The sequence below is a fragment of the Alloalcanivorax dieselolei B5 genome, assembly GCF_000300005.1.
Lineage (GTDB): Bacteria > Pseudomonadota > Gammaproteobacteria > Pseudomonadales > Alcanivoracaceae > Alloalcanivorax > Alloalcanivorax dieselolei.
In genome coordinates this window covers 4,521,834-4,577,721 of record NC_018691.1, presented here as the reverse complement: position 1 = coordinate 4,577,721, position 55,888 = coordinate 4,521,834, and the positions used below count along the sequence as shown (strand labels likewise).

Annotated in this window: 52 protein-coding genes and 1 pseudogene (2 of these 53 only partly in view); 26 read left to right on the top strand and 27 right to left on the bottom strand. The window is 62.1% G+C overall.

What is annotated here, in order from left to right; all coding sequences use genetic code 11:
• Window positions 1-53: the beginning of an ABC transporter permease gene (locus tag B5T_RS20485; protein ID WP_014996437.1), read on the bottom strand. 841 nt of this gene lie to the left of the window's left edge; 53 of the gene's 894 nt are visible here — the first part of the coding sequence; it begins with the start codon at window positions 51-53; its stop codon lies off the left edge, out of view.
• A 24-nt stretch (window positions 54-77) separates the two neighbouring features.
• Complete coding sequence (locus tag B5T_RS20480; RefSeq protein ID WP_014996436.1) at window positions 78-1,460, bottom strand: ABC transporter substrate-binding protein; 1,383 nt, start codon at window positions 1,458-1,460, stop codon at window positions 78-80.
• Window positions 1,461-1,926: 466 nt separating this feature from the next.
• Between B5T_RS20480 and apbC the strand changes: the two genes are divergently transcribed.
• Window positions 1,927-3,018: an iron-sulfur cluster carrier protein ApbC gene (gene apbC / locus B5T_RS20475; protein ID WP_014996435.1), complete on the top strand. Its 1,092-nt coding sequence runs from the start codon at window positions 1,927-1,929 to the stop codon at window positions 3,016-3,018.
• 15 nt (window positions 3,019-3,033) lie between these two features.
• Here apbC and B5T_RS20470 read toward each other — a convergent pair whose 3' ends face one another.
• From B5T_RS20470 to B5T_RS20450, 5 genes are all read right to left on the bottom strand, one after another.
• Entirely contained in the window at window positions 3,034-4,209 is a 1,176-nt protein-coding gene (locus B5T_RS20470; RefSeq protein ID WP_014996434.1) for a YbfB/YjiJ family MFS transporter, read from the bottom strand.
• A gap of 114 nt (window positions 4,210-4,323) precedes the next feature.
• On the bottom strand, window positions 4,324-4,962 hold the full coding sequence (locus tag B5T_RS20465) for a response regulator transcription factor (protein ID WP_014996433.1): 639 nt from the start codon (window positions 4,960-4,962) through the stop codon (window positions 4,324-4,326).
• 11 nt (window positions 4,963-4,973) lie between these two features.
• The gene (locus B5T_RS20460; protein WP_148279313.1) at window positions 4,974-6,575 is read right to left on the bottom strand and encodes an ATP-binding protein; all 1,602 of its coding nucleotides are present in this window, start codon (window positions 6,573-6,575) and stop codon (window positions 4,974-4,976) included.
• A 60-nt stretch (window positions 6,576-6,635) separates the two neighbouring features.
• Window positions 6,636-7,184 carry a hydrolase gene (locus B5T_RS20455; RefSeq protein ID WP_014996431.1) on the bottom strand — a complete coding sequence of 183 codons (549 nt, stop codon included), beginning with the start codon at window positions 7,182-7,184 and terminating at the stop codon, window positions 6,636-6,638.
• 24 nt (window positions 7,185-7,208) lie between these two features.
• Window positions 7,209-7,643, bottom strand: coding sequence for a MaoC family dehydratase (locus tag B5T_RS20450; RefSeq protein WP_014996430.1), 435 nt, complete (start codon window positions 7,641-7,643; stop codon window positions 7,209-7,211).
• 221 nt (window positions 7,644-7,864) lie between these two features.
• Here B5T_RS20450 and B5T_RS20445 point away from each other — a divergent pair, with 221 nt between their 5' ends.
• The 7 genes from B5T_RS20445 to B5T_RS20415 all read left to right on the top strand — a co-directional run bounded on the left by B5T_RS20445 (window position 7,865) and on the right by B5T_RS20415 (window position 18,337).
• Entirely contained in the window at window positions 7,865-9,238 is a 1,374-nt protein-coding gene (locus B5T_RS20445; RefSeq protein ID WP_014996429.1) for a malonyl-CoA decarboxylase, read from the top strand.
• A 4-nt stretch (window positions 9,239-9,242) separates the two neighbouring features.
• Window positions 9,243-9,995 carry an acetoacetyl-CoA reductase gene (gene phbB / locus B5T_RS20440; RefSeq protein WP_014996428.1) on the top strand — a complete coding sequence of 251 codons (753 nt, stop codon included), beginning with the start codon at window positions 9,243-9,245 and terminating at the stop codon, window positions 9,993-9,995.
• 47 nt (window positions 9,996-10,042) lie between these two features.
• Window positions 10,043-11,806, top strand: coding sequence for an acyl-CoA dehydrogenase (locus B5T_RS20435; protein ID WP_014996427.1), 1,764 nt, complete (start codon window positions 10,043-10,045; stop codon window positions 11,804-11,806).
• Between the two features lie 16 nt (window positions 11,807-11,822).
• Window positions 11,823-13,244, top strand: coding sequence for an NAD-dependent succinate-semialdehyde dehydrogenase (locus tag B5T_RS20430; RefSeq protein ID WP_014996426.1), 1,422 nt, complete (start codon window positions 11,823-11,825; stop codon window positions 13,242-13,244).
• 176 nt (window positions 13,245-13,420) lie between these two features.
• A complete protein-coding gene (locus B5T_RS20425) occupies window positions 13,421-14,812 on the top strand; it encodes a hypothetical protein (protein ID WP_014996425.1) in 1,392 nt (463 codons plus the stop codon).
• A 91-nt stretch (window positions 14,813-14,903) separates the two neighbouring features.
• The gene (locus B5T_RS20420) at window positions 14,904-16,532 is read left to right on the top strand and encodes an AMP-binding protein (RefSeq protein WP_014996424.1); all 1,629 of its coding nucleotides are present in this window, start codon (window positions 14,904-14,906) and stop codon (window positions 16,530-16,532) included.
• 137 nt (window positions 16,533-16,669) lie between these two features.
• Window positions 16,670-18,337 carry a hypothetical protein gene (locus B5T_RS20415; protein WP_014996423.1) on the top strand — a complete coding sequence of 556 codons (1,668 nt, stop codon included), beginning with the start codon at window positions 16,670-16,672 and terminating at the stop codon, window positions 18,335-18,337.
• 162 nt (window positions 18,338-18,499) lie between these two features.
• On the opposite strand, the gene B5T_RS20410 is transcribed toward B5T_RS20415, so the two are convergent.
• Together B5T_RS20410 and B5T_RS20405 are read right to left on the bottom strand one after the other, a co-directional pair.
• Window positions 18,500-19,684 (bottom strand): helix-turn-helix transcriptional regulator, encoded by a 1,185-nt coding sequence (locus B5T_RS20410; RefSeq protein WP_014996422.1) that lies wholly within the window; start codon window positions 19,682-19,684, stop codon window positions 18,500-18,502.
• Window positions 19,685-19,699: 15 nt separating this feature from the next.
• Window positions 19,700-20,824 (bottom strand): helix-turn-helix transcriptional regulator, encoded by a 1,125-nt coding sequence (locus B5T_RS20405; protein ID WP_014996421.1) that lies wholly within the window; start codon window positions 20,822-20,824, stop codon window positions 19,700-19,702.
• A gap of 264 nt (window positions 20,825-21,088) precedes the next feature.
• Between B5T_RS20405 and B5T_RS20400 the strand changes: the two genes are divergently transcribed.
• Window positions 21,089-21,988: a LysR family transcriptional regulator gene (locus B5T_RS20400; RefSeq protein WP_014996420.1), complete on the top strand. Its 900-nt coding sequence runs from the start codon at window positions 21,089-21,091 to the stop codon at window positions 21,986-21,988.
• Between the two features lie 130 nt (window positions 21,989-22,118).
• On the top strand, window positions 22,119-23,699 hold the full coding sequence (locus B5T_RS20395; protein WP_014996419.1) for an acyl-CoA synthetase: 1,581 nt from the start codon (window positions 22,119-22,121) through the stop codon (window positions 23,697-23,699).
• An 85-nt stretch (window positions 23,700-23,784) separates the two neighbouring features.
• On the opposite strand, the gene B5T_RS20390 is transcribed toward B5T_RS20395, so the two are convergent.
• A complete protein-coding gene (locus B5T_RS20390) occupies window positions 23,785-24,273 on the bottom strand; it encodes an FKBP-type peptidyl-prolyl cis-trans isomerase (protein WP_014996418.1) in 489 nt (162 codons plus the stop codon).
• Between the two features lie 280 nt (window positions 24,274-24,553).
• Here B5T_RS20390 and can point away from each other — a divergent pair, with 280 nt between their 5' ends.
• Window positions 24,554-25,189: a carbonate dehydratase gene (can, locus tag B5T_RS20385; RefSeq protein ID WP_014996417.1), complete on the top strand. Its 636-nt coding sequence runs from the start codon at window positions 24,554-24,556 to the stop codon at window positions 25,187-25,189.
• A 113-nt stretch (window positions 25,190-25,302) separates the two neighbouring features.
• Here can and B5T_RS20380 read toward each other — a convergent pair whose 3' ends face one another.
• From B5T_RS20380 to B5T_RS20360, 5 genes are all read right to left on the bottom strand, one after another.
• On the bottom strand, window positions 25,303-26,031 hold the full coding sequence (locus tag B5T_RS20380) for a copper resistance protein B (RefSeq protein ID WP_014996416.1): 729 nt from the start codon (window positions 26,029-26,031) through the stop codon (window positions 25,303-25,305).
• Window positions 26,028-27,980, bottom strand: a complete 1,953-nt coding sequence (locus tag B5T_RS20375) for a copper resistance system multicopper oxidase (protein WP_014996415.1) — start codon at window positions 27,978-27,980, stop codon at window positions 26,028-26,030. Before B5T_RS20375 ends, B5T_RS20380 begins: the two co-directional genes overlap by 4 nt.
• A 73-nt stretch (window positions 27,981-28,053) precedes the next feature.
• Window positions 28,054-28,332: a hypothetical protein gene (locus tag B5T_RS20370; protein WP_041717159.1), complete on the bottom strand. Its 279-nt coding sequence runs from the start codon at window positions 28,330-28,332 to the stop codon at window positions 28,054-28,056.
• 102 nt (window positions 28,333-28,434) lie between these two features.
• On the bottom strand, window positions 28,435-30,048 hold the full coding sequence (locus B5T_RS20365) for a methyl-accepting chemotaxis protein (protein ID WP_014996413.1): 1,614 nt from the start codon (window positions 30,046-30,048) through the stop codon (window positions 28,435-28,437).
• A gap of 67 nt (window positions 30,049-30,115) precedes the next feature.
• Window positions 30,116-30,670 carry an RBBP9/YdeN family alpha/beta hydrolase gene (locus B5T_RS20360; RefSeq protein WP_014996412.1) on the bottom strand — a complete coding sequence of 185 codons (555 nt, stop codon included), beginning with the start codon at window positions 30,668-30,670 and terminating at the stop codon, window positions 30,116-30,118.
• Window positions 30,671-31,000: 330 nt separating this feature from the next.
• Between B5T_RS20360 and ahpC the strand changes: the two genes are divergently transcribed.
• Window positions 31,001-31,564, top strand: coding sequence for an alkyl hydroperoxide reductase subunit C (gene ahpC / locus B5T_RS20355; RefSeq protein ID WP_014996411.1), 564 nt, complete (start codon window positions 31,001-31,003; stop codon window positions 31,562-31,564).
• Between the two features lie 85 nt (window positions 31,565-31,649).
• Window positions 31,650-33,221 carry an alkyl hydroperoxide reductase subunit F gene (gene ahpF, locus B5T_RS20350; RefSeq protein ID WP_014996410.1) on the top strand — a complete coding sequence of 524 codons (1,572 nt, stop codon included), beginning with the start codon at window positions 31,650-31,652 and terminating at the stop codon, window positions 33,219-33,221.
• Between the two features lie 322 nt (window positions 33,222-33,543).
• Here the strand turns inward: ahpF and B5T_RS22855 are convergent.
• Window positions 33,544-33,828 (bottom strand): annotated as a pseudogene (locus B5T_RS22855) (RBBP9/YdeN family alpha/beta hydrolase); the annotation flags it as partial.
• A 126-nt stretch (window positions 33,829-33,954) separates the two neighbouring features.
• On the opposite strand from B5T_RS22855, the gene B5T_RS20345 reads away from it, so the two are divergent.
• The 3 genes from B5T_RS20345 to B5T_RS20335 are packed head-to-tail and all read left to right on the top strand — an operon-like array spanning window position 33,955 to window position 36,261.
• Window positions 33,955-34,251, top strand: a complete 297-nt coding sequence (locus tag B5T_RS20345) for a hypothetical protein (RefSeq protein WP_014996408.1) — start codon at window positions 33,955-33,957, stop codon at window positions 34,249-34,251.
• 17 nt (window positions 34,252-34,268) lie between these two features.
• Window positions 34,269-35,939: a PepSY-associated TM helix domain-containing protein gene (locus tag B5T_RS20340; RefSeq protein WP_014996407.1), complete on the top strand. Its 1,671-nt coding sequence runs from the start codon at window positions 34,269-34,271 to the stop codon at window positions 35,937-35,939.
• Window positions 35,932-36,261, top strand: a complete 330-nt coding sequence (locus B5T_RS20335) for a DUF3325 domain-containing protein (protein WP_014996406.1) — start codon at window positions 35,932-35,934, stop codon at window positions 36,259-36,261. Before B5T_RS20340 ends, B5T_RS20335 begins: the two co-directional genes overlap by 8 nt.
• Before the next feature lie 47 nt (window positions 36,262-36,308).
• Here B5T_RS20335 and B5T_RS20330 read toward each other — a convergent pair whose 3' ends face one another.
• From B5T_RS20330 to B5T_RS20310, 5 genes are all read right to left on the bottom strand, one after another.
• Window positions 36,309-37,091, bottom strand: a complete 783-nt coding sequence (locus B5T_RS20330) for an SDR family NAD(P)-dependent oxidoreductase (RefSeq protein WP_014996405.1) — start codon at window positions 37,089-37,091, stop codon at window positions 36,309-36,311.
• Between the two features lie 47 nt (window positions 37,092-37,138).
• Window positions 37,139-37,846, bottom strand: a complete 708-nt coding sequence (locus tag B5T_RS20325; protein ID WP_014996404.1) for a 2OG-Fe(II) oxygenase — start codon at window positions 37,844-37,846, stop codon at window positions 37,139-37,141.
• Window positions 37,843-38,931: a bifunctional DNA-binding transcriptional regulator/O6-methylguanine-DNA methyltransferase Ada gene (ada, locus tag B5T_RS20320; RefSeq protein WP_014996403.1), complete on the bottom strand. Its 1,089-nt coding sequence runs from the start codon at window positions 38,929-38,931 to the stop codon at window positions 37,843-37,845. Before ada ends, B5T_RS20325 begins: the two co-directional genes overlap by 4 nt.
• A 118-nt stretch (window positions 38,932-39,049) precedes the next feature.
• The gene (trpS, locus tag B5T_RS20315; protein ID WP_014996402.1) at window positions 39,050-40,048 is read right to left on the bottom strand and encodes a tryptophan--tRNA ligase; all 999 of its coding nucleotides are present in this window, start codon (window positions 40,046-40,048) and stop codon (window positions 39,050-39,052) included.
• A gap of 21 nt (window positions 40,049-40,069) precedes the next feature.
• Complete coding sequence (locus tag B5T_RS20310) at window positions 40,070-40,489, bottom strand: PaaI family thioesterase (protein WP_014996401.1); 420 nt, start codon at window positions 40,487-40,489, stop codon at window positions 40,070-40,072.
• Between the two features lie 156 nt (window positions 40,490-40,645).
• Between B5T_RS20310 and B5T_RS20305 the strand changes: the two genes are divergently transcribed.
• From B5T_RS20305 to B5T_RS20290, 4 genes are all read left to right on the top strand, one after another.
• Window positions 40,646-40,963, top strand: a complete 318-nt coding sequence (locus B5T_RS20305; protein WP_148279311.1) for a hypothetical protein — start codon at window positions 40,646-40,648, stop codon at window positions 40,961-40,963.
• A gap of 118 nt (window positions 40,964-41,081) precedes the next feature.
• On the top strand, window positions 41,082-42,350 hold the full coding sequence (locus B5T_RS20300; protein WP_229682906.1) for a TolC family protein: 1,269 nt from the start codon (window positions 41,082-41,084) through the stop codon (window positions 42,348-42,350).
• On the top strand, window positions 42,347-43,516 hold the full coding sequence (locus B5T_RS20295; protein WP_014996398.1) for an efflux RND transporter periplasmic adaptor subunit: 1,170 nt from the start codon (window positions 42,347-42,349) through the stop codon (window positions 43,514-43,516). Before B5T_RS20300 ends, B5T_RS20295 begins: the two co-directional genes overlap by 4 nt.
• A gap of 30 nt (window positions 43,517-43,546) precedes the next feature.
• A complete protein-coding gene (locus B5T_RS20290) occupies window positions 43,547-46,690 on the top strand; it encodes an efflux RND transporter permease subunit (protein WP_014996397.1) in 3,144 nt (1,047 codons plus the stop codon).
• Window positions 46,691-46,733: 43 nt separating this feature from the next.
• On the opposite strand, the gene B5T_RS20285 is transcribed toward B5T_RS20290, so the two are convergent.
• Entirely contained in the window at window positions 46,734-47,360 is a 627-nt protein-coding gene (locus B5T_RS20285) for a hypothetical protein (RefSeq protein ID WP_014996396.1), read from the bottom strand.
• A 51-nt stretch (window positions 47,361-47,411) separates the two neighbouring features.
• Entirely contained in the window at window positions 47,412-48,872 is a 1,461-nt protein-coding gene (locus tag B5T_RS20280) for a protein adenylyltransferase SelO (protein WP_014996395.1), read from the bottom strand.
• Window positions 48,873-49,121: 249 nt separating this feature from the next.
• On the opposite strand from B5T_RS20280, the gene B5T_RS20275 reads away from it, so the two are divergent.
• Both B5T_RS20275 and B5T_RS20270 read left to right on the top strand, forming a co-directional pair.
• Window positions 49,122-49,316, top strand: a complete 195-nt coding sequence (locus tag B5T_RS20275; protein WP_014996394.1) for a hypothetical protein — start codon at window positions 49,122-49,124, stop codon at window positions 49,314-49,316.
• A 146-nt stretch (window positions 49,317-49,462) separates the two neighbouring features.
• Complete coding sequence (locus B5T_RS20270) at window positions 49,463-50,266, top strand: DODA-type extradiol aromatic ring-opening family dioxygenase (RefSeq protein ID WP_014996393.1); 804 nt, start codon at window positions 49,463-49,465, stop codon at window positions 50,264-50,266.
• Between the two features lie 6 nt (window positions 50,267-50,272).
• On the opposite strand, the gene nhaD is transcribed toward B5T_RS20270, so the two are convergent.
• Both nhaD and B5T_RS20260 read right to left on the bottom strand, forming a co-directional pair.
• On the bottom strand, window positions 50,273-51,502 hold the full coding sequence (nhaD, locus tag B5T_RS20265) for a sodium:proton antiporter NhaD (protein ID WP_014996392.1): 1,230 nt from the start codon (window positions 51,500-51,502) through the stop codon (window positions 50,273-50,275).
• Between the two features lie 127 nt (window positions 51,503-51,629).
• Window positions 51,630-52,052, bottom strand: a complete 423-nt coding sequence (locus tag B5T_RS20260) for a MerR family transcriptional regulator (RefSeq protein ID WP_014996391.1) — start codon at window positions 52,050-52,052, stop codon at window positions 51,630-51,632.
• A 141-nt stretch (window positions 52,053-52,193) separates the two neighbouring features.
• Here B5T_RS20260 and B5T_RS20255 point away from each other — a divergent pair, with 141 nt between their 5' ends.
• The 4 genes from B5T_RS20255 to B5T_RS20240 are packed head-to-tail and all read left to right on the top strand — an operon-like array spanning window position 52,194 to window position 54,425.
• A complete protein-coding gene (locus B5T_RS20255; protein ID WP_014996390.1) occupies window positions 52,194-53,102 on the top strand; it encodes a cation diffusion facilitator family transporter in 909 nt (302 codons plus the stop codon).
• Window positions 53,103-53,116: 14 nt separating this feature from the next.
• Complete coding sequence (locus B5T_RS20250) at window positions 53,117-53,743, top strand: cation transporter (RefSeq protein ID WP_014996389.1); 627 nt, start codon at window positions 53,117-53,119, stop codon at window positions 53,741-53,743.
• A gap of 47 nt (window positions 53,744-53,790) precedes the next feature.
• Window positions 53,791-54,027, top strand: coding sequence for a DUF3820 family protein (locus B5T_RS20245; RefSeq protein WP_051015557.1), 237 nt, complete (start codon window positions 53,791-53,793; stop codon window positions 54,025-54,027).
• A gap of 23 nt (window positions 54,028-54,050) precedes the next feature.
• Entirely contained in the window at window positions 54,051-54,425 is a 375-nt protein-coding gene (locus B5T_RS20240; RefSeq protein WP_014996388.1) for a sirohydrochlorin chelatase, read from the top strand.
• 178 nt (window positions 54,426-54,603) lie between these two features.
• On the opposite strand, the gene B5T_RS20235 is transcribed toward B5T_RS20240, so the two are convergent.
• Together B5T_RS20235 and B5T_RS20230 are read right to left on the bottom strand one after the other, a co-directional pair.
• Complete coding sequence (locus B5T_RS20235) at window positions 54,604-55,119, bottom strand: hypothetical protein (protein WP_014996387.1); 516 nt, start codon at window positions 55,117-55,119, stop codon at window positions 54,604-54,606.
• 342 nt (window positions 55,120-55,461) lie between these two features.
• A protein-coding gene (locus B5T_RS20230) for a lipid A deacylase LpxR family protein (RefSeq protein WP_014996386.1) crosses the window boundary here: on the bottom strand, window positions 55,462-55,888 show its 3' end. 725 nt of this gene lie beyond the right edge of the window; only the last 427 of its 1,152 coding nucleotides appear in the window; its start codon lies beyond the right edge, outside the window; the stop codon is at window positions 55,462-55,464.

The window sequence follows — 55,888 nt, the reverse complement described above, 5'->3', positions numbered from 1 at the left end:
TCGATCACCGGGCTGCCGGCCCCGCCATCAATCTCGCTATTGTTCAAACTCATAATGCGCTCCTCCCTGACCCGCGATCACCGTTCGGCGAGCGCGTTGTCGTTGGGGCTTTGGAGAATTTGCCGGTAGCTGAAAGCCCTGCCGTCGGAGGCGAAGGCTTCCGCCTCCGGGCGGCGCATGAACGCGGCCAGTTGCTCGCCGTTGCGGGCGTAGAAGGCGCTTTTGCCAAACAGCTTGAGGCCACTGTTCTTGTCGTAGACGTAGGTGGCGTTGATATCGGTGCCGGTCTCATCCGCCTCCCGTTCGGCGACCAGCATGGCATCGATGGAGGCGTAGCCTTTGATGCCGCCGTCGGCGTACCAGATTTCCGCCGGTTTTAACGCCGGATTGTCCGGAATCGGGGTGACCATGGTGGCGACCGCCTCGTCGTAGTCGAGGTCGCTGGCGGCGTAGGCGCTACGCAGATAACTGTCGTCCACCCAGGCGTCGAAGTTGAGATCCGGAACCTGTTTCTCTTTTTGCAGCAGCTCATGGTCGTACTTCATGGCCGCTACCCAGTCCGGTTTGACGCTGGCGTCCATGGTGGTGATGCCACCGTCACTGAAGTACAGATAAAGCACTTCTTTTTCCACACCGGTCCACTTGGAAACCTGTTCGGCGGCATGTATCGGATCGTCCCGAATCCATCGCTGCGCTTCGAGTGTGGCTTGCAGAACCGCCTGCACTACCTCGGGATAGTCCCGGGCGTAGGATTCGCGCACCACGATGCCGTGGAAGGTGGGGATGCCGGCCTGGCGACCGTCGTAAATTTTCCGGCCGGTACCGCGGAATTCCATGATCTCGGACCAGGGGCAGAAATCGGCATGGGCGTCGATTTTGCCGGCGGCAATGTTGGCGGCCCCCACCGGCGGTGACTGATTGACGATGGTGACCTTGTCGATCAGCCCTGCGTCCCGCAGCGCCTTCAGGGTCATGCCCCAGGCCGCGCTGCCCACCGGGGTGGAAATGGCCTTGCCGGCAAGGTCGGAGAGGGATTGGGCGGGGGAGTCCACCGGTACCACGATGCCATTGCCGGTGCCTTCCTTGTTATAGCCGGTGATGGCGATGAAGCGGGTTTCGGCGCGGCCGCCTTCCTGGAACTTGGCGCCATTGACGATCAACGGGTAATCGCCCATGACACCGAAGTCCAGTTTCCCGGCCAGCATCTGGTTGGTGATCGGTGGCCCGGAGTCGTAATCCTTGAAGACAATATCGTAGTCCGCGCCCTGGTACTTACCGGTCTTGGGTAAGTGTTTTTCAATCAGATTCAGTTTTTCCAGAACAACACCGCCCGACACGGTGTTGGTCACCATGCTCTGGTGGCCAATGCCAATGCGAATGGTTTCCGAAAGTGCCGGTGTCGAAGCGAGCCCGATAAAAATGCTCAAGCAGGCCGCGACGCCGTATCGTTTGTGATTCATGTCCGGTTTCCTCATTGAGAGTTCACTTGTACTAACAAGACATCACCACTGCTTATAAAACGCATTAGACGTGCCAGCTTTCGCAGGCCTGTTCGTATCCGTATGTTTTATAAGGGCAATTTTCTTGTTTGGTGTTTGCGACGGAATCCGGGCGCAAGGTGCACTTGCCCCTTGCTGGGGCAGGTGCACAGTGATGACGCCAGTTTTCGGGACAAGGCGAGGCGTAACGGTACGACAACTAGGACAAGTTGCTGGCCGCGGCGAGATTCCCGTCGGCGATGTCGGGCCGCCCGCGGACGGGTAGGCGGTATCGTCCAGGTGGACGATGCGGAACAGGGTGTGAAAGGGCGGAGGAACAGATCAAAGAATCTTTTTAAATACGGATATCCGTCTTTTCTGTCTACGGCGCACCTCGCGGCATGGAAATTGCTGCATTAAAAGGTATGACCGGTCAGGAGAGCCTCCCATGACAACCCTGGATACCACGCACTTACGCCATCTTCTGCGCCATTGGAAAGAGCCAATGCAGGGCCAGGATCTGGTCAGCAGCAAGGCGCTTAGAACCATGTCGGTGGACGATGGCGTCGCGACGTTGAAAGTGTCCCTGGGATTCCCGGCGGACAACTATAAAGAAGAAAGCGCGGCGGACCTGATGGACTATCTGCGTGCTCATGCCAATGCAATGCGGATCGTCGTGGATATGGAATGGCAGGTGCGCCCGCATCGTGTCCAGGGTGGTATGGAGCCGTTGCCGGAAGTGCGCAACATTATCGCGGTGGCGTCGGGCAAGGGCGGCGTCGGAAAATCCACCACCACCGCCAATCTGGCGCTGGCCTTGCAGGCGGAAGGCGCGCGGGTTGGTATTCTCGATGCGGATATCTACGGTCCCAGCCAGCCGCGCATGATGGGCGTCGACGAGCGGCCGCAAAGCGACGATGGCAAACAGATGACACCGCTGATCGGCCACGGCGTGCAGATCATGTCGGCGGGCTTCATGGTGGAAGAGGATTCGCCGGTGATCTGGCGCGGCGCCATGGTGACCCGGGCACTGACGCAGTTGCTCAAGAATACTCGCTGGCGGGATCTCGATTATCTGCTGGTGGATCTGCCGCCGGGCACCGGTGACGTGCAACTGACACTGGCCCAGCAGATTCCGGTGGCTGGCGCGGTGGTGGTGACGACGCCCCAGGACATTGCCCTGCTGGACGCGCGTAAAGCATTGCGTATGTTCGAGAAGGTGGACATTCCGGTGCTTGGCGTGATCGAGAACATGAGCACTCATGTGTGCAGCCACTGCGGACATCAGGAAGCGATTTTCGGCAGTGGCGGTGGTGGTCGCATGGCGGAGGATTACCAGGTGCCGTTGCTCGGCCAACTGCCGCTGGATGTGGGTATTCGTACCCAGGCCGATGCCGGGCTGCCATCGGTGCTGGCGCAACCGGACGGCGCGGTGGCACGGCAATATCGAAACGTGGCCCTGGCCATGGCCGGCCGGTTGGCCTGCCGGCAGCTGGACCACAAAGCCCGCTTCCCGCGCATCGTGGTGGAGAATCGCTGACACGCGACACGTCGTTCAGGACACCTCCGTCACCGGTTTGTGCTTGGCGAACAACGGTGTCGCCAGAGTGAGGGTGGCGGCGCACAGCAGGGCGCTGCCGCCGATGATGAAAATCAGCGAGCTGTGCTCGGCGCTGGCGTAAATCGGTGCCATCAGATAGGCCGCCGCGGCTTGCCCGACAGCGAACAGGGCGGTGGCCCGGCCCCAGGCGGTGGCGTGCGCATGGGCGGGCACCAGCTCGCCGATGCGGCCCATGGTGGTGGCGACCATGCCGGGGATCAGCGCGCCCACGGTAAAGGACGAGAGCGATACCACCAGCGTTCCCGGTACCAGCATCGGCAGCAGGACCGCGGTTCCCTTCAACGCCAAGGCGGTGAACAGGGTGCGGTGCCAGCCGGCATGGCGGGCAATGGCGCCAACCAGGAACGGGCCGCTGATGGCGCCCAGGGCCACCAGTCCCCACTGGATCGCCGCCGCCCAGGTACTGAAATCTCTTTGTCGTTCCAGATAATCCACCCAGAACACCGTGTGCGGTACGAAGCCCACCGCGTCCAGCAGATAGGCCAGATAGATGGCGGCCAGCAGCAGGCCGACGCGGGCCTGCTGTTGTCCTTGCTGGGGCGCCCGCGGCAGGCCCGGCCAGGGGCGCCACACCAGCGCCACCGGTAACAGCGCGATCAGGCCGAGGCCCAGCCAGGTCAGTTCCGGCCCCTGCTGCATCAGCAGTGGCACCAGGGTGGCGGAGATCAACACGCCGGTGCCGACGCCAGTGAAGATCCAGGCGGTGCCCCGTTTGCGTTTGGATTCCGGAAGCTGGCTGGCGATCAGGGAAGGTGCCACCACCATCAGCAGGGCCCCGGTGACGCCGGCGACGAAGCGCCAAAGACTGAACCACCACACCGGCCCTTGCCACATGCTGGCCAGGAAGCTGACGGCAATCAGCAACGTGGACAGCTTGATCACCGCGCCGGGGCCGAGCCGGCGGGCGAGACGGCTGGCAAGTACCGCGCCGACCAGATAGCCCAGCAGGTTGGTGGCGCCGACGAAACCGGCGTCACGGGCGCTCAGCCAACCGGCCTCGATCAGCCCCGGCAGTTGCGCGGCGTAGGCGAAACGGCCCAGCCCGATCCCGGCCAGGGTGGTGGCCGCTCCCATTAATATCAGGCGGGTGGGCGAGACGGAGGTGGTCATGGGCGGCTCCAAAGCGAGAGGCGGTCATTGGCAGGCGCCCAGTTAAGCAGAGTCCGCCTATCACTAAAAATGATTTATACAGATGCTCGGCATCACTGAACTGAATGGGATGGTTCAGGCGTGGAGAATGGCGTCCTGCTGGCGCAGGCTGATGGCGATCTGCACCAGTTCGGCCAGGGAATCCGCCGCCATCTTGCTCATCATGTTGGCGCGATGGCCTTCCACCGTTTTGCGGTTGATGCCGAGCTTATCGGCCACTTCCTGATTGGACAGGCCGTTGACCACTTCCTCGAACACCTGCCGTTCCCGTTTGGTCAGACCTTCGTAGCGTTGCCGGTGTACCGCCAGCGCCTGCAGTTTGCGGCGGTGCTGACGGTCCCGCTCAAGGGCGTTCTGGACATGGTCGATCAGCACCTGGTCGTCGAACGGTTTCTCGATGAACGTCAGCGCGCCGTCGGTGAGAGCGGTCACCGCCATGTCGATACTGCCGTGGGCGGAGATCATGATCACCGGCAGGTCGATGCCGTACTCGGGAAATTTTTTCTGCGCGTTGATGCCGCTGAGTTCCGGCATGCGCACGTCCATCACCACGCAACCGCCAGCGCCGGGCTGGAAACGCTCAAGAAACGCCAGGGCGGTCTCGTAGCAGCGCACCCGCAGCCCCACGGACTCCAGCAGCCATTGCAGGGAGTCGCGCACATCGGCGTCGTCGTCGATGATATAGATGGTTTGCGTTGATTCGCTGTTTGCCATTGGGATCCGGGTCAATTCGTTGTGGTCGGCGTTTCGTCGTCCGCCAGTGCCAGGGTGAAACAAAAACAGGCGCCTCTCTTTTCCATGCCACTTTCTTCCATGCCATCCTCTTCCACGGCGCGGGGCCACAGTTCGCCGCCGAGGGATTCCACCAGGGAACGGCTGATCGCCAGGCCCATGCCCAGCCCGTTCTTCTTGGTGGTGAAAAAGCGCTCGAACAGTTTATCCGAGCTGTGTGGCGGCAGGCCAGGGCCCTGGTCGCGCACGCGGATCTCCAGTTGTTTGCCGCGCCGCTCGGCTTCCAGCCAGACTTTCAGCGGTGGTTGCCCGGCGGGAGTCTGGCAGGCCTCGATGGCATTGACGATCAGGTTGAGCAGGATCTGCTCCAACTGAATGCGGTCCGCCACCACCCGGGCGTCGGCCAGTGTCATGCGGTTTTCCAGTACCACATTATGGCGTTCGGCGTTGGGTTCGCAGAACTGCAGCAGATCGTCGACCACCGGCAGCAGCTCCATGGCCTCGTGCACCGGGGCTCTTTTGCGGGTGAAGTCCATCATCCGATGGATAATGCCGCCAGCGCGCAGAGCGGTGTCCACGGTTTTTTCCAGCGGCACGCGCAGGTCCTGCCAGCGCACCTCGGCCTGATCGCCGAAGCGGCGCTGGATGCCGCGCAGATAATTGACGATGCCGGTGAGCGGCTGATTCAGCTCGTGGGCCAAGCTCGAAGCCAGCTCGCCCATGGTCACCAGCCGGCTGGCGTGTTCGATCTCCGCCTGATAGGCCTTCAATTGCGCTTCCGCCGCCTTGGCCGCGCTCAGATCCCGGGCCACCAGGGAAAAGTATTCCATGTCGCCGTGATAGGAGCGGTGCGCCAGCAATTCCAGGGAAACCGGAATGGTCTGGCCGCGGCGATCACACATGTCCAGCTCACCGCTCCAGTTGCCGCGCCGCAGGGCGGCGGGAAAGGCGGCTTCGCCAAGCAATCGATAGCTGGTATCGGTGAACAGCTCCGACAAAGCGGCGGATGGGGTGGCGCTGTCCAGGGCCAGCACCTGGCGGGCGGACTCGTTGAGATGGGTAATACGGTGATCCAGGGAAGTGAAGATCACCAGATCGCTAGTGCTTTCCAGCACTCGCGCCAGCCGCCGGTTGGTCTGCTCCGCCTCGATACGGCCGCTGGCGTCCCGGGACACCACCAGGATTTCACGGATGTCGCCGGTGTCCGGGTCGCGCAAGGTGCGGCTGGTGCTTTCCAGCCAGGTGTAATGGCCGTCCTTGCAACGGAACCGGTAGGTGTGAGTGTACAGACCGCGCTCGTAGCGAACGCTGGGCGCGCGCCGCTGGAAGTTTTCCACATCGTCCGGGTGATAAAGGTCATAGGCGGAGACGCCGACGATTTCCTCGACGCTGTAGCCGAGCAGATGAGTCACCGCCGGTGAGGCATAAATGAAACGCCAGTCCCCGGGCGTGTGCCGGGAGATCATGTCGGTGGACTGCTCGGCCATCTCCGCCAGCAGGCGGTTGCGCTCGGCGTCGTCGGTGAGCGCGGTGAAGCCCTCTTCCGGTGTCGGTGTGTCCATGGGCGGGGGGTTGGGTTGCTGGCTAAGGAACATAGTGTACCTCGTGCGGTGCCCAACCACCGCCGGCATTGGCGCCGACGGTGTTTTCGGGTATCAGCGCAGGAACTTCTGGCTGAAGGTTTTGAATTGCGGGGCGAGGGAATCGCGAACCCACTCGAAACCCACCATTTCCCGGGTGACCACGCGCACGCCTTCGTCGCGCAGGCGTTGCAGGGCGATCTCGGTGTCCAGCGGATTGCGCGCGGAGATCGCATCGGCCACCACGAACACTTTGTTGCCGGCCTGGTGCAGCCCCAAGGCGGTCTGCATCACACAGACGTGGGCTTCCATGCCGCACAGCACGAACGTCTTGCCGCGGGCTTCCGAGAGCAGCGATGCGCATTCCGGCGCGTCGGCGCAGGAAAACACGGTTTTGGCGATGGCGGGGTTGGCGTCACCGGCCAGCTCCAGCAGTTGGTCGGTGGTGGGGCCGACGCCCTTCGGGTATTGCTCGGTGAAGCGCACCGGCACGTCCATCAACTGCGCCACTTCAATCAGCCAGCGGCAGTTCTTCACCAGGGTTTCGTGTTCATGGACGCCGGGCAGCAGACGTTCCTGAACGTCGATGACCAGCAGGGTGGAATCTTGGGCTTCGATCAGCATGGTCGGATCCTTACTCTCTACGTCTTACTGGGAGGGGCGGCGGTCCACCATGTTGGTGGCCACGCCCTGGGCTACGATCTTGTCTTTGACGCGGCAGACGGTTTCCAGCTTCACCCGGCGCCGTCTTTCGTCGATCTCCAGCACGGTGGCGGTGGCCACCACGGTATCGCCGATGTGGACCGGCGCCTTGAACGACAGCTGCTGGTCCACATAGATGGCGCCGGGGCCGGGCAGGCGGGTGCCGAGCACGGCGGAGATCAGGCCGGCGCTGAACATGCCGTGCACGATGCGCTGGCCGAACTGGGTGCCGGCGGCATAGTCCGCGTTCAGGTGCACCGGATTGTCGTCACCGGTGATGCCGGCGAACAGTACCACGTCGGCCTCGGTAATGGTCTTGGCGTAGCTGGCGCTGAGGCCGACTTTCAGGTCTTCCAGGTAGTAGCCGTGCAGTTCGTCCATCGGGATTCCTTGTTTTACGTAGTGACTCTTTATGCCGTGTTATGTCGTGGCTTTGCTTCATTCACAAGTCGCGAAGCCATTTAGTTAAAGCCAGTGACTCAAAAGTGTAGTGGTTTACACTTTTAAATCCAAGTAGAAATACTTGGTTTTGGAATCGGGCTTTGCTAGTCTCTTGGCCGTCGGTGCCGCACCAGCGTGGAGCGGTCTGGTGGGAGAGAGCAATGATGCAGGATCAGAATGACGGCCTTTGGGAAAAGGCCATCCGCAGATTAGTGCCGCTGGGGCTGGAGGCCTGGAACGAGCGGCGGCTGCTGGACGGCAAGCTGACACTGACCCCGGACCTGAACGGCGGTGACGTGGAGCGCCTGATCAAATGGATAGACGCCTGCCTGGCGGACGATGGCGGGCAGGTGGCGGCCCGTGATCGGGCGGTGACCCTGGCGCGGGAATTCAAGGCTCTGAATCGCGACGGCCGTGCCCGTTTCCTGATGTTGCTGGCGGAACAGTACGCCGTGGACGAGGCGCGGGTGGAGCGGGCCATGGAGCAATGGCGCGCGGCCGGCAGCGAAGGGCGCATGCAGGCCGCCCTGGCGCTGCGTGATGCTCTGGAGCCACCGCGCATGACCCTGCTGACCCGTTTCAATGGCGTGCCGGAAGGGGTCAAGTTCCTGGTGGATCTGCGTGCGGAACTGTTGTCGTTGCGCAAGGAATATCCCCAGCTGGCACCGCTGGAAGCGGATCTCAAGCGGCTGCTCGGCGCCTGGTTTGATGTGGGGCTGCTGCAATTGGAACAGATCAGCTGGCAAAGCAGCGCCGAGTTACTGGAAAAGCTCATCGCCTATGAGGCGGTGCACGCGATCCGTGGCTGGAACGATCTGAAAAACCGTTTGCGTGCAGACCGCCGCTGCTTCGCGTTCTTCCATCCGAACATGCCCAATGAGCCGCTGATTTTCGTCGAGGTGGCGCTAGTGGAAGGCATGGCCGGCAGTATCCAGGCGCTACTCGACGAGGAGGCGCCGGTGCTGGATGCCCGGCAAGCGGACACCGCCATTTTCTACTCCATTTCCAATGCCCAGGCCGGTCTGGCCGGCATCAGTTTCGGCAACTTCCTGATCAAACGCGTGGTGAAGCTGCTGCGTCAGGAATTACCGCAACTGAAGCAGTTCGCCACCCTGTCGCCGATCCCCGGATTCCGCCGTTGGCTGGAGGGGTTGTCCGACGATGTTCTGGCCGGTTTGCCCGGCGGCGCGGTATGGCGGGACACCGGCAGTGCCGGGGCTCTGCTGGATCCGGAGCGGCTGGATCCATTGCGTGCCGAGGCGCTGCGGCGGCTGATGGCCTGGTACCTGTGCCGGGAGCAACGTCGGGGCCGCTACGCCCTGGACCCGGTGGCCCACTTCCATCTCAGTAACGGCGCTCAGGTGGCCCGATTGAATTGGGTCGCGGACCTGTCCGAAAAAGGCCGGCGCCAGTCCGCCGGCATGATGGTCAATTATCGCTATGAGCTGCCGCGTATCGAAGCGCGCAGCCAGAGTTACACCGTCGATGGGGCCGTGGCCACGTCGGCATCCATGAAAAAACTGTTGAAGGCGTAAAGTTATGAGCGAGAAACGATTGGCGGTGGTGACCGGTGCCACCGGCGGGTTGGGCGTGGCCATGTGTCAGGCTCTGTGTGATCAGGGCCGCACCGTGGTGGGGACCTACTACCCGGACCCGCAGCAGGAACAACAGGCGCGGCAATGGCAGGAAAGCCTGGAACAGCAGGGCTATTCCGTGCACGTCCGTCCCCTGGATGTCACCGACTATGACGCCTGCGCCGCCTTCGCCGCCGATGTGGAAGCGGAGCTCGGTCCCATCGATGTGCTGGTGAATAACGCCGGTATCACCCGGGACGCGCCGATCAAGCGCATGGAGCCGCACTTCTGGCAGGATGTGATCAACACCAACCTGACCTCCATGTACAACCTGTGCCGGGCGGTGTTCGATGGCATGTGCCAGCGCGGCTTCGGCCGTATCGTCAACATCTCTTCCCTGAATGGGGAAAAGGGCCAGTTCGGCCAGTGCAACTACGCCGCCGCCAAGGCCGGTGTTTATGGATTCACCCGCTCCATCGCCCAGGAAGGTGCGCGCAAGGGCGTCACCGTCAACGCCGTCTCGCCGGGTTATATCGACACCCCGATGGTGCGGCAGGTGCCGGAGAACATTCTTGAAGGTATCATCGCCGGTATTCCCGTGGGCCGGCTGGGCCAGCCCGATGATATCGCCCGGGCAGTGGCGTTCCTGGCCGCCGACGAGGCGGGTTTCATCACCGGCACCAATCTGTCGGTGAATGGCGGTCAGTACATGAGCTGACGGCACCGCGAACCCCTTCCGCGAACAACAAAGACAGAGGATGCCCCATGCCGGAATATAAAGCGCCGTTGCAGGACATGGCTTTCGTGCTCGGCGAGCTGACCGATATCGATGGTCTGGCGGCATTGCCGCCGTTTACCGAAGTGTCCCGTGAGCTGGCCGAAGCGGTGCTGGATGAGGCCGGCAAACTGGCCTCGTCGGTGATCGCGCCGCTCAATGCCGACGGCGATCGCCATGGCGTGAGTCTGCAAGCGGATGGCGTGGTTGCCGCGCCCGGTTTCCGTGACGCTTACCAGCGCTACGTGGAAGGCGGCTGGGGCAGTCTGCAGTTCGATCCCGAGTACGGCGGTCAGGGGCTGCCGTTCTCGTTGGCGGTGGCGGTGCAGGAGATGTGGCACGCCGCCAACATGTCCTGGGGGCTTTGCCCGCTGTTGTCCCAGGGCGCGGTGGAAGCCATCGCCGCCAACGCCGACGAGTCCCTCAAGGCCCTTTATCTGCCGTCCATGGTCAGCGGTACCTGGAGTGGCACGATGAATCTGACCGAGCCGCAGGCCGGTTCCGATCTGGCCGCGGTGAAGGCGCGGGCGGTCCCGGAAGGCGACCACTACCGCATCACCGGGCAGAAAATTTTCATCACCTGGGGCGATCACGACATGGCCGACAACATCGTCCATCTGGTGCTGGCCCGTTTGCCCGATGCGCCGGAGGGCGTGAAGGGCATTTCCTTGTTCCTGGTGCCCAAGTATTTGCTCAACAAGGATGGCTCCCCGGGCGAACGCAATGATTGCCGGGCCATCTCGCTGGAACACAAGATCGGCATTCACGCCAGCCCCACCTGTGTGATGAGCTACGGCGACAATGGCGGTGCCATTGGTTACCTGGTGGGCAAGCCCAATCAGGGCCTGGCCTGTATGTTCACGATGATGAACAACGCCCGTCTCACGGTGGGATTGCAGGGCGTGGCCGTCGCTGAACGGGCCTGTCAGCAGGCACGCGAATACTGCCGCGAAAGGGTACAGGGCGTGGCTCCCGGACAACGTGAGGCGGGGCCAATCGTCGCTCATCCGGACGTGCGCCGTATGCTGATGACGATGAATGCGCTCACCGAGGCGGGCCGCGCGCTGGCCTACGTGGGCTGTGCCGAAGTGGATCGGGTGCACGGTGAAAGCGATCCGCAACGGCGGGCCCGTCATCAGCGACGCCTGGATTTGCTCACGCCGCTGGTGAAAGGCTGGTGCACGGAGATGGCCCAGGAAGTCACTTCCCTGAATGTGCAGTGTCACGGCGGTATGGGGTTCATCGAGGAAACCGGTGCCGGGCAGTTGTTCCGGGATGCGCGTATCCTGCCGATCTACGAAGGCACCAACGGCATTCAGGCGATGGACCTGGTGGGGCGCAAGACCTTGCGTGATCGCGGGGCCGCCATGTTTGAGATACTGGAGGAGATGGACGCGTTTCTGGCCGAGCCGCATCTGGAGAGTGTGCTGGGCTGCGAACGCAAAGCGCTGTTGGCGGATGCGGTGGTGGCGGTATCCGACGCCACGGAATTTTTGCTGGGGGCCAGCGACAGTGCCACGCTGCCCGGCGCGATCGCTTTCCACTATCTGATGTTGAGCGCCACCGTGGTGGCTGCCTGGCAAATGGCCCGCGCGGCGCTGAGCGTGGCGGAAGACGATTCCCCGTTCGCTCGCCGCAAACGGCATCACGTCCACTTTTACCTTGAGCAGATATTGCCCCGTTATCTGCATCACGCGCGGGCTTTGCGTTTCGGTGACGATACACTGATGGCGCTGCCCGAAGAGCTGCTGTAACCCGCAGGAGAAAACCATGTACATCAACGGTGAATGGATCAACAAGGACAACACCTTCGCGGTGTTCAACCCCGCCACCAATGAGCAGATCGGTACCGTCGCCGACGCTGATGACGCCGACATCACGGCGGCCATCGAGGCGGCCAACATCGCCTTCGCGTCCTGGTCCGCCACCACCGCCTATGAACGAGCGGCGCTGCTGTACAAGGCCCACGGGCTGATGCTGGCGCGCAAACGAGAGCTGGCGGAATTGATGACCCGCGAGCAGGGCAAACCCCTCAAGGCGGCGCTCAACGAAGTGGGTTACGGCGCTGACTTTCTGCTGTGGTTCGCCGAGGAAGCCAAGCGTATGTACGGCGAAACCATTCCGTCCGCCCGCGCCAATCAGCGCTTCTGGGTACAACAGCACCCGGTGGGTGTGGTCGGTGCGATCACGCCGTGGAATTACCCGATCTCGATGATCACCCGCAAGCTGGCGCCGGCGGTGGCGGCGGGCTGCACCATCGTGTTGAAACCGGCGGAAGCGACGCCGTTGTGCGCCCAGGCCATGTTCGAGATTTTCCACGACGCCGGCTTCCCGCCAGGTGTGGTGAACCTGATCACCAAACAGGATCCCAAGCCGGTGGGCGAGGCGTTCTGCACCCATCCGCTGGTGAAGAAAATTACTTTCACCGGCTCCACGCCGGTGGGCAAGTACCTGTCCGGGCTGGCCGGTGGCCATCTCAAACGGGTCTCCATGGAACTGGGTGGCCACGCGCCGGCGATCGTTTTCAATGACATGGATCCGGTGCACGCCGCCAAGGGCTTGTCGCTGGTGAAATTCCTTAACACCGGTCAGGCCTGCATCAGCCCCAATCGCATTTTTGTTCAGCGCGACATCATCGAGCCGTTCCTGGCGGAGATGAGCAATCGCATCGCCAAACTGAAAGCCGGCAATGGCATGGAAGAGGGCATCAGCATCGGCCCGCTGATCAACCAGGCGGCCATCGACAAGGTGGCCGGGCAGGTGGACGACGCGGTGGCCAAGGGCGCCCGCCTGATGCAGGGCGGCGAGCGTCTGTTCGCCGGTGAAGCCGATCGCGGGCATTTCTATGCGCCGACCCTGCTGGCGGACGTGACTCCGGACATGCGTATTTACCGCGAGGAGACGTTCGGACCGGTGGCGCCGGTGATCCCCTTCGATAACGAAGAGGAGGTGCTGGCCATGGCCAACGATACCCATTACGGGCTGGCGGCCTACGTCTATACCGAGAAGCTGTCCCGGGCGATCCGCATGTTCGAAGGGCTGCGGTTCGGCATCATCGGCATCAACGACATCAACCCCACCAGCGCGGCGGCGCCGTTCGGCGGCATGAACGAGAGCGGTTTGGGACGCGAGGGGGCTCGCGAAGGTTTGCTGGAATATCTGGAAACCAAGCTCGGTGGCGTGGCGGTCTGACCGCCCGGCCCGTTCGGCTCCGTTGAAAGGCCCGCTTCGGCGGGCTTTTTATTTGAGTATTTATACTTGATTAAAAAAGTATAAATACCTAATATTCAGGGGAAAACCCCTGATTCAAAAAAACGGCATCTCTGCCGCATCGATAACGCTAATAAAGCCCGATAACGGAGAACAACATGAGTCTGCGAAAGAGAGCGGACGGGGGAGAACAGCCCTCGACGCTGGGTTTCCTCAAGCTGCGCATTCCTTTTGTCCACTACAAGCTGGAATTGCCCGACATCCTGCAGGGGGCGATTCTGTGTGTGGTGCCGCTGAGTATCACGGCGCTGATGACCTCGGTGCTGGGCATTCCTTTCGAGATCGCCGTTGCTTTCGTGGTGATCAACAACTTCCTGTTCATGCTGCATGGTCACTTCGGTGATCCGGCGGTGTCCGGCTGGATCACCGCTGGGATTCCGTTGTATGTGGCGTTTCTGTCCGGCTATCCGGAGGGGGATGCGCGCATTCTGGCGTTGATTGCCTTGCAGTTGACGGTGGCGGGACTGTTTTTCGCCATGGGCTTGTTCAAGGGCGCGGATGTACTGGTTCGCAAGATGCCCATGTCGCTGAAGGCAGGGATTCTGGTGGGCGCCGGCTTCTCCGCTATAATGACGGAGTTTTCCGCCACCGGGCGGGTGTGGACCATGCCGATCACCATTTTGCTCGGTACGATCCTCGGCTTTTTCATGTTGTTTTCCCGCACCGCCGCGCCTTTGCGGGAGCGTTATTCCCTGTTCCGTTTCATTGCACAGTACGGTATCGCCGTACCGTTCGTGATCGCCTATGTGTTCGGTATTCTGATCGGTGAGGTCCAGGCGCCAACCCTGGAATGGGGCTGGGTATCCCTGCCGTTTGGCGACATGCTTAATGATTACACCGTGTTCGGTCTGGGCTGGCCGCCGTTCCAGTATTTCCTCGATGCGTTGCCGCTGGCGCTGGCCGCCTATGTCATCGCCTTTGGCGATGTGCTGGTGATCGATTCCCTGTTCAAGAACGCGGATAAGGTGCGCAAGGACGAAAAGCTGGTTTTCAGCCCGCGCCGTAACAGCATCATCGCCGGGCTCCGCAATCTGTTTCATGGTCTGTGCGCGCCCTTTATCAGCTTGTCCGGCCCGTCCTGGACTGGCGGTCAGGCGCTGGTGGTGAATCGTTATATGAACAACGATCGCAAGGCCATGGACAGTTATTGGGGCGGGGCCAACAGCATCTACTGGGGCATGAGTATTGCCCTTCTGTTGTTACCGGTGGTGTCCCTGTTCAAGCCAGGATTGAACATTGGTCTGGCGCTGACGCTGCTGATCCAGGGCTACCTGTGCGGTTATCTGGCGTTGGAAATGCTCAGCAAGGGAACCAATTTGCAGCGCGGCGTGGCGGTGATCGTCGGCGCCATTCTGGCCACCAAAGGCGCGGCCTGGGGGCTGGGCGCCGGTCTGATTCTGTGGCTGGTACTGGAGCGCGATTGGCTCGCCGGCGACAGCCGCGCCGCTTCCGGAGCCGCTGAAGGCGCTGAACCCGCCGGCTCCGAATAGACGGAACCGTGCCGCGAAAACAACAAAGTGACCCAACAACCCGGCGCCCCGTGATCGGTATGGGGCGCCCTCAATTCAGGAGACTCCGATCATGTCCAGCACGCTTGCTTTCGATGCGGACCTGACGCCCAACGCCGCCAATTTCTCGGCTCTGACGCCGCTCACCTTTCTGGCCCGTACCGCGCTGGCGCATCCTTATCGCACCGCGGTAATCCATGGTCCGCTGCGGCGTACCTGGGGCGAGACGCATCAGCGCTGTTTGCGGTTGGCCTCGGCGCTGCGGGCCATGGGAGTGGGGCCCGGTGATACGGTGGCGGCGTTGCTGCCCAATGTGCCGGAAATGCTGGAGCTGCATTTCGCCGTCCCGATGCTGGGGGCGGTGCTCAACACGCAGAACACCCGCCTGGATGCGGCATCCATGGCGTTCATGCTGGATCACGGCCAGGCCAAGGTGTTCTTCACCGATGCGGAATTCCATGAACGCAGCCGGGAAGCGTTGTCCCGCTGCTCGGTCTCCCCTCTGGTGGTGGATGTGGAAGATCCGACTTTCGAGGGCGGTGAACGGGTCGGGGAACTGACCTTCGATGAACTGATGGCGCGCGGGCGCGACGATTTCACCTGGCAGGCGCCGGCGGATGAGTGGCAGGCGATCACGCTGAACTACACCTCCGGCACCACCGGCGATCCCAAGGGCGTGGTCTACCATCACCGTGGCGCCTACCTGAATGCCTTGAGCAACATCATCGGCCTGGGATTGCCCCAGGGTGCGGCCTACCTTTGGACGCTGCCCATGTTCCACTGCAACGGCTGGTGTTTTCCCTGGGCGGTGACCGCCGTGGCCGGCACCCACGTGTGTCTGCGCCAGCCGCACCCGGAACCGATTTTTCGTGCCATCAGCGAGCACAAGGTGACCCATTTCTGTGCCGCCCCGGTGGTATTGAACATGATGATCAACGCGCCGGAAGAGCAACGGCGGCCCTTCGATCACACCGTGACCGTGGCCACCGGCGGCGCCGCGCCACCGGCTGCCACCATCGCCGCCATGGAAAAGCTGGGGATCAATATCGTCCACCTGTACGGGCTCACCGAGACCTATGGGCCCAGTCTGGTGTGTGAATTCCAGGACCCGTGGGCGGATCTGTCCCTGGAGGAAAAAGCGGACAAGGTGGCGCGTCAGGGGATTCTGTCGCTGTCGATGACCGACATGATGGTGGCGAACCCGGACACACTGACGCCGGTGCCCCGTGACGGTTCTACCCTGGGCGAACTGTTCGTGCGTGGTCACAGTGTCATGAAAGGTTATCTCAACAATCCGCAGGGCACTGAAAAAGCCTTTGCCGGTGGCTGGTTCCACACCGGAGACCTGGGGGTGTGGTATGAGGACGGCTACGTGGAGATCAAGGACCGTTCCAAGGACATCATCATTTCCGGCGGCGAGAACATCTCCACCCTGGAAGTGGAGAGCGTGTTGTATGCCCATCCGGCGGTATTGGAAGCGGCGGTGGTGGCCGGCCCCGATCCGCATTGGGGAGAAATTCCCTGTGCCTTCATCGCGTTGAAGGCAGGACAGGCGGCGAGCGAGGAAGATATCGTCAGTCACTGCCGGGAAGGGTTGGCGGGCTTCAAGTGCCCGAAAAAAGTGTTCTTCGTCGACGAGTTGCCGAAAACCTCCACCGGAAAATTCCAGAAGCATGTGTTGCGGGAGCAACTCAACGTCTGATCTCTCCAAAGTACTCGGTCAATCTGACTGAAACCTATATGTGAGCACTTACTTATCCCCAATTTGGGGGATGCGGATCGGTGGGTGCTAGTGGTTTCCTTATGTCATCGAACGATTTCAACAGTACTGGAGGGGTCATGAAAACATTCAAACTTGGAACATTGGCACTGGCGGTGATGCTCACCGCTTGTGGTGGAGGGGGTTCGTCATCCGGTGGCAGCGGCGATGGCGGCGGCGGAGAGCCCGAGCCTCCCGTGGAGACGGAAACCGGGGTATTCACCGATAGCGTGGTGGCGGGCATCAACTATCAGACCAACCCAGGTAACCAGAGTGGCAAGACCAATGCGCTGGGGGAATATAATTACGTAGAGGGTGACACCGTTGTCTTCAGTATTGGCGACACCGAGCTACCACCGGTAACGGCAACCGGACGTGTGACACCGGCGGATATGGCCGATGGCAACCATGCGGATGTGGTGATCAATGTATTGCGGCTACTGCAGACCCTGGATGACGACGACAACCCGGACAATGGTATTGCCATTAGTCAGCAAACCCTTGATGATTTTATTGGCAAAGAGGTGGCGGTTAATCAGTCTGCCGAAGCTTTTGAAGCCGTGGCGACTGAAGAGGTTATCGGCAAAACCCTGGTAACGAAAGAAGAGGCCGAGGCGCATTTCGCCGCCTCCCAGCAGGCGGATCTGCGCGGCAGTTGGCTGATCCTGGAAGGGCCTTCCGAGCGTAATGTGCTGACCTTCCTGGACTATGGTCGCTACATCCTTTCCCACTCCTATGGAAACGAAGACCAGGGGGCTGCCACAGCAGAATGGGGAACCTACGATTGGAATCCCGGCACGGGTGAAATCACTTTTACTCTGAGAGAGGAGTCCGACGGACAGGGCGGCCTCACCTGGGAGGGCGATGGGGGCGAAGTCACCGCTGATCTGGTATTGGCGGGTGATGAACTGCACTTTGATCTTGGTGAAGGCGACACGTTCAGCGCTACCCCCATCAAGGATGCGGACAACCCCCTTGTCGGGGCCTGGTACCTGGAAGAAGAGTACGGCTTCAATGTGCTGACCATTCTGGACGATTCCCACTACACCATCGTTCACGACAATAACCAGACGGATTATAGCGGTGAGGAATTGGTTGAAGTGTCCTCTGAATGGGGTACTTACCAGCTCAATGGCGAGAGCTTTGATCCGGTTGCAACTGTGGAGACGGATGGTGAAGGTGGGCTGTATAACAAGAACCTGATAGATGAAATCTCAGGGCCTTATTACTCTCTGTCAATGGAGCGATGGGGTGATCTGAGTTTTACTGAGCACCATCCGGATGGTGACAACGATTTCTCCTTCAGCCGTGTCGGTCGCTTTGGGATGGAGCTGGAGGACCTCGCCGGGAATGCCAGTACTGTTGTTGTCGAGCGTGAGGAAGACGGCTTCTTCGAAGGATTGGAGACTGGCTTCAGCATTGATCTGGTTGGCGAAAATGACAAGGTCAATATTTATCTCAGCGCGGATGGCACAGGTACGCTCACCTTCTCGCCTGGTACCGAGGACGAAGAATCAAGCACCATTGATGCGCCTTGGAGAGCCACGACAAGCGGTACCCTGATGTTCACGGAAACCATGCCAGACCAGTCCACTGGCAGTTGGACGCTTACGCCCGTAAAGGGCCGTGACTCGACTTCCGTGATTGTTGATTTCCGTCATATTGATGGCGGTACCGAGAGCTTACTCGGGTTTTTCATCAGTGATGTGGCGAGTCCCGTTGGCGAAAACGAGGCTCTTCCCCAGTAACGCCTTGTCAGTACCCAGTAAAAAGGGGAGCGATGTCTCCCCTTTTTGCGTTTGCCGGGATCTCCCTCCGCTGGCAGAGCATTTGGAGAGAATGGGATGGGTTGATGGAGGCTCCGGGGCGAGCCCGGAGTGACGGGTTTTTGGGGCTTGTTCGCGTTGTGTTCACCCCAGGGCCCGCACCAGCATGGAGACCAGCTCGGTCTGTTTGCGGTAGCCGTTCTTGGCCAGCAAGTTTTTGATGTGCTGACGGGCGGTATGGATGGAAATTTCTTTTGCCACGGCAATTTCGTTGGCACTGAGGCCGTGGATCAGATCGACGGCTACTCCGGCTTCCGCCGGGGTACACTGGAACAGCGATTGCAGCTTGCCAAAATCGGGAACCAGATTGATGTCGAAACTGAACAATTCCGCCAACACGCCATTGTGTTCGATGCTATTCGCCACCAGAGGCGTCAGGCAAATGGCGAGACGTTCGTGACCGTTTTGGATGAAGAGGGTTTGTGTGTCCAGGTGACCTTTATGAGAAAGCACAATGGCAGTGGAGATGGCGTCATGCAGTTTCCGGGTCAGGCGTCTGTCACTGCTGTGCAGGCGCTGGTCGTCACCGATGAAGAGGTTGCCGGTGTTGTCGAGCAGGTCCCTCGCGGCATTGTTGGCCTGTGCAATGTTGCCCAGGGCGTTGAATACCATCAGGGGCTTGTTCACATGGTTGAGCGCCATGGCCAGGTTTTCGTTGTCGCTGTTTGACTGGTACAGCTTCAGGTGCAGGGCAACGGCATTTTCGATATGCGGGGCCAGCAGGTTCATCTGCAGGAGTTCGTCATCGGTATAAGGCCCGAAATCCTGGTGGCGGTTGGCCATGAAAACCACATTGGTGCCGTTTTCCCGGGTCACCAGCATGCCGGCGCTGTCGCCCATGCCCACCGCTTCCGCCCAGGCCCTGCTTTCCGGGCCGAGGATGTCGAGGATGGTGCGGCTGCTATCGCCGCCCAGAAAAGAATCGAACTGCCGCGGGGGCAGCTGCGCATAGCGGGTCAGGGCTTCGTCTTTTTCCGGCAAGTCGCTGTTGATATACCACTCCTCGAACCCTTCCGGGTAGCCGAAGGTCCAGCCGTACACCATGCGCTGGGGATTGGAGGTAACCCCGAGAATCCCTCCCTGTAAAGCCTTGAAGTGTTGTTGAAAGGCATCGAAGAAAGACTGAAAGCCGGTATTGTCGTGCAGGCATCGGTACAGGGTGCTTACCAATTTGTTGTACGCCTGAAGTGTGTTCCCATCCAGTGATGGAAAAGGCAGGCTGGCGTCCTGGTCCGACCGGGGAACCATCGTCAGGTCTTGCGTTTTCACTGTTTTAACTCCTGGCTAGCTGATCTGCACGACGCCGGATAACAGAGTGCGGATCACATCCTGCTGCTTGTTAACACCCATTTTCAGGTAAATACTTTTCAGCTGGCTGCGAATGGTCTCCACACTGACCCCATGCTGCTCACTGATCTGCATGGTGGACAGGCCGTTGACAAGGCCCATGGCGACACTGGCTTCGGTGGGCGTCATGTCATACAGGGAGCGCAATGCCTCGGCCGGCAGATTGAAGGTGGAATCCGGGTCGCACAGGTATAACGCCACGCTGCCGGCGGGCTGGGGCTCATTGGTCGGGGCGTTTTCCAGTGGCGCGAGCATCAGGTTGAGGGCGTGTTCCCGGTCAGGATGATGGAGACCAATGGCCTGATTACGGGTGGTGACGTCCTGTCGGTCGGCCGTGACCAGTTGGGTCAGCAAGGCCTGAAAGTGCTGGTTTTCCCGAGGATAGTGGGCATGTGCCTGGCCGTTGCTGTTGATGGTCAATGCCTTGTGCCGAGAGAGCAGGGCTTCAGCGACCGGATTGCAGTAGTTCACAAGACCATCCGGTCCCAGGATGATCAGTCCGGTCATGAAACGCCCCAAGGCGGACTCGAGTGTCTGTTGCCGGCAGCGCAGGCGGTGGAATTCCTTGTGAATGCGCAGCGCTCTTTTGAAATGGGGATAGAGCCGCTGCAAGGTCAGGCAGTCATCGTCGGAGAACGGCGCGGCCTGAAAAGAGCGGTGCAGGCCGATGCCCACATGCCATTCATCGTCGTTATAGACATTCATGGTAGCCAGAAAGCCAATGTCATTGGGTTTGAGAACCAGCCGGTAATAGAAGGGATGCTCGGTGCGTACGTCTTCCGCCCGGAGAAGCTGGCGGGCCTTGCCCAGCGGCTCGCGGTATTGCAGTTGAAACGTATAGTCGTATCGGGATATGCCAAAGCGATAGGCCGCCCTTACCGGTTTGGGCAAGCCGTGGGCACCGATCATGCCACGGGTTCCGCCCTCATGATCTTCCAGAAAGAGGGCTCCGGAACGGGCATTGAGCAGTTGACACAGGCCGGTAGTCACTGCGTCCCAGTGCCCCGGGTTGTAGGAAGCCTCGTAGATTTCCCCAACAAAACCAAGTAGCTCGTTGGTCAATGAACGGTTCTCCGTGGTGCCGGCTTCAGTCGAGCTGGATGCGCGGAAGTTGTCGATATGTTGGCCCTGATCGGAGATTTTTTCTCGTTATGAAAAGGGTGTGCTTTAAACAATATAGGCGACCAGGAAAAAATGTGAAACATGTCACATGTATACGTTGAGGCGGCGGTCCCGGTGAACCGGCTGCGAAAGGGTCTGGGGCCTTGGTATTATCATCCATTGAGATGCTACTCTATTTCATTATCGCGAAGAGGGATGAAGGCCATGCTGATCCGATCCCTGGAAATCTTTCAGGCCGTGGTGGAGAGCGGTAGTTTCAGTGCCGCCGCCGAGAGCCTGCATACGGTGCAGTCCAACGTCACTGCCCATATCAAGAAGCTGGAAAGCGAGCTGGGCGTGCGTGTGTTGGAGCGCCGCAATCCGGTGGCGCTCACGTCCGCGGGGCATCAATTGCTGGGATACGCCCGCCGCATCGGTGATTTGCATAATGAGGCGCTCAACCACTTCAAGGGCGGTGGCGAACCCACCGGAGAATTGCGCCTGGGCAGCATGGAAACCACCGCCGCCGTGCATTTGCCGAAAGTGCTGCCCGCTTTCAGTCGACGCTGGCCGGCGGTCTCCCTGAATTTGCGCACCAGTCCTTCCGCCTGCTTGCTGGACGAACTTCGCGAGGGGCGCCTGGACGCGGCGTTCGTGATTGCCGGTAACGTCGGCGATGGTCTGATCATGAGGCCGGTGTTCCGTGAACGGTTGGTATTGGTGAGTGGCCGGCCGCTCGATGGCGTGCCGTGCGCGGCGGAATTGTCACGCACCTCCTTTTTGTCTTTCCGTCAGGGCTGTGGTTACCGGCAGACGGTGTCGGTGCTGCTGGCGGAGCAGGGCGCGCCCCCGGCGCCGATCCATGAGCTGGGCAGCCTGGACGCCATTCTGGGCTGTGTCAGCGCGGGTATGGGGCTGGCGGTATTGCCGGAATCCACGGTGCTTCAGTACCGCCATCGCTATCCGCTGCACTCGGTGGCCTTGCCGGAAGCGTTGTCGGCGGTGACCACCGCCATCGCCACCGCCGAGGAGGAGACCTGGAGCCGGCCGTTGCGGGCCTTCATGGAAGGGTCCTGGTTACCGGATCTGGACGAGCCGTCGCGGCCGGCGCTGGCCTCGGTGTAGTCCGGTGCTGATCGGTTTGGCCATGACAAAATAGTCGGTTCTGACGAATACCCGCCGCTTTCTCCCAGGCAACATCAAGGGTTGACGCCTGCCGGGCGACATCCAAAAACAACAACGCTAGGAGAGGTTCATGAACACGGAAGCCAGTCTGCGCCATCCGGGTCTGCACGCACGGGTAAAGCCCGATCATCCCGCCGTGATTCTCGCGGATACCGGCCGCAGTATGAGTTATGCGGAGCTGGACGCCTTCGCCAACCGCTTGGCCCGGGTGCTGCAGAACGAAGGACTGGATTACGGTGATCATATCGCCTGTTTGCTGGAAAATCGCCTGGAGTGCCCGGCGGTCCAGTGGGGTGGCCATTACGCCGGTCTTTACTACACCTTCGTCAGTACCCGGCTGAAGCCGGAAGAAGTGCTCTACATTCTCGAGGATTGCGAGGCCCGGGTGGTGATCCTCAGTGCGCAAACCGCCACCCCGGAACTGGTTGAGGCCATTGGTGAGCTGCCGTTGGCGCCGAAGATCTTCATGCTGGATGAGCCGCTACCGGGCTGTGAATCCCTGGAACAGGCCATGGCAGGACAGTCTCCGGAGGCGCTGCCCGGCGCCCGGGAAGGCAGCGACATGCTCTACTCTTCCGGCACCACCGGCCGCCCCAAGGGGGTGAAACCGGAAATCAGCGGCCTGCCGGTGGGCAGCACCGAAACCCTGGCGGGGTTGATCGAACTGGCGTTCGGCGGCAACGGCGACATGGTCTACCTGTCTCCGGCGCCGTATTACCATGCCGCGCCGCTCAAATGGACCCGCGGCGTGCTGGTGCTCGGCGGCACCGCGGTGATCATGGAGAAGTTCGATCCGCAGCGGGCACTGGAAAACATCCAGAAATACAAGGTCACCCATAGCCAGTGGGTGCCGACCATGTTCCACCGCATGCTGCACCTGCCCGAGGAAGTGCGTAGCCGCTATGACGTCTCCAGCCTGAAAATGGCGGTGCACGCGGCGGCGCCCTGTCCGGTGACCACCAAGCAGGCCATGATCGACTGGTGGGGCCCGGTGATTTATGAGTACTACGGCAGCACCGAGGGCGCCGGTCTGACCATGACCAACAGCGAGGACTGGAAGAAGCACACCGGTACCGTGGGCAAGGCGATCTACGGCACCCTGCATATCGTCGACGAGGAAACCGGTGAGGAGCTGCCCATTGGCCAGGAAGGCGCCATCTACTTCTCCGGTGGCCACCCGTTTGAATACCACAAGGATCCGTCCAAGACCGCCGAGGCGCACAATGACCAGGGCTGGGCCTGTGTCGGGGATATCGGCTGGCTGGATGAGGACGGTTACCTGTATCTCACCGACCGCAAGAGCAACATGATCATCTCCGGCGGCGTTAACATCTACCCGCAGGAGGTGGAAAATACCCTGATGGGACATCGCGCCGTATTCGACGTGGCGGTGATCGGCATCCCCAATGAGGAGATGGGGGAATCCGTGCACGCCATCGTGCAGTCCCGTGAGGACAGGCCGGGCACCGCGGAACTGGCCACGGAGTTGCTGAGTTTCTGCCGTGACAAGCTGTCGTCGATCAAGTGTCCGCGCACGCTGGAATTCCGCGACACGCTGCCCCGTGAGCCCAACGGCAAGCTGCTGAAGCGGTTGCTCAGAGACGAGTACAGGGAAGGAAAACGGAAAGCGGAGGGCTTCTTCAGCCTCTAGGTGAAGAGAGGTATCGCGGCTGGTGAGCCGCTCCCGCACATTCCCTGCAGGAGTGATTCACCAGCCTCGATTGGCGTGCCAGCGTTTAGTGGTCTTCGCCGTCCGGTCCGTGCACGTGGCCGTGCTGTTGCTCTTCTTCGCTGGATTCGCGGATATCGGTGATTTCCACGGCGAAGTTCAGGGTTTCCCCGGCCAGCGGATGGTTGCCGTCGATGGTGACCTGATCGCCATCCACCTCGGTGATGGTGAAGATGCGCGGGCCGGCTTCCGTTTGTGCCTGGAATTGCATGCCCGGTTGCAGCTCATCGCCGGCGCCTTCGAAGGCGGAGGCCGGAACCTGCTGAATCAGGCCGTCGTGACGCTCGCCGTAGCCTTCTTCCGGGGCCACGGTAACGTCCAGCTTGTCGCCCACTGCCTTGCCCACCAACGCCTTTTCCAGACCGGGGATGATGTTGCCGTGACCGTGCAGATAGGTCAGCGGCTCCTGCCGTTGATGGGAGGAGTCGATGGTCTGACCGGCGTTGTTGGTCAGGGTGTAGTGGAACGCCACCACCTTGTTGTCTGCAATTTGCATGGATGCCCTTTTCGGGTTGATGAATTTTGGGCGGGAACCGTCCCCGCGCCCGCATACCGGCATGGTAACAGGGCAGCGACGGCCGTGACCAATCGCCGCCCGGCTGCGCGCCAGCGCCCCGGACGTTATAATCGGTCCCGCTTGCCGCGTCACCGGCCTGTGCCATTGGTGCCTTTCCCCCGGGGACCGGACGGATCCGATACACTTTGAAAGGGTTTTCGCCGTTTCTTTACGGAGCCGTTCCGGCATCATGGGGGTCGGATATGGAGAATGCCCGACCATGAAAACCCTGCCGCAGCTTTTCACCAACAACGAACAGTGGCGTCATCAGATCGAGGAAGAGCATCCCGGTTTCTTCCGTACTCTGGTAGGCCAGCAGAACCCGGAATTCCTGTGGATCGGCTGTGCCGATTCCCGTGTCCCGGCCAATGAAATCGTCGGCCTGATGCCCGGTGAGCTGTTCGTGCACCGCAATGTGGCCAATCTGGTGCATCACACTGATTTCAATCTGCTCTCGGTGCTGCAGTTCGCCGTGGAAGTGCTCAAGATCAAGCATGTCATGGTGGTGGGGCATTACGGCTGTGGTGGCGTGCGTGCCGCCATGGAAGACCAGCCTCACGGGCTGATCGACAACTGGATCCGCCAGGTGCGGGAGCTGTATCTGCGCCACCGCAAGCAACTGGCGGACCTGGAACCCACTGCCCGCCTTGATCGCATGTGCGAATTGAACGTGGCCCGCCAGGTGATCAACGTTTCCAATACCACGGTGGTGCAGGAAGCCTGGCGCCGCGAACAGCCCTTGACCATCCACGGCTGGATTTACGGCATCGGCGACGGCCGTCTCGGCGATCTGGGCATCGAGGTGGACAACAATGCCCACCTGCGTGAATTGGAAAGCCAGGAATTCGAGGTTTGATACCTCACAATTCACGGGCACACCAATAGAGCTTGTTGGGAGCCGGCGGGCAGCGCTCCAGGACCGTGCTTCTCCCGTGTCCTGGAGCGCTGTCCGCCGGCTCTCTTCCCCCTCTAGTACCAGACCCGGATACCGGCCACCAGCATGGTGTCACTGGTGTCCTCGCCGTGGTCACGGGCGAAGTCGGCGGTGTCGCCGAATTTCTTCTCCCAATGTACGCCAATGTAAGGGGCGAACTCGCGGCGGATTTCATAGCGCAACCGCAATCCCGCTTCCACCGTGGCGAGCCCCTGGCCGATACCGAGGTCCCGATCCTCCTTGCCGTACAGGCTGGCTTCCACTTCCGGAGTCAGGATCAGCCGCTGCGTGAACAGCAACTCGTATTCCGCTTCCAGACGCAGTTCGCTGTGGCCGGATTCGCCCAGGAACAGGTTGGCCTCGGTCTCGAAGAAGTAGGGAGCAACACCCATCACCCCGACACTGACCCAATCCCGGTTGGGATCGTCCGGTTGCCAGTCCCGGCGTACACCCAGTTGCCAGTCCCAGTAAGGCGCGAAGGCACGGCTCCAGGCCAGCCGGGTTTCCAGACTCTCGGTTTCGCCGCCCCGGTCCATGAGTCGCTCGCCTTCGGTGGCGAAATACAGCTTGTTGATATCACCGCCGTACCAGGCGTTGGCGGACCAGGCCGCCACGGTGCCGTCGTCGGCGTCGCGGGCTTCCAACTGGTCCACCAGGATTTGACCGAAGCGGGCGGGCATGCCCTCCATGGCCAGAGCCGGTGTTCCGACGAACACGGCGATCAGTGCGACCAGCAGGCCGCTTAACGTCATTGATGCTTTCATGAGCGGCTCTCCTCGTCGGTGTGGTGTTGATGGCGTGGCACCACGCGCACTTCCCGGAACATGCCCGCTTCCATGTGATAGAGCAGGTGGCAATGGTAGGCCCACCGTCCCAGGGCATCGGCACGAACCAGATAGCTGAGTTTTTCTCCGGGTTTCACCAACAGGGTGTGTTTGCGCAGCAGACGCCCATCGCCCAGTTCCAGATCACTCCACAGACCGTGCAGGTGGATCGGGTGGTGCATCATGGTGTCGTTCACCAGGGTCAGCCGCACTCGTTCGTTGTGATACAGCTCGAGCGGCTCGGCGTCGGCGAACGGGATGCCGTTGAAACTCCACATGTAGCGTTCCATGTTGCCGGTGAGGTGCAACACGATTTCCCGCTCCGGCTGCGTGCTGTCGGGCAGACCATGGGCGTATTCCAGGTCGGCGTAGGTGAGCACTTTCCAGTCCCGGTCGCGTAGCCCGATGCCGGGATCGTCGAGCATCGGCACCGGAGACATGGCACGCATGTCCACGCCAGGACCGTATTCGCTGTCGGCGTGTTCCGTGGCGCTTTGTCGGGCCGGCAGATCCGGGTTGTCCGCCGAGACCGCGAAGGGCACGGCGGCGTTGGTGTCGTGGTTGGTGTGCCCCATGGCCGAGTGGTCCATCCCGTCCTGCGTGCCGTGGCTCATCCCCTGATGGTTCATGCTTCCATGATTCATGCCGCCGGACATATCGCCATGGTTCATATCCCCATGGTCCATGCCGCCATGATTCATGCGAGAGTGGTCCATGGTCTTCATGGCGCCACTGTCGTGTCCCATGGCTCCGTGATCCATGGCGCCCATGCCCATTTCCCGGTGCCCGAGCAGCGGCACCGGGTCCAGCTCCGGCACTTCGGCACTGAGCGAGGGATCCGGCGTCAGGGTGCCACGGGCGTAGCCGGACCGGTCGATGGTTTGCGCGAACAGGGTATAGGCGCGGTGATCCTTCGGCTCGACGATCACGTCCAGGGTTTCCGCCACACCCAGGCGGCACTCGTGGAAGCGCACCGGTTTCACTGGCTGGCCGTCCATGGCTACCACGGTCATATCCAGGCCGGGAATACGCAGGTCGAAGATGGTCATGGCGCTGGCGTTGATGAAGCGCAGCTTGATGCGCTCGCCGGGCTCGAAGCGGGCTTGCCAGTTGGCGGCCGGGGTATGGCCGTTGACCAGGAAGCTGTAGGTGTAACCGGTCACATCCGCCAGATCGGTCTCGCTCATGCGCATCCGGTTCCACATGTGGCGATCCTTGAGCGTCCGCACCACGCCTTTCTCACGGAAATCCCTCAGCGTGTCGAACAGCGTCCGTTCGCTGAAATTGTAGTAGTGGCTGAGTTTTTTCAGCGTGGCGTAGATGCGCTTGGGATCCTGGTCGCTCCAGTCGGAAAGCACCACCGCGTAATCGCGATCCACCGTATGCGGGTCCGCTTCCGCCGGATCAATAATCAGGCCGCCGTACAGGCCGCTCTGCTCCTGAAAACCGGAGTGACTGTGATACCAGTAAGTGCCGCTTTGCCGCAGCGGAAACTGGTAGGTAAAGGTTTCGCCGGGGGCGATACCGTCGAAGGACAACCCCGGTACGCCGTCCATCTGGAACGGCAGCAGCAGGCCGTGCCAATGGATCGAGGTGGTCTCTGGCAGGTGATTGGTCACTCTCAACGTCACCGTCTCGCCTTCGCGCCAGCGCAAGGTCGGCGCCGGCAGGCTGCCGTTGACCAGGGTGGCGGGCCGGTTGCGGCCGGTCAGATTGACATCGGCGGCGCCAATGTTCAGTTGGAATTGGTTGCCACGCAGCTCCGGCGCGCCGGTCTGGCCCTGGCGGGCGAACAATTGCGTCGGGGTGAGCCCCAGACCCAGAGCGGTGCCGCCCAGGGCCAGGCCCTGCACGAAGCGCCGGCGAGGCAGGGAAAAAGACGTCGTCATGGGACGTTCTCCTCAATAGAAAGCAAAAGGCGCCACCCGTATGCGGGGGCGCGTGTTTCGATGGGAAAACAGTCTAGATGGACGGCGGACGCCACGGTGGCGTGGGGAAACCGGCGAAGCGCTGGCCGGGAGAGGCAAGGCGGTCCGATGCGGGTCGTTGAGGTGCACGGACCGAACTGGCCGCGGTGGTCAAGGCGCCGCCCTGACAGGCCTGCAGGCAAGTGCAACCTTCCGCGTCGCCGGCGTGGTGGGGACAGGGATGATGCTCCCGCATTTCGCCGCTGGCGCAGGGGTGATCGCCGCCATGGTGGGACGCCATGGCGGGGGCCGGGCTCAGCAGAGCCCAGGCCATCAATAATCCGGCGAGCAGCGTTGCCACGGGCCGGAGGGCAGCGGAAACGGGAATCATGGTGTGCTTATACAACCCCGGGGTCACCCCCGGGTCAAGCCTTCTTCAAGCCGGCGCAGGAACCGCTTTTTCGCTCTGGAGCAGGTCGTGATCGTCCGCTGTCCCGGTCCGTGGCGGGGGCTTGACCTGAAAGCGGGCCACATACAGGCGCAATTGCTGGCTCTGGTCCACCAGGCGTTGGGCGGCGGAGAAGCTTTCCTGCACCAGCCGGGCGTTTTGCTGGGTCATCATGTCCATTTGCGTGATCGCCTCATTGGCCTGGCCGATGCCCTGGCTCTGCTCATTGGACGCGGTGGCGATTTCGCTGACCAGGGTGCTGAGCCGGCCGATGTCCGCCACCATGCCGGTGATGATTTCGCCGGTGCCGCGTACCTGCTGGCTGCCGGTGGCCACCAGGGTGCCGGCGCTTTCGATCAGGGTCTTGATCTCGCCGGCGGCCTCGGCGCTGCGGCTGGCCAGATTGCGCACTTCTTCCGCCACTACCGCGAACCCGCGGCCTTGCTCGCCGGCGCGGGCCGCTTCCACGGAAGCGTTGAGAGCCAGAATATTGGTCTGGAACGCGATCTCGTCGATGGCGTCGACGATGGCGCTCATCTGCTCGGCGCTGTCATGGATGCTGCCCATGGTGTGGATCACGGTATCCATGGCGTCGCTGCCGCGGCGGGCATCGCCGGCGGTACTGTTGGCCAGGTGCCGCGCCTGCTCGGCGTGGTCCGCGTTCTGCTGCACGGTGGTGGTGAGCTGTTCCATGCTGGCGGCGGTTTCGGTGAGCGAGGCGGCCTGCTGCTCGGTGCGGGTGGCTAACTCGTCGTTGCCGGCCTTGATGTCTTCCACCGCGGTGTTGACGACATCGGCACTGCGGTGAATGTCGCCCACGGTGGCGCCGAGGGACTGACGCATCCGTTCGATGTCGAACAGCAGGCTGCCGGTGTCGCCGTCTTTCAACCGCGTGGGTTGGCTCAGGTCCCCTTCGCTGATATAGCGCACCGCTTCGGCGGCGTAACCCGGTTCGCCACCAAGTCGGCGTAGCACGCCGCGAATGATCACGCCCATCAGCAGTGTCAGTGGAATGCCCAGGGCCAGCAGGAACAGCAGTGACTGAGTGAGGCTGGCGTAGAAGGCGTCGTTGATGTCATTGATGTAGACGCCGGAGCCCAGGTACCAGTCCCAGAGCGGGTAATGCACATGCAGGGACGACTTTTTCGCCAGGCCTTCCTGGCCGGGATGCACCCAGAGGTAATCGACGAACCCGTCTCCGTTTTGTACCGCCTCCATGAACTCACGGAACAGATAGCGCCCTTCCTCGTTTTGGTAGTCCCACATGTTGGTGCCCTTGGCGAGGCTGGGGTGGGTCAACATGCGGTGGTTCTCATCGAAGGCATACAGGTAACCACGCCCTTCGTCGTAGGTCATATCGCGAATCAGTTCCTCGGCGCGCTGCCGGGCCTCGGTTTCGCTGATGACGCCGGAAGCGGCCAGCCGGGCCTGTCCATCGACGGCGTTGAGGGCGGAATCCACGTACTGGGACAGTCCGGTCTTGCGCTCGGTCAGAATGGTCTGACGGTTGTCCCAGGCGGTCCAGCCCGCCAGGAGCAGCATCGCCAGCCACAGTAACCCGAGCATGCCCCACAGTTGTCGGGTCATGGTCCACTGCTTCATATCTGAGCCTCTTTATTGTTGTCTTCAAGAGAGCTATCGGCAGAAGCGGCTTCAGGTTGATGGGGTTCTATCCGGTCAGGGCGGTACCGCGCGAAGCGCGCTGGCTGAGCAGCCAGCGCAGATCATCGAAGCCTTGCCGCCACTCGCCGATGCCGGAGGCGCTGTTGATATGACCCAGATCGCCGCCATTGCGAAACGCGCAGCCCCAATCCCGGGCCAGGCGGCGGGCCTCGTCCAGGCTCATCCAGGGATCGCTGGTGCTGGCCACCAGGCGGGCCGGGACGGTCAGGGGGGCGGGCAGGCGTCGTGGTGAAGTCTCCGGCAGCGCCGGAGCCACCAACAGCAATCCGGCCACTCGCCGTGGCCGGGTCGTGGCCCAGTGGGCGGCGGCGACGCAGCCAAAGCCGTGGGCAATAAGCACGAAAGGGGACGATAAAGCGTTGGCGGCCAGATCGAGCCCATCCAGCCAGAAGGCCAGCTCAGTGCTCTGCCAGTCCGGCAGCGTCAGACTGTGCAGCCAGGGTAAGTGGGATTGCCAGCGTTGCTGCCAATGGTCCGGATCGCTGCCATGCAGTCCGGGCACCAACAGTCCATGGAAGGGGGCGTTTTCGCGGGCGGGCATTATCAATGCTCCCATTGATAAGGAGAGGGAGCGTCAGCATAGGCAGGGGAGTTGTCGCTTTCTTTACCGGCGCGGGAAGAGGTGATGACAACGCGCGCCGCCCTTGATTCAGGGCACCGTCTTGCCAGTGTCACCGAGGGTAATGAAGATGGGGCCCGGACGGGCGACTCACGGATAGCGCCCGTTTCAGGGAAAAGTCGAGCGCCCGGCGGCACGAAACACTGATAGGAAAAACCAATCGCGACCATTCTGCCTATCCATTATGAATATCGTTTCGCCGGCGTTATGCTTCTCTCCGTCAAGTTGACAACCTTTCGAAAGGAGCAAGACATGTCTGTAATCAATACCGAAATCAAGCCGTTCAAAGCCCAGGCGTTCAAGGACGGTAAATTCGTCGAAGTGACCGAAGCCGACCTGAAAGGCAAGTGGGGAGTGTTCTTCTTCTACCCGGCCGATTTTACCTTCGTTTGTCCCACTGAGCTGGGCGACGTGGCCGATCATTACGAAGAGTTCCAGAAGATGGGCGTGGAAATCTACTCTGTCTCCACCGACACCCACTTCACCCATAAAGCATGGCACGACAGCTCCGAAACCATCGCCAAGATCAAGTACACCATGATCGGCGATCCGACCATGCAAATCAGCCGTAACTTCGAGGTACTGCGTGAAGACGAAGGCCTGGCCAACCGCGGCACCTTCATCGTTGATCCGGACGGCATCATCCAAGCCATGGAGATCACCGCCGAAGGCATCGGCCGTGACGCCGAAGACCTGCTGCGCAAGGTGAAAGCCGCTCAATATGTGCGTGCCCATCCTGGCGAAGTATGCCCGGCCAAATGGAAAGAAGGCGAAGCCACCCTGGCTCCGTCCCTGGATCTGGTCGGCAAAATCTGATCCCGCCACGGGCATGGATCAATCCCGGGCCCACGGGCCCGGGTTTTAATCGAAATCCTGCTAATCGTTCATGGAGACCGCCAGCATGCTGGACGCCAACTTGAAAACCCAATTGCAATCCTACATGGAGCGCATCACGCAACCGTTCGAGATGGTCGCGTCCCTGGATGATGGCGACAAATCCCGGGAGCTGTCGGAGCTGCTGCGCGACATCGAGGCGATGTCCGACAAGATCACGTTGCGTGAGGATGGCGATGACGAGCGCCGGCCCTCATTCAGCCTGAACCGTGTGGACGGTGACATCAGCCTGCGCTTCGCCGGTATTCCCATGGGCCATGAATTCACCTCTTTGGTGCTGGCACTGTTGCAAGTGGGTGGCCATCCGCCCAAGGTCAGCGACGAGGTGATCGAGCAAGTGCAAGCGCTGCAAGGCGACTTCCGCTTCGAAACCTATTTCTCTCTGTCCTGCCAGAACTGCCCGGACGTGGTCCAGGCGTTGAATCTGATGGCAGTACTGAATCCGAACATCAAACACGTGGCCATCGACGGCGCCCTGTTCCAGGACGAAGTCGATCAGCGCCAGGTGATGGCGGTGCCCAGCGTGTTCCTGAACGGCGAGGAATTCGGCCAGGGCCGCATGGGGTTGGAGGAAATCCTCGCCAAACTGGACACCGGCGCCGCCGAGCGTGACGCCGAGAAACTGAACGCCAAGGAGGCCTTCGATGTGCTGGTGGTGGGCGGTGGGCCCGCCGGTGCCGCCAGTGCCATCTACGCCGCCCGTAAAGGCATCCGCACCGGTGTCGCCGCCGAGCGTTTCGGTGGTCAGGTGCTGGATACCATGGCGATCGAGAACTTCATCTCGGTGAAGGAAACCGAGGGCCCGAAACTGGCCACCGCGCTGGAGCAGCACGTCCGTGATTACGATGTGGACATCATGAATCTGCAGCGCGCGCAGCAACTGATTCCGGCGGCCAGCGAAGGCGGCTTGCATGAAGTCCGGTTCGCCTCCGGTGCCAGCCTCAAAACGAAAACGCTGATTCTGGCCACCGGCGCCCGCTGGCGTGAAGTGAACGTGCCCGGTGAGAAAGAGTACCGGGGACGCGGCGTGGCGTACTGCCCGCACTGCGACGGTCCGCTGTTCAAAGGCAAGAGCGTGGCGGTGATCGGCGGCGGTAACTCCGGCGTGGAAGCGGCCATCGATCTGGCCGGCATCGTCGAGCACGTCACTCTGCTGGAGTTCGACACCAAGCTGCGCGCCGATGCCGTGCTGCAGAAGAAACTGCACAGCCTGGCCAACGTCACCGTGCACGTGAACGCCCAGACCACCGAGATCACCGGTGATGGCACCAAAGTGAACGGGCTGCTGTACAAGGATCGTGACAGTGGCGAAGAGCACCGCGTGGAACTGGCCGGGGTGTTCGTGCAGATCGGCCTGGTGCCCAACACCGACTGGCTGAAGGGCACGGTGGAGCTGTCCCGCCACGGTGAGATCATCACCGACGCCCGCGGCGAGACGTCTATCCCGGGCATCTACGCCGCCGGCGACGTCACCACGGTGCCGTACAAGCAGATCGTCATTGCCATGGGCGAAGGGGCCAAGGCCGCGCTGAGCGCCTTCGACCACCTGATCCGCACCTCGGTGAGTGACGCCGCCTGATCATGGGCGGGATAAAGCTGCCCCACAATTGTGGGGCAGCTTCCCACAGACCGAACTACGATGCCGCTGTAGGAGCTAGCCTCGCTGGCGAATGAATTGTTCCCGAATGGTGGAAGAATTCGCCAGCAGGGCTAGCTCCTACAGCAGCTTCGTAGAGATCTCCAAAATTCATGTCTACAAGGCCGCGAAAGCGGGCCTCGGGTTTGGCGTGTCAACGAATTATGGGACTCCAGCGGTCCACGGACCGCGATCCATCAATACGCCTGGGAGACAGCGGAAGGAGTGATGCGCGGCGCCGTCGGCATCGCAGGAAACTCCGCGGTCAGGCGCCGCAGATAACGGCGGCCGTCGTCCCGGCGATGGTGGCCGGAAGCCACGTTGATATGCCCCACGCCTTCCAGCAACTCGAAGTGAAGTCACTGCCCCATTCATCGGCAAAGTGCCCCGCCCGGGCGGGGCTGGCGGCACGGTCGTTGCTGGAACCAATCAGGATCGATCGGAACGGCAGCGGCTCCATGGGCACCGGGGCAAAACCTCGCAACGCCGCTGGTGCGGTGCCCCGTTCCACGTCCGCTGGCGCCACCAGCAACGCTCCGGCCACTCGATGAGCCCATTGTTGCCCATGCCGGCGCCGTCATTTGGGGCGAATTTCATTAGTGTTTGCGATCGAGTATCATTTGCGGCATTCCGCCAACCCGCGAACAGGACGCCCGGCGTCCCGGACAGGAAGACCATGAGCATCGCAACCGTGTCCCGCACACAACTTCTCTCCCGCATCGCCGCCGCCTTGCTGGGCGGTTATGTGTTCGCCTGGGGCTTCATCGCGCTGGGCGTGGCCGCCGCCTTCGCCGCCGGCATGCCTTTCCACGACGCCGAGCATTTGTTCAGCCTGCTGGCTTTTCTGCTCTACCTGGTGACCTTTTTATGGAGCTTCGCCGCCCGCGATCCGCGCCGGGTATGGCTGGTTCTGGCTGGTGGCGGCGCGATGATGGCGGCGCTGGCATCCCTCATTCAACACGCTCTGGTGTGACCGGAAGGAGCTCTCTCATGTTTCAGAATTTCCGTCTCGCCATGGCCTGGGTTCACACCTGGTTCGGGCTGTTCCTGGGTTTCGTGCTGATGGTGGTGTTCTTCTTCGGTTCGCTGTCGGTGTTCGATCGGGAAATCGACCGCTGGGCGATTCCCGAGAGCCGCTTCGAGCCGCAGCCGATGCCGTCCTTCGACGAAATCCTCAAGCCGGTATTCGAGGACATGCAGCCGGCCAAGGAAAGCGTCGATCAGATGCGCCCCCGGGTGGACGGGCCGATGCCGGAGCATTTCGACACGCCGGTGCGTTGGGGCGCCTACACCACGCACCGGGACCCGGTGCTGGGGCTGTTCGCCGGCTACCAGGTGCCCAACGCCAACAACCCGGACGAGTTGGTGTGGGGCACTCGCACCATTGACCCGCGCACCGGCGAGTCCCTGCCGGACGATCAACTGAAGATCGGCAGCCGCTTCTTCTATCCGCTGCACTACAGCCTCAATCTGCACTGGAAGGATCTGGGCTACTGGATCGTCGGGCTGGCGGCGCTGATTATGCTGGTGGCGCTGGTCACCGGCGTGATCATGCACCGCAAGCTGTTCCGCGAGCTGTTCACTTTCCGGCCGAACAAAAGCAAGCAGCGCAGTATTCTCGATCTGCACAACCTGACTGGCGTGGTGGCGCTGCCGTTTCACTTCATGTTCGCGTTCACCGGACTGGTGATTTTCGCGGGCATCTATTTCCCCGTCACTCACACGCAGTTGGAACCCCTGCACGATCTGCACGAAGTGATCGAATCCCAGGAAACCGGCTTGCCCCACGAACGGGCCGGCGTCGCCGCGCCGATTGCCTCGGTGGACGCGATGGTGGCGGAAGCCCGGCGCCGCTGGGCGGCAAAGGACATGGCCGGCGACGTGGGCTTTCTGGCGTTGCAGCACGTTGGCGACGCCAATGGCTACGTGAGCATTTACCGCGCCGGTACCGACCGTATCGCCCTCACCGGGGAAGGGATTCACTTCAAGGCCTCCACCGGTGAAGTGCTGCGCGAGGACCCGCCGCCGTCGGCGGTGGAACGGATCGATGAGTTCCTCACCGGTCTGCATTTGCAGCATTTCCGCCACTGGCTGTTGCGCTGGCTCTACGTGCTCGGCGGTCTTGCCGGCTGCGCCTGTATCGCCACCGGCTTCCTGTTCTTCGTGGAAAAACGCAAGCGTCAGCATGCCAAACGCGGCCAGATCGGCTCGCGGGTGGTGGACGCCCTGGCGGTGACCACGGTCACCGGCATGCTGATCGCCACGCTGGGGATTCTTATCGCCAACCGCTTGCTGCCGACCAATCTGCCGGCCCGGGGCGATTGGGAGCAATATTGCTTCTGGGGCGTGTGGGCGCTGGCCATGGCGCACGCGTTCTGGCGCACCGCGCCGGTGGCCCGGGCCAGGCTGGCGCCGGCCTGGGGCGAGCAGTGCTGGGCCATCGCCGTGCTGGCGGTGAGCGCGGTGGTGCTCAACTGGGTCACCACCGGCGACCATCTGTTGAAAACCCTGAGTGCCGGTTATTGGCCGGTGGCGGGGGTGGATCTGTTCATGCTGGTGAGTGCACTGGTGGCGGTGCTCACCGCGCGGCGTCTGAAACGCCGTGCCCGTCCGCAGCCGGCGGACAGCGGCGAGCTGTCCGGGGAGGCCGCCCATGCCTGAGAACGTCCTGTTACTGGCGGCCTTGCTGCTCAGCGTGATCGGCCTGGGCTGGTTTGCCCTGGCGTTGGACGTGCATTGGAAACAGGCCTGCGGCAAGCAGGCCCGTGGAGTGGCTTCCGCCCGCGGGTTGAGGCTGTTTGGCGGTGTCGCGCTGGCGCTGTCGCTGATCCTGTGCCTGCAAGTGGATCATCCGACCATGGCGGCCCTGGTGTGGATCATGTCCCTGGCCGGCGCGGCCCTGATCGTGGCGTTCACACTGTCCTGGCGCCCCCACTGGCTGGCGCTGCTGGCGGCACGGCCGCCACGGCGGCAGGCCGGTTGATCGGCACCGGAAAGGCCGCGTAGGCCAGCAGTCCCAGACCGGGTTCCCTAGCGTTTTACGCCGCTGGCGTTGAGATGGCTGCCGCCGTCCACCAGCAATGCTTCGCCGGTGCTCAGGTCGCCGCCGATCACCAGGCCCAGTACCGCCTGAGCCACGGTTTCCGGTGACGCGGCGTCATTCAGCGCGGCGCCTCTTTTGGTTTGCTCCAACAGCGCGTCATAGCGCTCCTGGCCCAGGCCCTGGGCCAGCCATTCCCCTTGCACGAAGCCCGGACAGATGGCATTGACGCGCACCTGCGGGCCCATCACCCGCGCCAGGGATTTGGTCATGGTCAGCAGCGCGCCCTTGGAGGCGGCGTAGGCGATGGAGCTGCCGACCCCGGCCAGCCCGGCGATCGAGGCCATGTTGACGACGTGGGCAACGCCACTGTCGCGCAGGGCTTTTTCCGCCGCCCGCACCATCTGGTAGGGGCCGACGGTGTTGACCCGGTAAATGTTGAGGAAGTCGTCGGCGCTGAGACCGTCCAGGTTTTCATGAGCGCAGAACAGGGTGGTGCCGGCGTTGTTGACGAGAATGTTGAGACGGCCGAACTGATCCAGCGTGGCCTGCACCAGTGCCCGGCAATCCTCGTCGCGGCTGACGTCCGCCTGCACCACCAGGGCTTCCACGCCGAGGGCGCGGCAATCGTCGGCCACTTTCTGTGCCCCCGCTTCGTTACGGCTGTAGTTGATGACCACGTTGCAGCCGTATTCGGCGAACAAGCGGGCGGTGGCGGCGCCGATGCCGGAGGATGAACCGGTGATCAGAGCGACGGCGTTTTTTATTTGCATGTGGAGCTCCCGAGTCAGGGCCGCCGGTGGCCCCGAAACGGGCTCACTCAGGCGGCGTCATGAAAGATCAGCCCGAGAGTATAGCGTTGACCCCGGCGAAGTTCGCTGACGCCGTGGCGCAGAGTGACCCGGTAGTCCCCACGCTGACCGGCCACCGGCCTTTGATTGACCGCGAACACCAGGGCGTCGCCCTGTCGAAGCGGAGGCACCATGGCCCGGGATTGGCGGCGCGGACGCTGTTCGGTAAGCACGAACTCGCCGCCTTCGAACTGTTCGCCCGGTGCCGACAGCAACACCGCCACTTGCAGTGGAAACCAGTTCTCGCCGTAGAGATCCTGATGCAGGCAATTGTAATCACCGGGCTGGTAACGCAGCAGCAAGGGCGTGGGGCGGCATTGGCCGTCGTCATGGCATTGAGCCAGGTAAGCGTTGTGCTGCGCTGGAAACCGCCGGGCCTTGCCCAGGCGGGCCTGCCAGCGATTGGCTATCGGTACCAGCCGTGGATAGAGGTCCTGACGCAAGGTGTCGACCAATGGCGGCAGCGGATAGGCGAAGTACTGGTATTCGCCCCTGCCAAAGCCGTGCCGTGCCATCACCACCCGCGAACGAAAACGGTCCGTTTCGGCGTACAGCGCGGCCAGCCCGGCGCACTCGTCGGCGCCGAGCAGGGCGGGAATGACCGCATGGCCGTTATCATCGAGATGTTGCTCCACGGCCGGCCAATCCACCTGCTCCAGGCGTTGCCAGGGTGTCATGAACGGCCCTCCTGTGAACAGGACTCTCGCTCCAGCAGTGCGCGTTTGCGCTCCACGCCCCAGCGGTAACCGGACACGTCGCCGTCGCTGCGCACCACACGGTGACAGGGGATCACCACCGCCAGCGGGTTGTTGGCGCAAGCACCGGCCACCGCCCGCACCGCCTTCGGTGAACCGATGCGTTTGGCCAGTTCCGCGTAGCTCAGGGTTTCGCCGGCGGGTATCTGGCGCAGCGCCTGCCAGACTTTCTGTTGGAACGCGGTGCCACGGATATCCAATGGCAAATCCAGCGACTGTTCCGGGTGGTCCATCAATGCCGCCACCCGGGCCACCAGCGCTTCGAACTCGCCGTTGCCGGGCTGCAACTCGGCCTTGGGAAAGTGATCCTGGCACTCGCGCAGCAAGGCGTCGGCGTCGTCGCCGAGGGCGATGGCGCAAATGCCCTGACCACTGCGCGCCACCAGCAGGGCCCCGAGCGAGCACTGGCCCACGGCCACCTCGATACGTTCACCGTTGCCGCCATCGCGGAAGCGGGCCGGTTCCATGCCCAGCAGAGCCCGGGCCTGCGTGTAAAAACGGCCACTGCTGTTGTAGCCGGCGTCGAAGATGGCATCGGTGATACGGCCATCCCGTTGCAGCCCCTCGCGCAACTGGCGTGCCCGTATCGCGCTGGCGTAGGCCTTGGGAGTGACGCCCAGGATCCGCTTGAACACCCGGTGAAAGTGATGGGGGCTGAGACCGGCCTGTTCCGCCAACTGATTCAGGGTCGGCGGTATTTCCGCCCGCTCCATATGGCGGCAGGCAGCGATGATCGCCGGCAGGTGCGCCGGGGCCTCCCGGTCCGGGCGGCAGCGGGCGCAGGGGCGAAAGCCGGCGGACTCGGCCTGTTCGCGGGTGTCGAAGAAACGCACATTCTCCGGCCGCGCCCGCCGTGCCGCGCAGGACGGCAGGCAATAAACCCCGGTGGTGATGACGGCGTAGTAGAAGTGGCCGTCGGCACTGGCATCGCGCGCTACCAGGGCCCGCCAGCGCGGATCGGCAAGGATGGCCTCGGCCTGTTGCTGTTTGCTTGCTGCTCTGTTCATGGCTGCCTCCTGGGAAACCGGATCGCCGGGTGTACCGGCATGGACAGAGCCAGAGTAGGGCGGCGGGAACGGTGTGACGCTCCGTTCCTTGCTTTCGAATTCGCCGCCCGGGAGAGGGTCAGAGGATCGGCAAACCGAAAGCCCGTTTCAAGTCTTCCAGCACTACTCCGGTTTCTTCCCGCGCCGCCTGCGTGCCGGCCGTGAGGATACGCATCAATTCACCCTTGTCGGCGATGAAACGTTCCCGGCGTTCGCGGATCGGCGCCAGCAGCTCCTGCAGACATTCTTCCAGAACTTTCTTCACCTGTCCGTCGCCCAGGCCACCGCGCTGATAGTGTTCCTTGAGGCCCGCCACCAGGGCGTCGTCCGGATGGAAGGCGTCCAGATAGGTGAACACCACATTGCCTTCCACCTTGCCCGGGTCCTCGATGCGCAGATGGCCGGGGTCGGTGTACATCTTCTTCACCGCCTTGGAGATGTCCTTTTCGCTGGCGCCCAGCACCAGCGCGTTGCCCAGGGATTTGGACATCTTCGCCTTGCCATCGACGCCGGGCAAACGGGAAGCCTTGCCGATCAGCGCGCGGCACTCCACCAGCAACTCCTGGCCGGCCACGTTATTGACCTTGCGTACCACCTCGTTGGTCTGCTCGATCATCGGCAACTGGTCATCGCCCACCGGTACCAGGGTGGCGCGGAAGGCGGTGATGTCGGCGGCCTGGCTGATCGGGTAGGTCAGGAAGCCGGCGGGAATGGAGGCACCGAACTCCTTGCTGGCGATCTCCGCCTTCACCGTCGGGTTGCGTTCCAGCCGCGCGACCGTCACCAGGTTGGCGTAGAACTGGGTCAGTTCGGCCAGCGCCGGCAGGCCGGATTGCAGGCACAGGGTGGTGCGTTGCGGGTCGATACCCACCGCCAGATAGTCGGCCAACACATTGAGAATGTTCTCGGCGACCTTGGCCGGGTTGTGGCCGTTGTCGGTGAGGCCCTGCATGTCGGCGATCAGAATGGTCTGCGGGTACTGGTCCTGCAGCTCCACCCGGGCGCGCAGGGAGCCCACGTAGTGGCCGAGATGCAAGTGGCCGGTGGGACGGTCGCCGGTGAGAATCTTGTCGGTCATCGGGTTTCCTCAGTATGGGTATCAGCCTTTGGCCACCACTGCCTTGGTCACCGAGCCGGTGGCAATCAGCTTTTCGGTGCCGTCCGCGGCCTGGAAGAAGGCTTCGCCACGCATCGACGCCAGAGTACGGCCGAGCCGGTCCACACGCGTGCGGATCACGATCCGCCCTTCGCCGCTGGCACCGCGCAACAGGCTGGTATGGGTCTCGATGGACACCGCGTAGCGGTCCTCCGGCAACACCGAAAGCAGGGCGAGAAAGCTGGCTACGTCGAAAAAGGCGTAGAGTATGCCGCCGTGCAGATCCCCGGTGGGGCCCAGAGTGAACTCGTTCAGTTCCAGGGTGACCTCGCTCTCGCCATCGGCGCTGCGCACCAGGTTCAGGCCGCAGGCGCGGTGCAGAGGGCGGGCCAGGATGGTATCAATCAGGGTGTTTTTGTCCATGGTGCTCTCACAGTCAACATGGCGGCTCACTATGCCGTGCCGGAAGGAAACTGCAAGAGGGCCGGGGAACTTGTCATGGCACGCCGGTTCCAAGCATACTCAGGCGCGGCCGCGCTTCGTGCGTGAGTCGTGTTTCTTTACCGATATGGATCCGCCATGGTACTTCGACGTTGTATGGCTTTGCTGCTGCTGTGCGTGACCAGCTTTCATGTGCTGGTGACGGACGTGGCCAGCCATGAGCGGGTGCCAGTGACGGACGGCCATGAACTGAGCGTGGCCCTGGATCAGCCGGACCAGCATGCCGGCATCGAGCACCATGGCGGCGGCCAGCACTGCTGTCAGTGCCACGGCTTCATGGCATCCCCCGCCGTCGAGCAGAGCGCCCGGGCGCCCTTGCCGGTACTGGCGGACAGCCGGGTACCTGCTCTGCCGGTACCGCCCCCTTCCTCACCGTATCGACCTCCCATCGCCTGACTCCCGACATCGCTTTTGTCCACGGGAACCGTTGCCGGCGTTAGGCCGGAGTCTTCCCGTGTCCATTGGTCCGGACCCGTAAACCGATTTCGCCGGGTCCGAATCCGGAGTCATGATGATGCCTATCCTCCCTGTAAGGGCGCGGCCCCTGCTCGCCATGGGTGTTGCCTGCCTGACGGTGTTGCTGGTGGCGCCCGCTGCCGCGGACACCAGCACCTGGGCGCGCTGGGTCAACCGCGAAATGGCGGACCTGCCCGCCAACCGCGCCATTGAGGCGCGCCTGCAACGTGATCGGGTCGAGGCCCGCGCCCAGTCGCAGCCTCTGTACAACCCGGAACTGAACATCGGCTACGAAAACAGCACCGAAACCACACGCACCGTCGGTCTCGGGCAGACCCTGGACTGGTCCGGTAAAGGCCGTAGTGGTGCTCGCCTCGGTGACGTGCAGGCGCAACTGGCGGAAGTCCGCGCCGAGAAGGCGCGGGCACGATTGGCGGTGGATGTGCTTTCCGCTTTGGCCGCCTATGACGCCGCCCAGGCCCGCCTGCAGGGCGTCCGCGAGCAGGAGCAGCGCCTGTCGGATCTGCTGGCGCTGGTACGCAAGCGTGAGCGCGCCGGTGATCTGGGGCGCATGAGCGCGCAGTTGTCGTATCTGGCCCTGGGCCGGACCCAGCAAGCTCTGGCCGACGCGGAAAGTGAAGCCACCGCCGCCGAGACCCGCTTGCGCGCCGTATTCAATCAGGCGGCGCCGGATTACCCGTTGCCGGATGCCGGGCTATGGGAGGCGGATGGTTCCGTGGTGATGGATGCCGTCCGCGCGAAGGACAGTTATGACCTGCGTCTGGCCCGTCTGCAGGTGATGGCGGCGGAGCGTCAGGTGGAGCTCGCCGGCAAGCAACGCCGCACCGACCCCACCCTTGGCGTCACCGTTGGCCGGGAAGGCGAGGACAACCTGTGGGGGCTGGATTTCAGCCTGCCACTGCCGCTGTTCAATACCGGCAAAGCCGAGTACCAGGCGGCGTTGGCCGACGGTGATGCGCAACAGGCCCTGCTGGATCAGCAACAACGGGCGTTGAGCGCCGAAGTCGAAGGCGCGCTGATTGATTACCGGCAACGCCGCGCCCGCTGGTTGTCCTGGCGGGAACTGTCCGGAGCCCGCCTGGCGGATGCCGCCGACCTGCTGCAGCGCACCTGGCAACTGGGAGAAATCACCACCCAGGACTATCTGCAAGGCCTCAACCAGCGTCAGGACGCGCTATTGGCCGGCATCGCTCTGCGCGAGTCGATGCAAAAGGCGTGGCTGGAATGGCTCTATCAAAGTGCGCAATTGGATAGCTGGATCGAGATGTTGGCCGCCGGAAATCGGGGGCAGGGAGGACAATCATGAAGAACGTGATCACGAGAAAAAGAGTGGGACTTTGCCTGTTGCTGCTGGCCTTTTCGTCGGTTTGGGCGGATCAAGGCGAAGGGCATGACGATGGTGCTGGTGCCGCCGAGCATGAGCATGGCCAGGAAGAGTCCGCCGGCGAAGCAAATGGGCATGGTGATGATCTGACGCTGACCGAGGCGCAGCGACGTATGCTCGGGCTGCGCGTGATCACCTTGCAATCCGGTGCCGGCGCCACCCGTTCGCTGCGTTTGCCGGCGGAAATCACCAGTAATCTGTATCGCACCTGGGAAGTACCGGTGCGGGTGGATTCCCAGGTGCTGTCGCGCTCCGCCACCCTGGGCCAGCACCTGGAGAAAGGCGACCCTGTCGCCACCCTGTTTAGCGCCGAGATGGCTACCCTGCAGGCCGAGTTGCGAGCCGTGTCCGACGAATGGCGCCGGGTTCGTAGTCTTGGCCGTGCCACGGTGGGCAATCAGCGTTACCTGGATGTGCAGGGCCGTTACCAGGATCTGAAGGCACGAGGACGTGGTTACGGGCTTGCCGATGCGGATCTGGCGGACATCGAGAAGGGCAAAGGCGAAGCCGGCGTTTACACGTTGCGCGCGCCGGATACCGGCCTGGTTCTCAGCGACGCCTTCCAGCAAGGCCAGTGGCTCGCCGCCGGCAGTCCACTGATCACTCTGGTGGACGAAAGCGAACTGTGGGCGGAAGCGGCGTTGCCGCCACAACCGGGACTCAGAGTCGACACCGGTACGCCGGCCCGGGTGCGAGTTGGTGAGACCCAGGTGGACGGTGAGGTGATTCTCTCCGGTCACCGGCTCGATCCGGTCACCCGGACCATGGAAGTCCGTATTCGCGTTCCCAATGAAAACCATCTGCTCCATCCGGGGATGTTCGCCGACGTGGAGCTGGTGTTGCCGTTACCGGACAACGCCCTGGTGGTGCCGGAGGAAGCCCTGACCCGTGGTGGCGATGGCGACTGGCAAGTTTTCGTGGAGGAAGAGCCGGGAGTTTACGAAGCCCGTGAAGTCACTCCGGGACAAGCGCTGGATGGTGCCCGTGTGGTCGAGGGGCTGCCGGCGGGCACCCGTATCGTTACCCGAGGCGCCTTCTTCCTCGCCAGTGAACAGGCCAAGTCGGGCTTCGATGTCCACGCTCATTAAGGCCCACGCGGATCCGGCAAGGAGAACATTATGTTGAATCGCTGTATTGACTGGGCGGTGAACAACCGCTTGGTGGTGCTGCTTTTGCTGGTGATCACCGTGGGGGTGATCGCCTGGCAAATGCCACGCTTGAAACTGGATGCCTTTCCCGACGTCACCAACGTTCAGGTGCAGGTGAACACCGAAGCCCCCGGGCTGGCGGCGGAGGAAGTGGAGCAACTGATCAGCTATCCGATCGAAGCGGTGATGTATGCATTGCCGCAGGTGGCGGAAGTCCGTTCGATTTCCAAAACCGGCCTGTCCATTGTCACCGTGGTGTTCGAGGACGGCACCGACATCTACTTCGCCCGGCAACTGGTTTTCGAGCGTTTACAGGCCGCGCGGGAAGATATTCCCGAAGGGGTCGGTACGCCGGAAATGGGCCCGAACACCTCCGGCCTCGGGCAGGTGTATCAATACCTGCTCACCGCTGAACCCGGTTCCGGTATTGATGCCATGCAGCTGCGCAGCCTTAACGACTGGGTGGTGAAACTGCTGCTGATGCCGGTGGGCGGCGTTACCGACGTGCTCAGCTACGGTGGTGAAGTGCGGCAGTATCAGGTCAACGTCAATCCGACCCGCCTGCTGGCCTACGACCTGACGTTGCAGCAGGTGATGGAGGCCATCGCCGCGAATAATCGCAATGCCGGTGGCTGGTACCTGGATCGCGGCGCCGAGCAACTGGTGATTCGCGGCATGGGGTGGGTCGGCAGCGGCGAGCAGGGGCTCAGGGACATCGCCGCCATTCCTCTCAAGGAAGTCGACGGCACTCAGGTTCGGGTGCGTGACGTGGCGCGGGTGGAGTTCGGCGGTGAAATCCGTCAGGGAGCGCTGACCATGACCCGCCGCGATGCAGAAGGAAATCCGGAATTCCTCGGTGAAGTGGTGGCGGGCATTGTCCTCAAACGCATGGGCGCCAACACCAAGGCCACCATTGATGGTATCGAAGAAAGGGTGGAACGCATTCAGCAGGCGTTGCCGGACGGGGTGCGCTTCGAAGTGTTCTACGATCAGGCGGATCTGGTGGAAAAGGCGGTGAGTACGGTGGTCAGCGCGCTGCTGTTGGCGTTCCTGTTTATCGTTATCGTGCTGGCTCTGTTTTTGATGAACCTGCGTGCCACCGTGCTGGTGCTGTTGTCGATTCCCCTGTCCATTGGCCTCGCGCTGCTGGTGATGGCGAGCCTGGGCATGTCCGCCAATCTGATGTCCCTGGGCGGTCTGGCCGTGGCCATCGGCATGCTGGTGGACGGCTCGGTGGTGATGGTGGAGAACATCTTCAAACATCTGAGCCGCCGGGAGGGTGCTGATGATGCGCCCGGCGGCATCGCGTTGCGGGTCAAGGACGCCGCCCAGGAAGTGGCTCGGCCGGTGTTTTTCGCCGCCAGCATTATTCTGGTGGTGTTCATGCCGTTGTTCGCCTTCGAGGGGGTGGAAGCGAAGATGTTCGTGCCGATGGCGATCAGCATCATGCTGGCCATGGCCGCCGCCGTACTGGTGGCGTTGATCGTGGTGCCTTCGCTGGCGTCTTTCCTGTTCCGGCATGGTGTGGAAGAAAAACCCAATAAACTGGTCGGCTGGCTGGAAGCACGCTATCGCGCCCTGCTGGCAAGGGCTCTGGCCGCTCGCAAGGTGGTGATTGGTGGCGCGGTCGGCTTGTTGGTATTGGCGCTGGCCACGGTGCCGTTCATCGGTACTGAGTTCGTACCGGTATTGGAGGAAGGCACGTTGGCGTTACGGGTTACGCTGGCGCCGTCATCCAGCCTGGATACGGCGCTGGAAGTAGGGGAGAAACTGGAACGGGAAATCATGACCTTTCCGGAAGTGACCTACGCGCTGAGCCGGGTTGGCCGCGCGGAGATCGGCGGCGACCCCGAACCGGTCAGCAATGTGGAGATTTATATCGGCCTGAAACCGGTGGACCAATGGACTAGCGCCAGAAATCGATTGGAGTTGCAGGAGAAAATTGAGGAAAAACTGCAAGCCCATCCCGGACTGCTGCTCAATTTCTCGCAACCTATCGCCATGCGCGTGGATGAGCTGCTTTCCGGCGTCAAAGCGCAATTGGCGATAAAACTGTTCGGGCCGGATCTGCAGGTTCTACAGGAAAAAGGCGAGGCCATCACGCAGGCCGTGCGTGAAGTGAACGGTGCCACGGATGTGCAGCTTGAACAGATTGCCGGTGAGGCGCAGCTGGTGGTTGAACCGGACCGGAATGCACTGAGCCGCTATGGGCTCAGCGTTGATCAGGTAATGAGTCTGGTCAGCAATGGGCTCGGCGGCGGCAGTGCCGGACAGGTGATCAACGGCAACGAACGCTATGATATCTATGTGCGCTTCGAGCAGGCCGCCCGCCGCGACGCGGAAACCATCCGCAACCTGCGACTGCAGGCCGCCAATGGCGCCTGGGTGCGCCTGGCCGACGTGGCGCGGGTGGAACTGGTCACCGGGCCGCCGCAGATCAGCCGCGACGATGTGCAGCGGCGAGTGGTGATCCAGGCCAATGTGGCCGGCCGTGACATGGGCTCGGTGGTCGCGGATATCCAGCGTGCTATCGATGCCGAGGTGGATCTGCCGTCCGGTTACAACATCGATATCGGCGGCCAGTACGAAAACCAGCAACGGGCACAACAACGTTTGTCCATGGTGGTCCCGGTGGCCGTGGGGCTGATCGCCCTGCTGCTCTACTTTGCTTTCGGCTCGGTGGCCCAGGCATTGCTGATCCTGGTCAATGTGCCCCTGGCGTTGATCGGCGGCATTCTCTCCCTGGCGATCAGCGGCCAGTACCTGTCGGTGCCCAGTTCGGTGGGCTTCATCACCCTGTTCGGGGTGGCGGTGCTCAATGGCGTGGTGATGGTGGAAGCGATCAACATGCGATTGCGTGACGGCGAAAGCGTCGATCAGGCCGTCTTCGAAGGCGCGGTATCGCGGCTGCGTCCGGTGCTGATGACCGCGTTGACCTCCATGCTCGGGTTGATGCCGATGCTGTTGGCCACCGGCGTCGGCAGTGAAGTCCAGCGACCGCTGGCGGCGGTGATCGTCGGTGGTCTGGTCTCGGCCACGGCATTGACACTGCTGGTGCTGCCGAGCCTCTATGGCCTGTTTTCCAGGAAGAAGATAGAAGAGTTGCGGCGTTAGACAGGCCGCCCCGTCTTCCTTTCAAGGAAGGCGGGGCTGGGGATTAACTGCGTCCTTGCGGTTTCTCATCGAATGCCACGCCACTGAGCAGGGCTTTCAGCCTTGCAAAACCTTCCTCGCGGCTGAACGGGGCTTCCCGGGGAGGATCGTACACCTCCGGATTGGTGCCCTGGAGGACCAGATCGATGGCGTAGCAGGTGCCATGGTGAACGGCCCGGTAGGCGCGCAGACTCTGAAAATGGCTCATGGCGGCGTCGCCTCCGCGATAGGTGGTGAAGAGCGCGCCGTCCAGTTCGGTGGTGCCGGTCTCGCGTGATGTCGCCAGGGCACCGGGACGGGTGCAGTGTTTCACCTGGTCAGGATCACGACTGACCCCCAGACGCAGTTCGCCGGTGAGGATCTCGTCGGAGTCGTTAAGGCGCAACACCAGCAGCCGCTCGCCAGGGGTATCCGCATCGGCATCCAGCCGCCAGGCGGGGTCGCCGAAGTAGCCGCCGGTGTCCGTTACGGCGTGGGCCTGATGGTTGTCATAGGCCAGGCCGATGCCGTATTCGTCGCTGTGAAAGGCGTTGGGAGAGGCTTTCGTGCCGGTTTCTGCGGTGCTGTCGCAGCCGGCCAGCATAAGTAGCGCGACCAGCAAGGGAGCGGCTATCCGCCGGGTATTCTCCATGTGTTTTCCTTCCTTCTCGTATCGGCTCGCGTTTATATCCCGAGCGGGTGGTCAGGTGCCGCAGAAGGTTTGCAGTACCCGCTCCGTCGGCTTCGGCGGTTGCCGATAGTCATTGATGTCATCGCGATCCTGATAAGGGTGGGACAGCGCATCGAGCAGCCGGTGCGTGGGGCCGAGGTCATCGTCGCGCACCGCCGCGTTCAGGGCTTCTTCCACTTTGTGGTTGCGGGGGATCACCGCCGGATTGTGGTTGCGCATCAGACAGAACGAAGACTTGAGCGGTTTGGCGTTGCGGCTCAAGCGGGCTTGCCAGCGCTGGTGCCAGTTCTCGAAGGCGTCGTCCTGATAGATCTCATCCACCGGCGCGGTCTCGTCGATCAGGTCGCGGAACGTGTTGGTGTAATCCGCCTGGCGCCGCTGCATCCAGTCCAGCAGATCCTGGACCAGCGTGGCGTCCACCGGATCTTCTCCGAACAGGCCCAGCTTGGCACGCATCATCGCCAGCCATTTGTCGTCGTAGCGTCCGCTGAAGGACTTGATCACGTTGGTGGCTTTTTGCACGGCGGTGTCGGTGTCCGTGTCGATCAGCGGCAGCAGGGTTTCGGCGAAGCGGGTCAGGTTCCACTGGGTGATCGCCGGCTGGTTGCCATAGGCGTAGCGGCCCTGGTGGTCGATGGAGCTGAATACCGTGTCCGGGTGGTACTGGTCCATGAAGGCGCAGGGACCGTAGTCGATGGTCTCGCCGGAGAGCGCCACGTTGTCGGTGTTCAGCACGCCATGAATAAAGCCCACCCGCATCCAGTGGACGATCAGGTCCAGTTGCCGTTCCATTACCGAGTCCAGCAGTGCCAGGGCTTTGTTGTCGCTGTCACTCAGTTCCGGGTAATGGCGTTCCAGGGTGTAATCCACCAGTGTTTCCAGCAGCGCCGGGTCGCGCTGGCCGGCGGCGAACTGGAAGGTGCCCACGCGCAGATGCGAAGCCGCCACGCGGGTCAGGATGGCGCCGGGCAAAGCGGTTTCGCGGTATACCGGCTCTCCGGTGGCCACTACTGCCAGGCTACGGGTAGTGGCAATGCCGAGAGCGTGCATCGCTTCGCTGATCAGGTATTCCCGCAGCATCGGACCGAGAGCGGCACGGCCATCGCCGCCACGGGAAAAGGGTGTCCGGCCGGCGCCCTTGAGCTGGATGTCGCGGCGCCAGCCGTCGGGAGTGAGCTGTTCACCAAGCAGGATGGCGCGGCCATCGCCGAGCATGTTCGGATAGCCGAACTGGTGGCCGGCATAGGCCTGGGCGATCGGCTCGCTGCCTTCGGCCAGAGTATTGCCCGCCAGCAGAGCGGCGCCGTCCGGGCTGTCCAGAGCGCAGGCGTCCAGGCCCAGTTGCCCGGCCAGCGGGCCGTTGAACAGGACCCTAACAGGGGCGGCCACCGGTGTCGGTTCGCAGCGGGCGAACAGGCGCTCCGGCAGGCGGGCGTAGCCGTTGTCAAAATGGAAGCCGTAGGGACTGTTCATCCAATACTCCAGTCGGGAACTCCGGTGCGGGTCTGACAGAGTAACAGACCGGGGCGGCGGAAAAGAGGCATGACCGGGTGGTCAAAAAGAGCGAATACCGGACTATCGCATTGCGCTGGTTTCCATGAAAAGATTAATGAATCCGGCCGGGGAGGTCCGCTTGACGTCCCTGCATGGGCTGATAATAACAAAATGGGGCTTTCCTTCTCATGGAGAGCCTTCCATGGGATTCCCCGGGAGTAGCGGAGCATGAACAAAAAGCCTCTTTATCTGTTCCTCGTCATTTTCGCGCTGATGTTCTTCGCCAGTATGGCGCTGATGTTGTTCGCCGACCGTACTCTCTATCTGGCGCCAATCATCGGACTGGCGGGTATGATCTGGGCGTTGCTGCGCTTGCGTGGTGTGACCCGGATCGCTGGCATCACCATCGGCCGCAATGATTGACGTCGCCTTGGCGACGGGCTTTGCCGCCATGAATTCGGAGATTGCCGCAGCGGCTTCAAGAAAACTGATGTAATCGCACCAATTGCTGAATCCCTTGCCTGACGCCGATGCCGTACTCTGAACACAATCCGTGTTGGGAGTGATCCATGTCATTCGTTGCTTATGTTACTCATGGTGGTGGTCCCCTGCCGTTGCTCGACGATCCGGGGCATCGGGAGCTGGTCGCGTCGCTGCGTGAACTGACCGGGGTGGTGCCGCGTCCCAAGGCGATCCTGTTGATCAGTGCCCATTGGGAGGCGCCGGTGGCGTCGTTCACCGGCGGCGCTCGTCCGCCACTGATCTACGACTATTACGGCTTTCCCGAGCCCGCCTACCACCTGCAATACCCTGCTCCCGGCGATCCGGTCCTGGCGGCCCGCGCCGCCAGTCTGCTGCACGAGGCGGGTATCGAGGCACGAGTGGATAGGGAGCGTGGCTTCGATCATGGCCTGTTCGTGCCGTTGTCGCTGATGTACCCGGAGGCGGATGTGCCGGTGGTGGAGATGTCGCTGCTGGATTCCCTGGACGCCGGGGCGCACTGGCGCCTGGGCCGTGCGCTGGTGCCGCTGGTGGCGCAGGGCGTGGCGGTGATCGGTTCCGGCTCCTCGTTTCATAACATGGAGGTGCTGCGGGGGCGTGGCGATCTGGCGGAGGCGCTGGATGCCAATCGGGATTTCGAGCAGTGGCTGTGGCGGACCTGCCAGAACGGAGACTGGGACGAGGACGAGCGGGGAAAACGGTTGTGTGCCTGGCGTCAGGCTCCCGGTGGAACGTTCAGTCACCCGCGCGAGGAGCATCTGCTCCCCGCACTGGTGTGCGCCGGCGCCGCCGGCAAGCCGGCGGACCGGGTGTTCACGGGACGCATGGGCGAGGTGAGCGTCAGTTCCCTGCTGTGGCGGCCAGGGAACTGAGCGGACTCAAAGCATGACGCCGATGGCCAGTACGCCGAAGAAACCGACGGTGTAGGCGACGAACAGATAGCCGGCGTAGCGCAGGTAGCTGGCGAAGGTCAGCTCCTCGACCTTGCTCATGGCGACTACGCCGGCGGCGGAACCGATAATCAGCAGAGAGCCGCCCACGCCCACGGAGTAGGTCAGGGTCAGCCATTGCGGCAGCGTCATCTCGATACCGGATTTCAACAAGGCGGCGGTCAATGGCACGTTGTCGAACAGCGCGGAGACCATGCCCACCACGTAGTTGGCGGCGAGGGTCGGCATGATGTCGTACAGCTTCGGGAAATAGGCAAGGATGCCCAGTTCCTTGAGCATGCCCACCAGCAGCAGCACACCGAGGAAGAACAGCAGAGTGTCGAACTCGATCTTGCGGATGTAATCGAGTACCGGCTCGTCCTTGTTCATGAACTGCACCACCATGAACATCAATGACAGCCCGAACAGGAAGGTCAGCACCGGCGGAATACCAAAGGCCACGTTGGCGCCGATGGTGGTGAGGATGGTCATGAAGAACAACGCCGCCACCGCTTTGTCGCCGTGTCCGAAGGTGATGTCCCGCTTTTCCAGCTCCAGATCGCCCTTGAGTCCCAGGGAGAGCATGAACGCCAGACTCATCACCGCGACGAAGGCCGGCAGGCTCAGTACCAGCAGATCGACGATCTCCACCTTGTCGGCGAGGAAGATCATCAGCGTGGTAACGTCACCGGTGATCAACGCGGTACCGCCGGCGTTCACCGAGAACACCACCAGCACCACGTAGCGCAGCAGCTTCTTCGCCGGCAGTCGCAGGTTCATCAGCACCGCGATACACACCAGGGTGGCGGTGATGTTGTCGGCCATGGAGGAGAACAGGAAGGCGAACAGCCCGGTCATGATCATCAGCTTGCGCTCGGACATGCGCGAGGGCATCAGCCTGTTGACGATACCGTCGATAATGCCTTTCCCGGACAGGTAAGCGACAAACGTCATCGCCGCCATCAGGAACAGCCACAGGGTGGCAATATCGAGGAGCTGGTCGTTCAACTGCTCCATCAGGGCTTCATGGGTGAGATGAGAGGGCGGGGCAATAAAGAACAGAACCCAAACCAGGGATCCGAAGAACAGAGTGGTCTTGGCCTTGTCGATGTGAACCACGTCTTCGACGACGATGGACAGGAAGCCGAGAGCCACCAGGATAAGTAGCAATACGGTCATAGGGGACTTCCAAGGCAGGAATCAGCGGGGCGGATTCTAGCGCTTTTGGGTCAAGCTTGCGACCTTTTGGGCAAGGCCGTGGCGAGGGCCTGGACGGTCCTCATTCGCCGGCGGGAAATCGGCGTGTTCAGGCCAAGGGATGCCCGCTCTCACACAACCGGTGGTCGCGCAGAACCTCGATGATCCGGCACTGCCCCACCTCGCCGCCGCCGCATTCGCCGATCATCCGGTCCAGCTCCCGGCGTAACGTCATCAGTGACTCGATGCGGGCGGTGACCGCGTCCCGGTGGCGCCGGGCCAGGGCATCCACCGCCGAACAATCCCGATGCTCATCGTCGGACAGTGACAGCAACTCGCGGATATCATCAATGGTGAAACCGAGCGACCGGGCGTGGCGGATGAAGTGCAGCCGGTCCCTGTGCCGCTGCGTGTAGCGCCGTTGGTTCCCGGCGCTGCGGGCCGGTTCGGGCATCAGCCCGATCTGTTCGTAGTAACGGATGGTTTCCGCCTTGCAGCCGGTGTCCCGGGCCAAATCGCCGATGGAAAACATGCTGTCTCCTCTTGAAGCTGTAGCCGCTACAGGTATTCAAATAGGGGGACATCGCGGCCGTCAAGGACGGAACCGCAAGAATCGCGGTCCTGTAGCCCTGCCGGGGGATAACACGACCGCCACAAGCCAGAGGAGACGCGGATGCACGCGCACCATGGTCACGAACACGGCCACTCACACCAGGCGCCGGCCAGTTTCGGCAAGGCATTCGTCATTGCCATTTCACTGAACGTGGGCTTCACCGTGGTGGAGTTCATCTACGGGTTTCTGGCGCAATCCTCCGCGCTGATGGCGGACGCCGGCCACAATTTGTCCGATGTGCTGGGGCTGGTGGTGGCCTGGGCCGGTGTGTTGCTGGCCCGCAAGATACCGGATCAGCGGTTTACCTACGGCCTGCGCGGCAGCTCGATCCTGGCCGCCCTGGCCAACGCCATGTTCCTGATGATTGCCTGCGGTGCCATCAGTTGGGACGCCATTCGTCGTCTTGCTGATCCGCCGGAAGTGTCGTCGATGACGGTGATCGTGGTCGCGTCCATCGGCATTCTGGTCAACACCGCTTCGGCCTGGCTGTTCGTCAAGGGCAGCAAGGACGATCTCAATATTCGCGGCGCGTTTCTCCATTTGGCGGCGGATGCGGCGGTGTCCCTGGGCGTCGTGATCGCCGGTGTGGCGATCCTGCTGACCGGCTGGAACTGGCTGGATCCGGTGGTCAGCCTGCTGATCGTGGTGGTGATCGTGATCGGCACCTGGGGGCTGCTCAGGGAATCGCTGAAACTGGCGCTGAACGCGGTGCCGGCGCACATCGATTTGGACGAAGTGGAGGCCTGGCTGCGCGATCAGCCCGGGGTGCTGGATATTCATGATCTGCACGTGTGGGGCATGAGCACCACGGAAAGCGCCCTCACCGCCCATCTGGTGATGCCCAACGGCGCCGATGATGCCTTTGTCGATGGCGTGGCCGACGAGCTGCACCATCGTTTCCGTATTGAGCACGCTACTTTGCAGGTGGAGCGCGGCGACAGTGAACACGTCTGCGTGCTGCATCGCTGACAGGAGGTGGTTTCATGGCATGTTGCGAACCGGAATTGAAACCGGAGGCACCACCGGCTTACCGCCGCGTACTGATCGCGGTGCTGCTGATCAATATCACCCTGTTTCTGGTGGAAGCTCTGGTGGGGTGGTTCTCCGGCTCCAGGGCATTACGCGCCGACGCGCTGGATTTCCTCGGCGACAGCGCCACTTATGCCTTGACGCTGTGGGCACTGGGGCAGTCTCTGGCCTGGCGATTGCGGGCGGCGCGGATCAAGGGGGTGTCGTTACTATTGCTGGGACTACTGGTGCTGGCGGACAGTCTGCTGGCGATGACCAACGGCGCGCCGCCGCCGGGATACACCATGACTGGCATCGGCCTGCTGGCGCTGGCGGCCAATCTGACCAGCCTGGCGTTGCTGATGCGTTATCGTCAGGGCGACGCCAATATCCGTTCGGTATGGTTGTGTTCCCGTAATGACGCCGTCGCCAATGTGGCGGTGATCGGCGCCGGCCTGGCGGTAATGGTCAGCGGCAGCCACTGGCCGGATCTGATCGTGGCGGTGGCGATCGCCGCCCTGTTCAGTCACAGCGCCATGGCGATCCTGCGTCAGGCCAACGCCGAGGCTCGGGGAGAAGGCAGCGGTTGTTCCTCGTGCTAGCCGGGGCCGGTATGTATGCTACCGGCACGGTTGAAACAGAGGGCGTCATGGAATTCAAACCCGAGGATCTCAAAGCGGTGTGCCAGCGCACCATGCCGTTCGGCAAATACCAGAACTGTCCGGTCATCGATCTGCCGGAACCCTACTTGCTGTGGTTCGCCGACAAGGGCTTTCCCAAGGGCGAGCTGGGGCGGCTGATGGCCCTGGCGATGATCATCAAGGTGGAGGGCCTGGCCGAACTGGTGGCGCCGTTCCGGGGTACCGGGCCGGGAGTGGTATCATAATCGTCCCGAATCCGGAGAGCGCTATGAGCAAGGCACTGGTCGTCATGGCCCATGGCAGCCGCGCCGCGGCGGCCAACGATGAATTCCGCTCACAGGTGGAACAACTGGCACGGCGTTGCTCCGAGTTTGTCGCCGTGGTGCCCTGCTTCCTGGAGCTGGCGAGCCCGTCATTGAATGAAGCGATTCAGCAGCTCACTCACCAGCCGGTGCAGCGGGTTTTTGTTTATCCCATGTTCTTCAACGGTGGCAAACACGTTGCCCGGGATATCCCCGCCCAGGTGCGCGAGGCGCGGGAGCGTTACCCTGAATTGAACATCGAGCTGTTGGAATACCTCGGTAGCACCCCGGATCTGGCGGACCTCATGGCCCGCCATGTGGGAGAGCAAACCGCTTCTTGAATCCCTGGCCGTCGATTGGCGGTATGGCTCGCATTGGTGTCGCGGTCCTTCTCTGTATGAAAAGGACCGCTGTCGTCTCGTAATTTCTGGGCGACCGGCCCACGTGCACGCAGCCTTCCGACTTGCCGCCAAGCAGAACGCCGTCTGGTCGCATGTGGGTACGTTTCCGCGGTTGCGCTTATTCTGATTTCGTTATGACCAGTTTGGCCAGCTTGCCCAGAAACAGCTCAATGTTCTTTTTCGCTGACTTCTCATTTGCCATGCGTTGCCGCGTAACGGCGATGAGAGCTTCCTTGAACTTGACCGTCTGGGGAGCACTGATCTGGTCGCGCATCACCAGAGTGCCGGAATTCGAGTCCGTGAGGATGTAGTCCACATAGGTGGTGCTGGTCATGTGCAACCCGGCGATGGGCCGGTCCACATGCAGCAATTCCACGTTCAGATGGAAAGGACCGTTTTCCGCGTACAGCCCTTCGTTTTTCAGGGTTTGTGACAAGGCGTCCTGAAACGCATCGCTGCTGATCTCGGAGGCCCAGAGGGGGTTGGTCTTTTTGCCTCCGGTTACTTTCTCGAGTGTCACCGCGTTCATCAGGGCTGGATCGTAGCTCCTGTGCGTGTCATCGTCCTGGTAGACCATGTTTCCCATTTTTGCGGCTGACGCGCAGCCCCCCAAAAAGACGGCGATGACCGTCACGAGCACTATCTTCCTCACTATTCGCTTCCCTTTTCTTTTTGATGGTGATGCCGGGGCTAACGGCGGCTCCATCGTACTATTGATGGCGGGGGGAGGAAATGTGGGGAAAGTTGAAAAGGCAAGCGCGACGTGCCGGTGGCGCCGCGCTTTGGAGCGGGGAATCACAAACCGTGCTGACTCACATTCACCTTGGAATAGGCTTCCTTTCAGTGCGGATTCGGCAAAGCTTCGGCGCTGTCGATGTCCTCACCGGATCCACCCAGCGTTCCAGAACCGGCCGGAAATCCGACGCTAGCAACGGGAGAAGAGGCGGGTCTTGCGTGAACTGGCTGCCGGTCGGGATCAGAAGGTATGGGCGATGACCATGCCGCCCCACAGCAGGTGGCGATCGCCGGGGCCGTCCTTCAACTCGGAGCTCTGCGCGCGCAGCACATAACTGAGGCGCCAGCCGTTGTGCCAGGCCAGGGTATAGCCGAGCCAGGCTTCGCCCACCAGATGACGCACTTCATCATGGTCATAGCTAAGATCGCTGTCACGGAACTGACCTTGCAGGAAGGCGTTGTAAGCCCGCGCGGCGGTACCGATGCCTCCCCACACGTAGTGCTCCTGAACGCCACCGGGCGGATTGGCGTAGCTGGCGCCTTCGCCGTAGCGGGCCAGTTCCGGGTTGAACCGCCACCAGGGACTGCGTAGCCGCCCGGCGCGGAAGCTGAGGCTCCAGCGCGCCTCGGTCAGATAGCCGACGGATCCTTGCAGCGTGCTTTTCACT

Excerpts from the sequence above, each read along its gene's own strand:
- B5T_RS20480 (WP_014996436.1), bottom strand. The coding sequence starts at position 1,460 with ATGAATCACAAACGATACGGCGTCGCGGCCTGCTTGAGCATTTTTATC.
- apbC (WP_014996435.1), top strand. The coding sequence starts at position 1,927 with ATGACAACCCTGGATACCACGCACTTACGCCATCTTCTGCGCCATTGG.
- B5T_RS20470 (WP_014996434.1), bottom strand. The coding sequence starts at position 4,209 with ATGACCACCTCCGTCTCGCCCACCCGCCTGATATTAATGGGAGCGGCC.
- B5T_RS20465 (WP_014996433.1), bottom strand. The coding sequence starts at position 4,962 with ATGGCAAACAGCGAATCAACGCAAACCATCTATATCATCGACGACGAC.
- B5T_RS20460 (WP_148279313.1), bottom strand. The coding sequence starts at position 6,575 with ATGTTCCTTAGCCAGCAACCCAACCCCCCGCCCATGGACACACCGACA.
- B5T_RS20455 (WP_014996431.1), bottom strand. The coding sequence starts at position 7,184 with ATGCTGATCGAAGCCCAAGATTCCACCCTGCTGGTCATCGACGTTCAG.
- B5T_RS20450 (WP_014996430.1), bottom strand. The coding sequence starts at position 7,643 with ATGGACGAACTGCACGGCTACTACCTGGAAGACCTGAAAGTCGGCCTC.
- B5T_RS20445 (WP_014996429.1), top strand. The coding sequence starts at position 7,865 with ATGATGCAGGATCAGAATGACGGCCTTTGGGAAAAGGCCATCCGCAGA.
- phbB (WP_014996428.1), top strand. The coding sequence starts at position 9,243 with ATGAGCGAGAAACGATTGGCGGTGGTGACCGGTGCCACCGGCGGGTTG.
- B5T_RS20435 (WP_014996427.1), top strand. The coding sequence starts at position 10,043 with ATGCCGGAATATAAAGCGCCGTTGCAGGACATGGCTTTCGTGCTCGGC.
- B5T_RS20430 (WP_014996426.1), top strand. The coding sequence starts at position 11,823 with ATGTACATCAACGGTGAATGGATCAACAAGGACAACACCTTCGCGGTG.
- B5T_RS20425 (WP_014996425.1), top strand. The coding sequence starts at position 13,421 with ATGAGTCTGCGAAAGAGAGCGGACGGGGGAGAACAGCCCTCGACGCTG.
- B5T_RS20420 (WP_014996424.1), top strand. The coding sequence starts at position 14,904 with ATGTCCAGCACGCTTGCTTTCGATGCGGACCTGACGCCCAACGCCGCC.
- B5T_RS20415 (WP_014996423.1), top strand. The coding sequence starts at position 16,670 with ATGAAAACATTCAAACTTGGAACATTGGCACTGGCGGTGATGCTCACC.
- B5T_RS20400 (WP_014996420.1), top strand. The coding sequence starts at position 21,089 with ATGCTGATCCGATCCCTGGAAATCTTTCAGGCCGTGGTGGAGAGCGGT.
- B5T_RS20395 (WP_014996419.1), top strand. The coding sequence starts at position 22,119 with ATGAACACGGAAGCCAGTCTGCGCCATCCGGGTCTGCACGCACGGGTA.
- B5T_RS20390 (WP_014996418.1), bottom strand. The coding sequence starts at position 24,273 with ATGCAAATTGCAGACAACAAGGTGGTGGCGTTCCACTACACCCTGACC.
- can (WP_014996417.1), top strand. The coding sequence starts at position 24,554 with ATGAAAACCCTGCCGCAGCTTTTCACCAACAACGAACAGTGGCGTCAT.
- B5T_RS20380 (WP_014996416.1), bottom strand. The coding sequence starts at position 26,031 with ATGAAAGCATCAATGACGTTAAGCGGCCTGCTGGTCGCACTGATCGCC.
- B5T_RS20375 (WP_014996415.1), bottom strand. The coding sequence starts at position 27,980 with ATGACGACGTCTTTTTCCCTGCCTCGCCGGCGCTTCGTGCAGGGCCTG.
- B5T_RS20370 (WP_041717159.1), bottom strand. The coding sequence starts at position 28,332 with ATGGCCTGGGCTCTGCTGAGCCCGGCCCCCGCCATGGCGTCCCACCAT.
- B5T_RS20365 (WP_014996413.1), bottom strand. The coding sequence starts at position 30,048 with ATGAAGCAGTGGACCATGACCCGACAACTGTGGGGCATGCTCGGGTTA.
- B5T_RS20360 (WP_014996412.1), bottom strand. The coding sequence starts at position 30,670 with ATGCCCGCCCGCGAAAACGCCCCCTTCCATGGACTGTTGGTGCCCGGA.
- ahpC (WP_014996411.1), top strand. The coding sequence starts at position 31,001 with ATGTCTGTAATCAATACCGAAATCAAGCCGTTCAAAGCCCAGGCGTTC.
- ahpF (WP_014996410.1), top strand. The coding sequence starts at position 31,650 with ATGCTGGACGCCAACTTGAAAACCCAATTGCAATCCTACATGGAGCGC.
- B5T_RS20345 (WP_014996408.1), top strand. The coding sequence starts at position 33,955 with ATGAGCATCGCAACCGTGTCCCGCACACAACTTCTCTCCCGCATCGCC.
- B5T_RS20340 (WP_014996407.1), top strand. The coding sequence starts at position 34,269 with ATGTTTCAGAATTTCCGTCTCGCCATGGCCTGGGTTCACACCTGGTTC.
- B5T_RS20335 (WP_014996406.1), top strand. The coding sequence starts at position 35,932 with ATGCCTGAGAACGTCCTGTTACTGGCGGCCTTGCTGCTCAGCGTGATC.
- B5T_RS20330 (WP_014996405.1), bottom strand. The coding sequence starts at position 37,091 with ATGCAAATAAAAAACGCCGTCGCTCTGATCACCGGTTCATCCTCCGGC.
- B5T_RS20325 (WP_014996404.1), bottom strand. The coding sequence starts at position 37,846 with ATGACACCCTGGCAACGCCTGGAGCAGGTGGATTGGCCGGCCGTGGAG.
- ada (WP_014996403.1), bottom strand. The coding sequence starts at position 38,931 with ATGAACAGAGCAGCAAGCAAACAGCAACAGGCCGAGGCCATCCTTGCC.
- trpS (WP_014996402.1), bottom strand. The coding sequence starts at position 40,048 with ATGACCGACAAGATTCTCACCGGCGACCGTCCCACCGGCCACTTGCAT.
- B5T_RS20310 (WP_014996401.1), bottom strand. The coding sequence starts at position 40,489 with ATGGACAAAAACACCCTGATTGATACCATCCTGGCCCGCCCTCTGCAC.
- B5T_RS20305 (WP_148279311.1), top strand. The coding sequence starts at position 40,646 with ATGGTACTTCGACGTTGTATGGCTTTGCTGCTGCTGTGCGTGACCAGC.
- B5T_RS20300 (WP_229682906.1), top strand. The coding sequence starts at position 41,082 with ATGCCTATCCTCCCTGTAAGGGCGCGGCCCCTGCTCGCCATGGGTGTT.
- B5T_RS20295 (WP_014996398.1), top strand. The coding sequence starts at position 42,347 with ATGAAGAACGTGATCACGAGAAAAAGAGTGGGACTTTGCCTGTTGCTG.
- B5T_RS20290 (WP_014996397.1), top strand. The coding sequence starts at position 43,547 with ATGTTGAATCGCTGTATTGACTGGGCGGTGAACAACCGCTTGGTGGTG.
- B5T_RS20285 (WP_014996396.1), bottom strand. The coding sequence starts at position 47,360 with ATGGAGAATACCCGGCGGATAGCCGCTCCCTTGCTGGTCGCGCTACTT.
- B5T_RS20280 (WP_014996395.1), bottom strand. The coding sequence starts at position 48,872 with ATGAACAGTCCCTACGGCTTCCATTTTGACAACGGCTACGCCCGCCTG.
- B5T_RS20275 (WP_014996394.1), top strand. The coding sequence starts at position 49,122 with ATGAACAAAAAGCCTCTTTATCTGTTCCTCGTCATTTTCGCGCTGATG.
- B5T_RS20270 (WP_014996393.1), top strand. The coding sequence starts at position 49,463 with ATGTCATTCGTTGCTTATGTTACTCATGGTGGTGGTCCCCTGCCGTTG.
- nhaD (WP_014996392.1), bottom strand. The coding sequence starts at position 51,502 with ATGACCGTATTGCTACTTATCCTGGTGGCTCTCGGCTTCCTGTCCATC.
- B5T_RS20260 (WP_014996391.1), bottom strand. The coding sequence starts at position 52,052 with ATGTTTTCCATCGGCGATTTGGCCCGGGACACCGGCTGCAAGGCGGAA.
- B5T_RS20255 (WP_014996390.1), top strand. The coding sequence starts at position 52,194 with ATGCACGCGCACCATGGTCACGAACACGGCCACTCACACCAGGCGCCG.
- B5T_RS20250 (WP_014996389.1), top strand. The coding sequence starts at position 53,117 with ATGGCATGTTGCGAACCGGAATTGAAACCGGAGGCACCACCGGCTTAC.
- B5T_RS20245 (WP_051015557.1), top strand. The coding sequence starts at position 53,791 with ATGGAATTCAAACCCGAGGATCTCAAAGCGGTGTGCCAGCGCACCATG.
- B5T_RS20240 (WP_014996388.1), top strand. The coding sequence starts at position 54,051 with ATGAGCAAGGCACTGGTCGTCATGGCCCATGGCAGCCGCGCCGCGGCG.